The following is a 57,671-nucleotide window of genomic DNA, read 5'->3' as shown; positions in this document are numbered from 1 at the left end:
ATACAATAAGATAATTGCTTTCGAATGGCGCGACTCCCGGAGCTTGGCCGGGACCGCGGCGCGAGGGCGGTGAGCGCGCAAGCCTCTGCAACGACGCACGCGAAGGAGAGACGATGACGATCAGCGAGGGGATCAGCCGCCGCACCTGGCTGGCGGGCGCGGCCGGTATGACGATGTCGGCGGCGATGCCCGGAGTCGCGCGGGCGGCACGGCGGCGGCGCAAGGGCGACAAGATCAACATCGCGGTGATCGGCGCGGGCGGCATGGGTGCCGCCAATGCCTCGCGGCTGACGGGCGAGAATATCGTCGCCGCCTGCGACGTCGATTTCGACCATGTCGCCAAGTCGCTGCTCGGTCGCGACGGCAACACCAACCCCGAGCGGGTCGCGCTGCGCGCCGCCTATGACAAGGCCGAGCATTTCAGCGACTATCGCCGGCTGTTCGACAAGCGCAAGGACATCGAGGCGGTGCTGGTCGCCACGCCCGACCACCATCACGCGGTCGCGGCCAAGATGGCGATGGAGCGCGGGCTCCACGTCTATGTCCAGAAGCCGCTGACCTACACGGTGGCGGAGAGCCGCATGCTCGCCGAGCTGGCACGCAAGAACCCCAAGCTGGTCACGCAGATGGGCAACCAGGGCCACTCGGGCGACGACGGCCGCCGCGTGGTGGAGCTGCTGCGCGGCGGCGCGATCGGCACTGTCCGCGAGGTCCACGCCTGGACCAACCGCCCGATCTGGCCGCAGGGCATCGCGCGCCCCGATCCGGTGGCCAAGCCCGCCAGCCTCGACTGGGACCTGTGGCTCGGGCCGGCCTCGGTCGACTGGGGCTACAACCCCGATTACGCGCATTTCAACTGGCGCGGCTGGACCCCGTTCGGGACCGGCGCGCTGGGCGACATGGGCGCGCACCTGCTCGACTTCCCGGTATGGGCGCTCGAGCCCGGGCTGCCGACCCGCGTCGAGACGCGCCACTCGCGCTGGGCGTCGCGCGACCAGCCGGCGCAGCCGGGCAGCTGGCCGCTGGCGGGGCTGACCTTCTTCGAGTTCGGCAACGCCAAGGGCGGCCCGGTCAAGCTCACCTGGTACGACGGCGGCCTGATGCCGCCGAGCCCGCGCGATCTGCCCGCGGAAGCGGTGATGTCGCCCGAGGGCGGCGTGCTCTACGTCGGCGACCAGGGCATGCTGATGCACGAGACCTATGGCGAGAAGCCGGTGGTGTTCGGCGCGGGCGCGGCCGAGCGCGCCGCGGCGGTGCCGCGCACGCTGCCGCGGATCGAGGGCGGGCTGCAGGGCCACGAGCGCAACTGGCTCGCGGCGATCCGCGGCGAGGCCGCGGCGTCATGCCCGTTCGCTTACGCCACCACGCTCAACGAGACGATGCTGCTCGGCATGGTCGCGCTGCGCGCGGGACGGCCGATCAGCTACGACGGCACCGCCGCGCGGATCACCGACGCGAGCGAGGCCAACGCGCTGCTCTCGCGCGACTATCGGAGCGGGTGGACGATCTGAGGCTGGGGTAGTTTCGGCGCCCCTCCGATCCTCCCCTGCAAGGGGAGGTGGCAGGCCGAAGGCCTGACGGAGGGGTGACCCGGCCGTCCATCATGTCGCTCGGCTCACCGGCGGCGACACCCCTTCGTCGCGCCACGCGCGCCACCTCCTCTCGCGGGGAAGGATCTCGTGTCGCGCGTCGCCCCCCTCACGACGCCTGCGCCGTGCCCGGCACGAGATACCACGCCCCGTCCACCAGGATCACGCGTGACGCCGCGCCGTCGTGCCCGTCCACCGCGCGCGTCGCGCCCGCCGCGGCGACGCGACGGCGCGGCACGCGCTCGGTCAGGAGGATGTCGTACGACTTGATAAGACGGTAGAGCGTCGTCCGCCCGATCCGCAGCCGCTGCGCCGCATGGGTCAGATTGTTGTCGGTGGCGAGCAGTGCCGCCAGGATCGCGTCGCGCTGTGCCGCGGCCATCGTGCCGCTGATCTGCCAGTCCGGAACACTCATTCGAGCACCTGTCACCGCACCGGAACGGCCCCGCGGGGCGCGTCTATGCCGGCCATCAGGCTAGGCCGTGCCATAGGGCAGATCAACGCGCTATTAATCACCATTTCAGCTCAAATTCAGGTCTTCGAACGGTTTAGCTCCGCCCCTGATCGTCCCCCGGCTCAGCAGCAGCGGCCGCTGCCGCCGCGATAGCGTGCCGCCTCGCGCTCGCGGAAGAATTGCGCGCGGGTCATCGGCTCGCGCGCGGGATGGTGCTCGGCGAGGTGGCGGCGATAGGCGTCATAGTCGGGCTGGCCGACCATCAGCCGCGCGGTCTGCGCCAGCCGCCGCCACAGCGCGGTCATGCCGCCGCCCCCGCGCCGGACGCGGGGATCTCGCTGACGCTCGGCCGGTCGAGCCGCCGCACCGCCAGGCAGGTGCGCACCGCGTAGAACAGGATCGCCGCCACCACCGCCAGGAACAGCGCGCACAGCGCCGCGTCGATCCGGTCGTTGAGCACGATCCGGTGCATCTCGCCGAGCGTCCTGGCGGGCTTCAGCACCTCGCCGCGCGCCGCGGCGTCGGCGAAGCGGCGCGCGTGCGCGAGGAAGCCGATCGCCGGGTCGGGGTGCGCCAGCTTCATCACGCCGGCGGTGCCCGTGCACAGCACCAGCCAGGTCGCGGGCAGCACCGTCACCGCCGCGTAGCGCGCGCGCTTCATGCGGAACAGCACCACGGTGGCGAGCAGCAGCGCCACCGCGGCCAGCATCTGGTTGGAGATGCCGAACAGCGGCCATAGCGTGTTCACCCCGCCGAGCGGGTCGGTCACGCCCTGGTAGAGGAAGAAGCCCCAGGCGCCGACGCACAGCAGCGTGGCGACGAGGCCGGGCACGAACCCGCGCGTGTCCTTGAAGCGCGGCACCGCCAGCGCGAGCAGGTCCTGCAGCATGAAGCGGCCGGCGCGCGTCCCCGCGTCCACCGCGGTGAGGATGAACAGCGCCTCGAACAGGATCGCGAAATGGTACCAGAAGGCCTTCATCGCGGGGCCGCCGATCGCGTGCGAGAAGATCTCGGCCATCGCCACCGCCAGCGTCGGCGCGCCGCCGGCGCGGCTGATGATCGTGGTCTCGCCGACCTGGCGCGCGGTCTCGGTCAGCGTCGCCGACGTGACGGGGAAGCCCATCGCGGTCACCGCCGCGGCGGCGGTGGCGGGGTCGCCCGCGGTGATCGCGGCGGGGGCGTTCATCGCGAAGTAGATGCCGGGATCGAGGATGCACGCCGCCACCAGCGCCATGATCGCGACCGCGCTCTCCATCAGCATCGCGCCATAGCCGATGAAGGCGGCGTCGCCCTCGCTCGCGATCAGCTTGGGCGTGGTGCCACTCGCGATCAGCGCGTGGAAGCCCGACACCGCGCCGCAGGCGATGGTGATGAACAGGAAGGGGAACAAGGGCCCGGCCCAGACCGGTCCGCGCCCGGTCGCGGCGAAGTCGGTGAGCGCGGGCATGCGCAGCGGCGGGGCCAGCAGCACGATGCCGATCGCCAGCGCCGCGATCGCGCCGATCTTGAGGAAGGTGGACAGATAGTCGCGCGGCGCCAGCAGCAGCCACACCGGCAGCAGCGACGCCACCGCGCCGTAGCCGATCAGCCCGACGCACAGCGCCACCGGCGTAAGCGTGAACCATGGCGCGAGGCTCGCGCTCGCCGCGACCGACTGGCCGAGCAGGATCGCCGCGACCAGCCCGACGACGCCGATCAGCGACACCTCGCCGATCGCGCCGGGCCGCAGCCAGCGCGTGTAGCCGCCCATCACCATCGCCAGCGGCACGGTGGCGACGACGGTGAACAGCCCCCAGGGGCTCTCCGCCAGCGCGCGCACCACGATCAGCGCGAGCACCGCGAGGATGATCACCATGATCATGAAGGCGCCGACCAGCGCGATCGTGCCCGGCACCGCGCCCATCTCCATCCGGATCAGCTCGCCGAGCGAGCGCCCGTCGCGCCGCATCGAGATGAACAGCACCATGAAGTCCTGCACCGCGCCGGCCAGCACCACCCCGGCGAGGATCCACAATGTCCCCGGCAGATAGCCCATCTGCGCGGCCAGCACCGGGCCGACCAGCGGGCCCGCGCCCGCGATCGCGGCGAAATGGTGACCGAACAGCACGCGCCGGTCGGTCGCGACATAGTCGAGCCCGTCGGCGCGGCGCACCGCGGGCGTGGCGCGCGCCGGGTCGACCGCGACGACGACGCGCGCGATGTAGCGCGCGTAATAGCGATAGGCGACGAGATAGACCGACACCGCGGCGGCGACGATCCACAAAGCGTTGACCGGCTCGCCGCGCACCGACGCGACCACGCCCAGGCAGGCGGCGCCCGCGAGCGCGAGCAGGATCCACGGTAGGTGCCTGGTCATCGTCGCTCGCTCCTCGCCTCTTCGTCTCCGCTATGCCCGCTGACCGGCGGCGCGATCAACGGGCATCGCCGCGCGGGCCGATCGGAGTAGGTCGATCGGAGCGTTCGATCAGAAGCGCAGCCCCAGCTCCAGCCCCAGCGTGCGGCGCTCGTTGAAGAATCCCGCGGTGCCGAGCAGGTTGGTATATTGGCGGAAGAACAGGTGCTGCTCGTCGAGCAGGTTGCGGCTCCACAGCGCCAGCTCGACCGTGGCACCCGGCGACACCGCGACGTCGGTCAGCGCGACCCGGCCGTTGACCACGACGCCCGCGGCGCCGCGCGGCTGGCGCACGCCGGGCTCGGGGTCGTAGGGATTGGCGTAGACGCCCGAGTCGGCGGCGGCGTCGACGTGCGCGCGCACCGTGCCGCCGGGCACCGCCGCCCGATAGTCGAGCGCGCCGCTGATCGCGTCGCGCGGGGTATAGACCGGGTAGATCCGCACCGGCGTCGCCACCGCCACGCCGTTGCTCTGCGGGAAGGGGTTGGTCGTCGCGGGCACGCGCAGCGCGGTGCGCGCATAGGCGGCGGTGAGCGTCAGCCCTTCGACCGGCAGCAGCGTCAGGTCGACCTCGGCGCCGCGCAGCCGCCCGCGCCCGGGCGCGTTGAAGGTCTCGGTGGTGGTGCGCGTCGTCTCGAGCAGCCGCCCGCTCGAGTCGCGCTGCAGGTAGTTGGCGGAGAAGTCGACCTGGATCGCGCTGTAGCCGCCGGTGTAGACCGCGAGGTCGAGGCGCGCGCGGCGGTCGAGCCACTCGCTCTTCGCGCCGAGCTCCCATACCGACACGCTCTCCGGGCCGAACGGCGCGTAGGTGAGCGAGCGCGAGTTGGCGCCGCCCGAGCGATAGCCGGTGCTCCACCTGGCATAGGCGTGGAGGTCGGGCCCGGCGTCGGCGGCGAGCGTCACCATCGGGTCGACCCGCGACCAATGCGCGTCGAGCTCGCGCGGCGCGACCACGCCGTCGACGCTCGGCGTCCTGTTGTTGACGACGTAGAGGCTGCCGCGCTTGCCGTCGCGCGTCCAGCGCAGCCCGCCGGTGAGGTGCAGCCAGTCCTCCGCCACCGCGGGCGACCAGGTCGCCTGGCCGAACGCGCCGAGGCTCTCGGTCGTCACGCGGCTGGCGCGGTCGACCGGCTGCGCGGCGAGCGTCAGCGGGATCACCGTCGCCGCGGTGCCTGCCTGGTTCCACCGCATCGTGTTGAACGCCTGCGCCTGGTCCGCGACGCGCTCGCGATAGTAGAGCGCGCCGGCGAGATAGTGGAGCCGCGGCGTCTCGCCGATCAGCTGCACCTCCTCGCTCCACTGGCGCTGGTCAAAGTCTGCCAGGCTGTAGCGCGCGAAGAGGCCATGGGGCTTGAACGGGGAGTTGTTGGCCGAGCCGTTGTCATATTGCGACTGGGTCAGCGCGCGCAGCGCGGCGATCGACTTGAGCTCCAGCCCCGGCGCGGCCTGCCAGTCGAGCGTGAGGCGATGGCCGTGGGTGCGGCCGACGCTGTCCTGCTGCGGCACGCCCACGCTCGCGACGCGCGCGCGCCGCGGCTCGACCGGCTGCGCCGGCGCGCGCGCCAGCGTCCCCGCCGCGACGGTCTGATAGTAGAGCGGCGAGGAGCCGTCATAGGCGATGTCGAAGGCGTAATCGGCGCTGAGCCCCTCGGCTGGGTGCCACAGCGCGGCGACGTGCCCGCCGCGGCGATCATAGAGGTCGAACGGGCGCTGACCGGTCAGCGGGTTGCGCACCAGCCCGCCGCGCGCGGTGACGAGCCCGTCGAGCTTCACCGCCACGCCCGCGAGCGCGGGCAGGTCGAGATGGACCTCGCCGCTGTAGCCGCCGACGGTGCCGACCCCCGCGGCGGCGCGCAGCCCGAGCGCGCCGCTCGGCGCGCGCGTGACGATGTTGACCGCGCCGCCCTCGGTGTTGCGCCCGAACAGCGTGCCCTGCGGGCCCTTGAGCACCTCCAGGCTGGCGACGTCGTACAGCGCGGCGCCGAGCCCCTGCGCGCGGCCGAGATAGACGCCGTCGACATAGACGCCGACGCCCTGGTCGCGCGCCGGCTGGTTGCTGTCGCCCAGCACGCCGACGCCGCGGACGTTCACGATCAGCGCCGAGTTGCGCGAGTAGAAGGGCGTGACCCGCAGCGACGGGATCGCGCCGTCGCGCAGGTCGCCGAGCGACTGGACGTGGCGGTCGCGCAGCGCGGCCGAGTCGAGCACCGAGACCGCGATCGGCGTCGCCTGCAGGTCGGTGCGCCGCCGCTGCGCGGTGACGATCACCTCTCCCAGGGTGAGTCCCGACGCGGGCGCGGACGCGGCGTCGTCCGCGGGCGGCGGCGTCTGCGCCGCGGCGGGGGCGCACAGCAGCGCGCCGGCGATCGACAGGAGGAAGGCGTCGTCACGGTAGAAGATGGTCATGGTCCACACCCCAGTTGCGGGGCGGGAGCTAGGTAGGCTCAGCGACTCACGGGTGACCGGGCGCGGCGCTTCGCCGCCCCGGGTAACCCGCTTCGGCTGCTCGGGCGGGGGGCCGACGTGATGTGCCTGACGGGCCGGGGCCCAGCCGGCACCGCGGTGGCGACCGGATCGCCGTCCCCGCCCGACCGGCGGCCTACGCGAGACCCTTGTGAAACATCAGCCTCATCCCGGAGCTGGTCCGGGATCCGCCGGGCGGCACATCCGGAACGTGTCGCTCGCGCGGGAGGGTGGATCCCGGACCAGGTCCGGGACGGCGCGGAACGGGAGGTCTACCGGGAAGCCCGTGAAGGTCCCGCTTCCGCCGCCCCGAGTCTGATCCACCTCCACCGATCCGTGCTCCGGCGAACGCCCGAGCCTAAGGCCGCAGGGGTGACGCTCGTGGCTTGGGCTCCTGCGTCCTCAGGAGCACTCCACTGGTCCACATCAGAGGGATCAGCCCCTGATGTGTCGCTCTCACCCGCACCGCGCGCGCGACGGTCACGCGCTCCTCACGCCGCGCGCAGCGGCGCGGGTTCTGTGGCGCGGGCGGGCGTACCGGCGCGCTCCCGCGGGTCGGCGCCGTAGCGGTTGGCGCCGCGCGTGCCCGGCAGCAGCAGCAGCGGGGCGGCGAGGGGCAGCAGCAGCCACCAGCCCGACCGCCCGGCATCGTGCAGCCGGCGCGCATGCACCGCGACGCAGGGCGCGGCGCCGAACAGCAGCACGAACCCCAGCGCGGCGAGCAGCACGCCCCCGCGCATCGCCGCGGGGCGCAGGTCGAGCGCGCCGAGCCAGGGCGCGGCGAGCGCGGGGGCCTGCCAGGCCAGCGCCAGCGCGGCGAGGAAGGTGAGGTCGAAGCCGGCGAGCTCGCGCCGGGTCGCACGGCCGGCGAGCTCGCCGTAGAGCCGCCACGGCCGGGTGAGATGCTCCATCGCTCGCCTCCCTCGGCGCGCCGGCGCCGTCAGGGAATCGTAGCGAGGGGGCGGTGTCGGGCGGTGAGGGCGGGCGGGTCAGTAGCCCGTTATGGCGGCAGAGCGCGCCGACGCCGGGGCGATCGCGGTCACGCGACGCCGCGCGGAAGGTTCGTTCAGGCGGAGGCGGAGGGAGGTCGAGCCGCGCCGCGGCAGCGGCATCTCCTACGATGCCCCGGGACGATGAGCGCGCCCCGCCCCGCGGGGACACCTCCGCGTCTCCGCGCCGCCGCGTGCACCCTCTTCATCGAAGCGTCGTGACCGCACCGGCGCACGCCGCTACGCTCCCACGCGCCGGCGTTCAGTCGCGTCGCACGCCGACGTCGCGGAAGGCGCGCGGCTCGACCGGCGGGATCGCCGAGTCGTTGAGCGCGCACTGCCACAGGCCGACGTCGATCCAGCGCCCCTTCTTGTAGCCGACCTCGCGATAGACCCCGGCGCGGCGGAAGCCGACCGCCTCGTGCAGCGTGATCGAGGCGTCGTTGGGCAGCGCGATCACGCCGATCGCCTGGGTGAAGCCCTGCGCGCGCAGCGTGTCGACCAGCGCCTCGTAGAGCAGCCGGCCGACGCCCTGGCGCTGGGTCGCGTCGGCGACGTAGATCGAGGTCTCGACGACGTAGCGATAGGCCGGGCGATCGCGGAAGCGCGTGGCATAAGCGTAGGCGAGCAGCCCGCGCTCGCCGCCGTCCTCGCCGCGCGAGACCGCCACCATCCAGGGATAATAGCCGTCGAACTCGGCGATCCGCTCGCGCATCGCCGCCGCGTCGGGCGCCTCGCTCTCGAACGAGACGGTGCCCTGCAGCACGTAGGGCGCGTAGACCGCGGCGATGGCGGCGGCGTCCTCGGCGGTGGCGGCGCGGATCGCGATCGGGCCGGGGGGCATCAGAGCCCCACCTTGGCGAGCACGAGCTGGAGCAACGTCCGGTCCGCCGCGCTGGCGCGCACCGGGCCGAGCCCGGCACACTCGAGGCATTGCGCGCGCACGGTCGCGCCGGTCAGCATCCGCTTGGCGTCGCCGAGCGCGACCGCGAACGCCTGCTGGCGCTGCCACGCCAGCTGGCCGACCGCGTCGGCGGGCGCGCCGGCGTCGTCGTCGTCCTCCTGGTTGGCGAGCTGCTGCGCGATCTGCGCGGCGAAGCCCGGCTTCTTGTCGAGATAGACCACCGGCGGCTTGTCCTGATCGAGCTTGGCGCGGCGCGCCGCCTCGCGCACCGCGGCGTCGAGCCCGCCGAAGCGGTCGACCAGCTTGAGCTGGTGCGCGATCCCGCCGACCCAGACGCGGCCCTGGCCGATCTCGTTGACCCGCTCGACCGGCAGCCCGCGCGACTGCGACACGCGCGTCAGGAACTTGCGATAGCCGTGCTCGATGCCCGACTGCACCACCGCGTCGAGCTGCGGCGTGGTGCCAGCGAGCAGATCGGGCTGGCCCGACAGCGGCGTGGTCTTCACCCCGTCCGCCGACAGCCCGATCTTGGCGAGCGTGTTCTCGAACGTGGGGATGATGCCGAAGATGCCGATCGAGCCAGTGATCGTGCCCGGCTCGGCGAAGATCACGTCGCCCGGGGTGGAGACCCAGTAACCGCCCGAGGCGGCGAGCCCGCCCATCGACACCACCACGGGCAGGCCGCGGCGCTTGGCCTCCATCACCGCCAGCCGGATCTTCTCCGACGCCAGCACCGACCCGCCCGGCGAGTCGACGCGCAGCACCAGCGCCTTAAGCTTGTTGTCGATCATGCCCTGGTAGAGCAGCTTCGCGATCGTGTCGCCGCCCGCGGTGCCGGGCTGCGCCTCGCCGTCGACGATCTCGCCCGCGACGGTGAGCACGCCGATCTGCCCGGTCTTGGGCAGCGGCGCGGCGTCGACATAGGGCTGGTATCTGATCGTGCGGAACCAGCCCGCGGGCTTGCCGTCGTCCCCGCCGGCGAGCTGCGCGACGCGGCGGCCGAAGGCGACTCGGTCGCCGAGCTTGTCGACCAGCCCGGTGGCGACATTGGCCTGGGCGACGTCGCCCTGCGCCTGCTGGACCAGCTGCGCCGGCTGCGCCAGCCACGGCGCCACCTGCGCCTTGGGCCGCGCGGCCGCGATCGACTCGCGCCACTGCTGGAAGAGAGTGCCGTACAGCTCCTGGCTGGCGGCGCGCGCCTCGGGGCTCTGGTCGGTGCGGGTATAAGGCTCCACCGCCGACTTGAACTTGCCGACGCGATAGACGTGCGCGTTGACCCCGATCTTGTCGAGCAGCCCCTTGTAGTAGAGCTGGCTGCCGCCCGGCCCGGCGAAGATCGTGCCGCCCATCGGGTTCATCCAGATCTCGCTCGCCGCCGAGGCGAGGCGATAGCCCGCGTCGGTGTAGGCGGTGGCATAGGCCAGCACCGGCTTGCCCGCCTTGCGCGCGCGCAGCAGCGCGTCCTGCACCTCGCCGAGCGACGCCGGATAGCCGCCGCCGAACTTGTCGAGATCGAGCACGATCGCCTTGACGCGGTCGTCGCGCCCGGCCGAGTCGATCGCGCGCAGCAGGTCGCGCAGGCGATATTGCTTGCCGATCTGCTGGCCGCTGAGCAGCGCGGTGGGCTGGATCTCCTCGGGCTGCTCGACGATCGGGCCGTCGAGCGCGAGCACCAGTGCGCCGTCCCTGATCGCGCCGGGGCGCGAGCGCGCGTTGAGCGCGGCGAACAGCAGCGCGAAGAACAGCAGCATCGCCGCGAGCACCAGCGCGTCCTTGATGCCCACCAGCAGCTTCCAGGCGCCGCGCACCAGTTTCATCGTGATTTTCCACCTTCTCGCGGGAGAGTCGCGCGGCCCCCAGCCTAGCCCGACGTGTATGAAGTGAGCAATACGGTTTGGCGGGCGGCCGCCCGGCGCGGCCCCGCCCGCGGCGCGGCGTGCCCCGGCGTACCCGGCGGAGAAGGGGTCGCTCCCGCTGACCGGACGCCGCGCGACCGCTGGGCGCTGGCCGACGCCCGCGCGCGGCGGTGGAGAATCGGCCGGGTCACTGAAAAATCTACGCCGCCGACCCGGCCGCCATCCGACCGCTCCCTATAACGAACCCGGCTGCCGCGGTCTTCTCCGACGGCGCCGTGTGCTCGCTCGCGCGGCCTCACCGTCACCGACGGCAAGCGACGCGGGCGTGTCGGCGTGAAACAGGGAAGAAGTCGATGATCCTGAGCTCTACAGCACGGTCCGCGCTGCGACGCGGGCTATCCACCGCGGCGGTGCTCGTCGCGACCGCCGCCCCGGCGCACGCGCGGCAGAACGCGCCGACGCCGGCGGACGCGACCGCGGCCGACCCGGCTGCCGCGGCCGGCCGGCCCGAGCCGCAGCGGCCCGAGATCGTCGTCACCGGCACGCTGTTCCGTGACTCCAACGTCACGCAGATCTCACCGTCCACCGTGCTGACCGCGGAGACCCTCCGGCGCGCCGACATCACCTCGGTGCAGGAGGCAGTCCGCTCGATCTCGGCCGACGGCGCGGGCTCGATCTCGACCGCCTTCAAGAGCGGCTTCTCGGCCGGCGGCGCCGCGGTGTCGCTGCGCGGCCTGGGGGTCTCGTCGACGGTGGTGCTGATCGACGGGCTGCGCTCGGCCAACTTCCCGCTCAACGACGACGGTCACAACGCCTATGTCGACCTCAACTCGATCCCGTTCAGCACGGTCGAGCGGATCGAGGTGCTCAAGGACGGCGCCTCCTCCACCTATGGCGCGGACGCGATCGGCGGCGTGGTCAACCTGATCAGCCGCAAGAACGTCCAGGGCGTCGACGGCTCGGTCCAGGGCGGCACCGCCGCGCACGGCGACGGCGCGCACTATCGCGCGACGCTGACCGCGGGCGTGGGCGACTATCACGCGCAAGGCTTGAACTTCTACGTCAACGGCGAGTATACGTACGACGGCTTCATCACCAACCACTCGCGCGGCTATCCGTATAACACGCTCGACCTGCGGCGCAGCGAGCTGCTCGATCGCAATCGCAACGACGATTCGCTGATCACGCCCAACCCGGAGGCGGTGGTCACCCGCGTCACCCAGAGCGACCTCAACAACCCGCTGGCGGGGAAGGTCGGCGCGCCGCTGACGAAGCGATACCAGCTGCTCGATCCCACGCGCTGCCCGCACGGCACCTTCACGGTGACCGATGGCGCGGCACAGGGCACCGGCTGCGAACACGACCTCATCGACGAATATGGGATCATCCAGCCGCGCCAGCAGCGCTACTCGACGACCGCGCGCCTGACCGTCCGCCTGAGCGACCACCTCGAGGCCTTCGCCTCGGGCAGCTACTCGCGGTCGGAGGTCGGCATCACCGGCGGGCCGGCGGGGATCCGCCAGACCCAGCCGTTCGGCGGCCCCGCCGCGCTGGCGTCGAGCAGCCCCGGCATCGTGCTGCCGGTCTACGTCTGCGCGGCAGGGGTGGACTGCGTCCACGCCGCCGATCGCAGGCTCAACCCCAACAACCCCTATGCCGCCACGTACGCGGACCGCCCGGGCCAGGGTGCGGCGCGAATCTATTACCTGTTCGGCGACATCCCGGCCGGCACCGACCGCTCCGTCGACGTGTACCGCGCCACCGCGGGCATCTCGGGCAAGTTCGGCGACGGCTTCAGCTTCCGCCTCAACGGCGTCTACGCGCGTGACGATCTCAGCGTGACGCAGCACGGCGCGATCCAGATCCAGGGGCTGCTGCGCGCGATCAATACGGGCGCCTATGACTTCGTCCATCCCGAGCGCAACGACGCGGCGGTGCGCGCGCAGGTCTCGCCCGATCGCACGACGCCGTCCTACTCGACCGAGGCGACGGTCGGCGGCTCGCTGATCAAGTCGGTGATGGCACTGGGCGGCGGCGACCTCAACATGGGCGCCGGTTTCCAGCTGCGCCGCGAGACGCTGCTGAACCGCAATCGGAACGCGGACCTGAGCTATTACGGGCTGAACACCTCCTCGGCGCGCGGGCAGCAGACCGTGGCGGCGGGCTTCTTCGAGATCGACGCGCCCTTCCTCGAGCAGATCGACCTCAACGTCTCCGGCCGCTACGACCATTATTCGCAGGGCTACGGCCATCTCTCGCCCAAGGTCGGGATCAAGCTCACCCCGGTCGAGGCGATCGCGCTGCGGGGCACCTACTCGCAGGGCTTCCGCGCGCCCACCTTCGCCGAGAACAATGCCTCGAGCAGCTACGCCGGCTTCGCCTCCTTCACCCCGCCGGCGAGCTTCGTCGCGGCGCATCCCGGCAACCGTGCCTATCACGGCAGCTACAGCCTGGGCAGCGGCGCCACCGGCAACCCCGCCATCCTGCCCGAGGTGTCGCGCAGCCTCACCTTCGGCACGATCCTGAAGCCGGCGCGCTGGTTCGATCTCACCGCCGACTATTACAACATCCGCAAGTCGGACCTGATCGTCACCGGACCGCGACGCGCCGAGGCGATCGCGGCCTATTACGCCCAGGCCAATGCCACCGCCGGCTGCGCCGCGCTGGCGGCGGTGGCACCGGGTCAGGGCTATAAGTGCGACGTGATCGACGCACCCGATCCCGTCAACCCGGACGCGCTGCCGCGCCTGCTCGTGTTCGACGTGCCCTATGTCAACGCCAACTATCAGGTGAGCTCGGGCATCGACGTGCAGGCCAACGCGCGGATCCCGGTCGCGAGCGGCACGCGGTTGACCGAGCGGCTCGACGTCACCCGCGTGCTTCGTCTCGACCTGGTGACGCCGACGGGCGTCGTCCAGCGATATGCGGGGACGATCGGGCCGTTCGAGCTGTCGTCGGGCAGCGGCACGCCGCGGATCCGCGGGAATTGGCAGAACGCGCTCGACGTGGGTGCCTTCTCGTTGACGACGACGACCTATTACGTGGGCCGGATCAAACAGGTCGCCGCGGACGAGATCGAGCCGGTCGGCGGCAGGATCGATCTCTCCTGCAACAGCACGCGGGCGGCGATCCCGGCGGGGAGCGACGTGCGGAAACAGTGTTTCGTACGCCCGTTCGTCTACGTCGACCTGAACGCCGCGGTGGCGGTGAACGACCGCATGCGCTTCTTCCTCAACGTGGAGAACCTCACCGACGCGCGCGCGCCGCTCGCGTCGGCGGCCTATCCCACCGCGCCGAACTATCTGATCAGCTGGCACTATGCCGGCCTGGTCGGGCGCAACTTCAGCGCCGGGGCGAGCGTGAAGTTCTGAGCGAGGGGCGGCGGGCGGCCGCTGGGCCTTGCCGCCCCGTCCTGCTGGCCCACTTTGAACTCGTCCCCGGGGTTCGCCGGGCCGCTCACTCTCGTGCCGCGGCGCCGGGCGCGGCGGTGGATGCTCAGGATGACGGCGGCGTCGGGCGAGAGGGTCGTCTGTCCTGTCCAGGATGGCGATACAGGCGTCGTTCGCTCGTCTCCGTCGCCGAGGCCCACCTGGGGCGGCCTCCCCGCGAACACCCCGCGTGCACCGCGGCGCCATCTCCGCTACGGCACGCCGCGATGCACGGCGCCGCCACCCTCCACCCGCTGACCGAGCGCGCGCCCGCCACGTGGCAGCGCGAGCTGCGCGCGCTCGCCGCGCTCGCCGGGCCGCTGGTGGGGGCCAACCTGCTCCAGATGGCGGTGTTCGCGGTCGACGTCGTGTTCGTCGCGCGGCTCGGCCCGGTCGAGTTCGCCGCCGCCACGCTGGGCGTGTTCCTGTTCAACCTGCTCGCCTTCGCGCTGGTCGGGCTGGTCGGCGCGGCCGAGCCGCTGATCGCCGCCGCGCTCGGCCGCCGCATCGGCGCGGTGCGCCAGGTGCGGCGCTCGTTCCGCATGGCGCTGTGGCTCGCCGCGGCGGGTTCGCTGGTGGTGGTGGCGCTGCTCAACCTCGCCGAGCCGATCCTGCGGCTCGCCGGGCAGGACGCCGCGGTGGCGGCGCGCGCGGGCAGCTTCTGCCGCCTGCTGTCGCTCGCCGCGCCCTTCGCGGTCGCCGCCGCGCTGATGCGGCTCACCGCCGCCGCGCTGGGGCGGCCGGGCTGGGCGCTGGTGGTGACGCTGCTCGCGCTCGGGGTCGCGGTCTCCGCCAACTGGTGCCTCGTCTTCGGCAACGCTGGCTTCCCCGCGCTCGGGCTGGAGGGCGCCGCGATCGCGAGCGTGCTCACCTCGCTCGCCACGTCGGCGAGCTACGCGGTGATCCTGTCGACCGACCGCCGGCTGCGCCGCTTCCACCTGTTCGGCAATTGGTGGCGGACGGAGTGGCCGCGCCTGGTCGAGATCGCGACGCTGGGCGCGCCGATCGCGCTCGGCTGGATGGCGGAGGGCGGGCTGTTCGGCGGCGCCGCGCTGCTGATGGGGCTGATCTCGGTCACCGCGATCGACGCGCACGCGGTGGCGCTCAACATCGCGGCGATCGCCTTCCAGATCCCGTTCGGGCTGGCGCAGGCGGCGACGATCCGCGTCGGCCTCGCCTATGGCGCCGCCGACCCGCGCTGGGTCGGGCGCGCGGGCGGCGTCGCGGTCGTGTCGGGCATCGCGGTGATGGTGGTCAGCGCCTCGGTGCTCTGGGCGGTGCCCGGGCTGCTGGTGCGGGTCTATGTCGACCCGGCGCGCGAGGTCGCGGTGGCGGCGCTCGCGGTGGAGCTGCTCGGCGTCGCCGCGGTGTTCCAGCTGGTCGACGGCGCGCAGGCGGTCGCCGCGGGGGTGCTGCGCGGGGTGCAGGACACACGCGTGCCGATGATGATCCAGGTGTTCGGCTATTGGGGGATCGGCTTCGGCATCGCGGCTCTGCTCGGCTTCACCGCGGGCTGGGGCGCGATCGGCATCTGGTGGGGGCTCGCCGCGGGGCTGGGGGTCGTCTCCGCGCTGCTGATCTGGCGCTGGTCGGCGCGCGCGCGGCTCGGCCTGTTGCCTGACCCCTCGCCACGCACGGCCTGACGCGCGGTTCCCGAAAAATCGCGCGGCCCCGGTTGACCGGCGCGGGCACGCCCCACATATGCGGGGTGCTGGCACTCGCCCCTGGGGAGTGCCAAAAATCTGTCACATGCCCTCAGAGAGGTAAGAGCAATGAACTTTCGTCCGTTGCACGACCGCGTTCTCGTCCGCCGCGTCGAGGCGGAAGAGAAGACGGCCGGCGGGATCATCATCCCCGACACCGCCAAGGAGAAGCCGCAGGAGGGCGAGGTCGTCGCCGCCGGCGCCGGTGCCAAGGCCGAGGACGGCAAGGTCACCCCGCTCGACGTCAAGGCCGGCGACCGCATCCTGTTCGGCAAATGGTCGGGCACCGAGGTCAAGGTCAACGGCGAGGACCTGTTGATCATGAAAGAATCGGACATCCTGGGGATCGTCGGCTAAGCCGACGAGCGCCAGGCCCGGCGAAGGCCGGGGCTCAGAACAAGTGTCTCGTAACTATACCCCGGCCTGCGCCGGGGTGACGAACTCTACAGAAAGGGTAGCCACATGGCAGCCAAGGACGTGAAATTCGGCCGCGACGCGCGCGAGCGCATCCTGCGCGGCGTCGACATCCTCGCCGACGCGGTCAAGGTCACGCTGGGGCCGAAGGGCCGCAACGTCGTGATCGACAAGAGCTTCGGCGCGCCGCGCATCACCAAGGACGGCGTCACCGTCGCCAAGGAGATCGAGCTCAAGGACAAGTTCGAGAACATGGGCGCGCAGATGGTGCGCGAGGTGGCCTCGAAGACCAACGACATCGCCGGCGACGGCACCACCACCGCGACCGTGCTCGCCCAGGCGATCGTGCGCGAGGGCATGAAGTCGGTGGCCGCGGGCATGAACCCGATGGACCTGAAGCGCGGCATCGACCTGGCGGTCGTCAAGGTCGTCGACGACATCAAGGCGCGCTCCAAGCCCGTCTCGGGCTCGCAGGAAGTCGCGCAGGTCGGCATCATCTCGGCCAACGGCGACCGTGAGGTCGGCGAGAAGATCGCCGAGGCGATGGAGAAGGTCGGCAAGGAAGGCGTCATCACCGTCGAGGAGGCCAAGGGTCTCGAGTTCGAGCTGGACGTCGTCGAGGGCATGCAGTTCGACCGCGGCTATCTGTCGCCGTACTTCATCACCAACCCGGAGAAGATGTCGGTCGAGCTCACCGATCCGTACATCCTGATCCACGAGAAGAAGCTGTCGAACCTGCAGGCGATGCTCCCGATCCTGGAAGCGGTCGTCCAGTCGGGTCGCCCGCTGCTGATCATCGCCGAGGATATCGAGGGCGAGGCGCTCGCCACGCTCGTGGTGAACAAGCTGCGCGGCGGCCTCAAGGTCGCGGCGGTCAAGGCGCCGGGCTTCGGCGATCGCCGCAAGGCGATGCTCGAGGACATCGCGATCCTGACCAAGGGCGAGGTGATCTCCGAGGATCTCGGCATCAAGCTCGAGAGCGTCACGCTCGGCATGCTCGGCACCGCCAAGCGCGTGTCGATCGACAAGGACAACACCACCATCGTCGACGGCGCGGGTGATGCCGAGTCGATCAAGGGCCGCACCGAGGCGATCCGCCAGCAGATCGAGGTGACCACCTCCGACTATGACCGCGAGAAGCTCCAGGAGCGCCTCGCCAAGCTGGCCGGCGGCGTCGCGGTGATCAAGGTCGGCGGCTCGACCGAGGTCGAGGTGAAGGAGCGCAAGGATCGCGTCGACGACGCGCTGCACGCGACCCGCGCCGCGGTGGAAGAGGGCATCGTCCCGGGCGGCGGCACCGCGCTGCTGTACGCGACCAAGGCGATCGAGGGGCTCACGGGCGCCAACGAGGACCAGACTCGCGGCATCGACATCGTCCGCAAGTCGCTGACCGCGCTGGTTCGCCAGATCGCCAGCAACGCCGGCCACGACGGCGCCGTGGTCTCGGGCAAGCTGCTCGACGGCAACGACACCACGATGGGCTTCAACGCCGCGACCGACACCTACGAGAATCTCGTGGCGGCCGGCGTGATCGACCCGACCAAGGTGGTGCGCACCGCGCTGCAGAACGCCGCCTCGGTGGCGGGGCTGCTGATCACCACCGAGGCGACCGTCTCGGAGCTGCCCGAGGACAAGGCCCCGGCCATGCCCGCCGGCGGCGGCATGGGCGGCATGGGCGGCATGGACTTCTAAGCCGCTGACGGTCCCGCGCCGGCGCAGGCCGGTGCGGGATCGGTCACGGTCGGTCCGCCGATCCGTCTCGCACGAGACGAGCGACACCCGGGCAGCACGCGCTGTCCGGGTGTCGTCGTATGTGGAGAGTTGGGACGTGCGGGCTTGGGCCCGCGTCACTTACTGCCGCCCCGGCGCGCGCCGGGGCGGTGCTGGTGAGATGGGCCAGCGACGCGCGCGCAGGAGGCGCCCCTCACGCCACCCCGAACGGCACCACCCGGTTCGCCTGCGTGTGCCCCACCTCGGCGCGGCCGAGATACGGCACCCCCAGCTCGCCGCACCAGCGCGTCATCATCGCGTCGAGCGACTCGCCCCATTCGGGGTCGTTCTCCTTCACCGCGGTCACCGCGCCGAGCCGCACGCCCGCCAGGCTGCGCAGCTGGGTGGCGTTGCCGAGCGTGAACAGCATGCGGTCGATCGCGTACATCGCCTCGGACACCTCCTCGACGATCAGCACGTGGTCGGCGAGGTCGGGGAGGTAGGGCGTGCCCACCAGCGCGGCGAGGATCGAGAGGTTGAACGCCGCCGCGGGCCGCCCGTCGAGCCCCGGCTCCAGCCCCGCGCGGTCGCGCCGCGCGAACCAGCCGAGCGCGCGCGCCACGGTGGCGTCGCCGTTCGTGCGGCGGATGTCGCTCGCCATCGGCCCGTGGACGGGCTGGCCGATCCGCCGCGCGTAGAGCGCGCCGAGCAGGAAGCCGACGTCGGAATAGCCGAGGTAGGTCTTGCGCCCCGCCGCCTCGCCGAGCCGCGGCATGATCGTCGCGAGCAGCCGGTTCGAGCCATAGCCGCCGCGCAGGAACCAGATGCCGTCGAACGCGGGGTCGTTGGCGTAGTCGAGGAAGGCCGCCGCGCGCACCGCGTCCGAGCCGGCGAAATGCCCGTCCTGCGCGTAGCATTGCGGGTGGAAGACGAGGTCGATCTCGGGGAAGGCGAGCGCGGCGAAGGCCGACACCGGCGCGATCACGTCCGGGTTGGCGACGCTGCTCGCCGCCAGCACTCCGATCCGCATCGCGCACACTCCCGCTTGCCACCCGCCCGGTGAAGGCGGATAGCCCGGCGCCATGCATGACGGCAACGTGGCGGACCAGCGTTTCTTCCTGGTGGGTATCGGCGGATCGGGGATGATGCCGCTGGCGATGATCCTGCGCGGCCGCGGCGCGACCGTCGCCGGCAGCGACCGCGGGCTCGACCAGGGCCGCGTGCCCGCCAAGTTCGACTCGCTGCGCGCGCTCGGCATCGATCTCTTCCCACAGGACGGCAGCGGCGTCACCGCGCCCGACCAGGTCGTAGTCGCCTCCGCCGCGGTGGAGGCGACGGTGGCGGACATGGTCGCGGCGTCGCGGCTCGGCTGCCGGCTTCTGTCGCGCGCCGAGCTCAACGCGCGGCTGTTCAACGCCAGCGCGCTGCCGATCGGCGTCGCGGGGACGAGCGGCAAATCGACCGTCACCGGCATGATCGCCGCGATCCTGGGCGCCGCCGGGCGCGACCCGACGGTGATGAACGGCGCGGTGATGAAGCATGTCGCGCGCGCCGACTGGCCCTTCGCCAGCGCGTTGGTGGGGCAGGGCGACGCCTATGTCAGCGAGGTCGACGAGAGCGACGGCTCGATCGCGCTCTACGCCCCGCAGGTGGCGGTGCTCAACAACGTCAGCCTCGACCACAAGTCGCTCGACGAGCTCAACGCGCTGTTCGGCGACTTCCTCGGCAAGGCGCGCGGCGCGGTGGTCAACGCCGACAACGCCGACGCCGCGACGCTGGCGCTGCGGCTGCCGCCCGCGCGGGTGACGCGCTTCTCGCTGCGCGACGCGGGGGCGGACCTGTACGCCGACGGGATCGAGGAGGCGCCCTTCGCGGTCCGCTTCGCGCTCCACCATCGCGGCGCGACCCGCGCGGTGGCGCTGCAGGTGCCGGGGCGGCACAATGTCGCCAACGCGCTCGCCGCGATCGGCGCAGCGCTGGCGGCGGGGGTGACGCTCGACGCGGCGGTGGCGGGGGTCGAGACCTTCGCTGGCCTGCGCCGCCGCTTCGACCTGGTCGGCAGCGCCGCGGGCGTGACGGTGATCGACGATTTCGGGCACAACCCCGACAAGATCGCGGCGACGCTCGACACGCTCCACGCGTTTCCCGGGCGGCTGATCGTGCTGTTCCAGCCGCACGGCTACGGCCCGCTGAAGGTGATGCGCGCCGAGCTGGCGGCGATGTTCGCGGGCCGGCTGGCGGCGGACGACCTGCTGGTGCTGCCCGACCCGGTCTACCAGGGCGGCACGGTGACGCGCGAGGTGACCAGCGCCGACGTGGTGCGCGACGTGGGCGTGGCGGGGCGGCAGGCGCTGCACGTGCCGGACCGCGCGGCGGCGGCGGCGCACTGCGTCGCGGTGGCGAGGCCCGGCGACCGGATCGTGGTGATGGGCGCGCGCGACGACACGCTGTCGCTGCTCGCCGCCGAGATGGTGGCGATGCTGGCGGGGAGAGAGCCCTAACTCCTCCCCGCATGGCGGGGAGGGGGACCGGTCGCCGCAGGCGAGTGGTGGAGGGGGTTCCCCGCGCGCCGCGGCGCCTGTGGAAGCCCCCCTCCACCACCGCGCTGACGCGCGGCGGTCCCCCTCCCCGTGCCGGGGAGGATGTAGCCCCTCACACCAGCGCCGCCGCCTCCACCGCGCGCGCGGCCGCCATGTCGCCCGCGCTCGCCTCCGCCTGCGCCAGCTCGGCCGCGAGCTCGCGCTCCAGTGCGGCGCGACGCGCCACCCGCGCCGCATTGTCGAACGCCTGCGCCGGGTTCTTCGAGTAGGTCGCGAACAGCTCCCCCGCCGCCACCCGCTCCAGCCAGTCGCCCGCCAGCGGCAGTCCGAGCTGCCGCGCCGCCGCCTTCAGCACCTCGGCCGGCGCGGCGAAGAAGCGCTCGGCGTCGAGCGAGCGCGCGGTCGGCCACGCGCCCAGTGCCGCGGCGAAGCGCGCCATCTGCGCCGACCACAGCCGCGCCGCGCGCACCGCGTCTGGCTGGCCGCCCAGGTCGCCGAGATGCGACGCGAGGTCGGTCGTCACGCGGCGTAGCCAGGCGCGGTGCGAGTCGCTGCGCAGGATCGCGAGCGCATAGTCGCGCAGCGGCAGGTAGAGCAGGATCGCGCGCGCGTCCGGCTGCGCCGCCGCCAGCGCGGGCAGCAGGAAATTGACCGGCACGTTCGCCTTGACCAGCGTCGGCGCGTCGTCGCGGTAGCGCCGCCCCAGCATCGCGCCGACCAGCGCCAGCCGCGCGGCGTCGGGCGCGAGCGCGGTCTGGCGCAGCGCCTGCGGCTCGCGCAGCACCAGCCCGCCGTCGAGCGAGTCGAGCGCGCGCGCCAGCAGCGTCGACCCGCAATGCGCGACGTGGAAGATCCAGGCGGTCGCGCGCGCCGCCGGGGGATCGCGCAGCATCGCGACGGGCAGCCGCATCTCGCGCGGTGCGGCGGGGGTGATCCGCGCGTCGAGGAAGATCGAGCGGTGATAGGCGGCGCGGTCCATCGGCACGAACACCGCCGCGTCCTGCTCGAAGCGCTGGAGATAATGGTCGGGCGAGGCGTACAGGTCGGCGAGCGTCAGGGCCATGGCGCGCTATAGCGCGCGCGGTCGCACGTCGCTAATCCCGTCACTTATGCCGCATGTCACGCTGCCGGGGCCGGGCCGCCCCCATGTCCTGATCGAGGCCGAGGGCGCGGAGGGTCTCGCCGCGCTCGACCGCGACCGGGTGGTCGACCTCTATCGCACCCACGGCGCTCTGCTGTTCCGCGGCTTCGGTGCCGACGTCGAGTCGTTCCGCGCCTTCGCCAAGCTCTTCTGCCGCACCGCGGTGGTCAACGAGAGCCCCGGGCGCAAGCCGATCGACCCCGCCGCCAACATCCACACGGTCGACGGCGGCACCGGCGCCTTCGCGCTCCACCCCGAGCTGTCGCGCGAGCCGTGGAAGCCCGACGCGGCCTTCTTCGCGTGCCTCTCGGCGCCGACGCGCGGCGGGCAGACGACGATCTGCGACGGCGTCGCGCTGGCGCGCGCGCTGCCCGAGCCGGTGCGCGCGGGGCTGCTCCACCGCCGGCTCTTGTACATCAAGCCGGTCTGGCCCTCGCTGCTGCGCTACTGGCTCGGCACCGAGGTGCCGAGCGACGCGCAGCTCGCCGCGCCGCCGCCCGCCTGCCCGTATCAGTTCCGGCGCTTCCCCGACGGCACGATCGTGCGCTTCTTCTCGCGCCCGGCGCTGCACACACCGATGTTCGCGGACGCGCCCGCCTTCGGCAATTTCCTGCTGTTCGCGCGCTTCAACAACAATCGGCCCGACCATCCCGTGCTCGACGACGGGCGACCGGTGCCCGAGGCGTGGCTGCAGGCGATCAAGGCCGCCGGCGACCGGCTGATGGTGCCGATGGAGTGGCGCAACGGCGACGTGCTGATGCTCGACAACACGCGCTTCCTGCACGGCCGCACCGCGATCACCGACCCCGGAGAGCGGCTGATCGCGACCTATTTCGGCTACGTCGACTTCGCGCTGCCCGACCCGGAGGAGCCGGCGGACGCGATCTGGCGCCGCGAGGACTTCGCCCCCCCGCTGCCGCCCGATCACCCGCGGCTGCGCGAGCAGGGGATGCGCTAGGCGGCGGCGGGTCGGTGGGGACGCCGAGATCTTTCCGATGCCTCTCCCTCCAAGGCAACGCCGCGGACGTCCTCACCCTCGCCACCATCTACGATCTCAGGCGCGCCGCCATCCTCACCGCCGATCGATGCCCTCGCATGCCGCGTCTCCTGTCATCCATCGCCGATCGCCCCAGGATCCGCCGCACCACCGCCGTTTCGCGGGGGGAATCCTCGCGGGAAAGATCCGCGATCGTCAGTCTCCGCCCTCGTATCCAGTTGGGTATAGCGGCATAAGAAGCCGCCGTTCCAGGCGCCTCCCACCGCTTGTCACTGAACTGACCCAGTAACGTCATCGCGCCGCAAGATGACGCTCGCACAGCGCGGCGTGGACGGGCGGATCAGCGCCCGCTGGGGAACGATCACATGAACCGTAGGATGCTGCTCGCCGGCGCGGCCGCGCTCGCTCTCCCGGTGGCGCCCGCCGCGGCGCAGGACGCGCGGATCGTGCGCGACGGCACCGGCGCCGCGCCCGCGACCGCCGCCGCCGCGCCCGCGGACCCGGCGCCCGGTGCCGGCGCCGACCAGGCCACCACCGACGACACCGCGGCGACCGACGTCGTCGTCACCGGCGCGGTGACTCGCTCGGTCACCCAGATCGGCAGCGTCGAGGTCCAGAAGATCCTGCCCGGCATCAGCCCGCTCAAGGCACTGCAGACGCTGCCCGGCGTGACTTATCTGACCGCCGACCCGTGGGGCAACAACGAGCAGAACATCTCGCTCTTCATCCACGGCTTCAACGCGCAGCAGCTCGGCTACACGCTCGACGGCGTCCCGCTCGGCGACCAGCAATACGGCAATTACAACGGGCTGAGCCCGCAGCGCGCGATCATCTCGGAGAATGTGGGCCGCGTCACGCTGGCCTCGGGCGCGGGCGACCTCGGCACCGCCTCGACCAGCAACCTCGGCGGCACGATCGACACCTTCTCGAGCGACCCGCGCGCCGACTTCGGCCTCACCGCGGCGCAGACCGTCGGCAGCTATCAGGCGACGCGCTCCTATCTCCGCCTCGACAGCGGCGACATCGGGCAGAACACGCGGCTCTACGTCTCGGGCGTGCGCCAGCGCGCGCGGGCGTGGGACTTCAACGGCTATCAGAACGGCTGGCAGGGCAACGCCAAGCTGGTCCACGACGACAGCCGCGGCAAGCTGACCGCCTATTTCGCCTATTCGGACAAGACCGAGCCCAACGAGGACGCCACCGTCGTCGCCGCGAACCAGGCATACCAGCCCTATATCCGGCCGTTCCTCTACGCCGATCTCAGCAACACGCTCAAATATTTCAACAACCAATATGCGTATAACGGCGCGCCCAGCTATGCCGCGGCGGGCAGCAACTACAGCAACTATTACGGCGGCGCGCTGCGCACCGACTATCTCGGTTACGCCAAATACGACTGGCGCGCGACCGACCGGGTGACCTGGTCGAACCAGGTATACTTCCATCACAATGACGGCGTCGGCATCATCGCCGGCCCGATCACCGCCGCCGGCCTGCCGCTGCTGTTCTCTTATTATTACCCGGGCGCCACCGGCAGCAGCCCGACCTCGCCGACCAACCTGGCGCGCCTCTCGACGATCTTCGGCAACTCGGGGCTGGCGACTCGAACCACCGAGTATCGCATCGATCGCTACGGCGGGCTGTCGACGCTCAAGGTCGAGCTCGGCAACCACCAGATCGAGCTGGGCGGCTGGTACGAGCGGCAGAGCTCGTCGAGCTTCCGTCGCTGGTACGCCTTCGACATCAACGATCCCAGCTCGGTCTATCGCCGCCCCAACAGCTACGCCGACCCGCTGATCACGCAGTACGGCAGCGAGGTGCGAGTCGAGGAGATCCAGGCGCATATCCAGGACGCGTGGCAGGTCGTGCCGACGCTGCTGGTCCAGGCCGGTATCAAGAGCACCTTCCAGAAGGCGCGGCAGGCGGTGCCGGTTCAGCCGATCCCGGGCTCGTTCACCGGCTCGCGCGAGCTGCCGGTCGGCCGGCTCAACACCGACGAATGGTTCCTGCCGCAGGCCGGCGTGCTGTGGGACGTGACCGCCAGCGAGCAGGTGTTCGTCAACGCGCAGAAGAACATCCGCCAGTTCCAGACGAGCGCGGCGGCCGGCCTGTCGCCGTTCGCGCTGGGCAGCCAGACGCTGTTCGAGGCGTTCAAGGACCAGACCAAGCCCGAGACGAGCTGGACCTACGAGGGCGGCGTGCGCACCCGCCGCGCGCTCGACCTCGGGCCGATCACCGGCTTCGAGGGCCAGATCAGTTACTATCACGTCGACTTCTCGAACCGCCTGCTCGGCGTCAGCCCGACGCAGACGATCAGCGCGGTGGCGAGCGGCGCGACGATCCTCGCCAACGTCGGCAGCGTGACGACCGACGGCGTCGACGTCGCCGGCACGCTGCGGTTCGGCGGCACCTTCTCGCTGTACAACGCGCTGTCGTACAACAACTCGCGCTACGACGACGATTATACCGTCGGCGCGGCGCAGACGGTGGTGCCGACCGCGGGCAAGAAGGTGCCGGGCTCGCCCGAGTGGCTCAACAAGACCGTCGCGACGATCGGCACCGAGGGCGTCGAGCTGCAGCTGATCGGCGACTATATCGGCCGACGCTACGCCACCTACACCAACGACCTCAGCGTGAAGGGCTATTTCACGCTGTCGGGGCGGATCGGCTTCGACATGCCGGTGTCGGGCGAGGGGCTGGCGAAGAAGCTGGGGGTGAGCCTCAACGTCACCAACATCACCGACCAGCGCGGCGCCAGCACGATCAGCATCGGCGCGGCGAGCGGGACGTACAATTTCTTCCCGGTCGCGCCGCGCCAGGTGTTCGCCACGATCACCGCGGGGTTCTGAGGGGTAGGAGCAGCCGTACCTCTCGCCCCGTCATCCCGGACCTGTTCCGGGATCCACCGTGCCGCGTACTCGAGAGGCGTTGCTCTCGCGGACGAGTGGATCCCGGACCAAGTCCGGGATGACGATGATTGAAGGGTGCCGCGCGCGATCTGACCTTCGATGCCGGCTGCGGAGATATCCGGATCGTCACCCCCATCGACGGCTGGCCCGGCATCGCCTAACGCCGCGCGCATGATCGCGCATCTGAAGGGGGTCGTGGCGTCGACCGGGATCGACCATGCGGTGATCGAGGTCGCCGGGGTCGGCTATCTCGTCGGCGCCTCGGCGCGCACGCTCGCCGCGCTGCCCCCCGTCGGCGAGGCCTGCCTCGTCCACACCGAGCTGCTGGTCGGCGAGGACTTCCTGCGGCTGGTCGGCTTCGCCGGCGCGGCCGAGCGCGACTGGTTCCGGCTGCTCACCGGGGTGCAGGGGGTGGGCGCGCGCGTGGCGCTGGCGATCCTCTCCGCGCTGGAGCCGAGCGATCTCAGCCGCGCGGTGATGGCGCAGGACAAGGCGACCGTGGCGCGCGCCAACGGCGTCGGCCCGAAACTGGCCGAGCGGATCGTGCGCGAGCTCAAGGACAAGGTCGGCGGGGTCGCGCTCGGCCCGGCCGCGGCGGCGCAGGCGGTGCCGGCGGGGGCGGGCGCCGACGCGGTGTCGGCGCTGCTCAACCTCGGCTTCCGCCCCGCCGAGGCGAGCGCCGCGGTCGCCGCGGCGGAGGAGGAGCTGGGCGCGAGCGCGGGGCTCGACGCGCTGGTGCGGCTCGCGCTGCGCAAGGCGGCGAAATAGGGGGAGCGGGCGGCAAGAAGCACGTCAGTCCTCCCCTGCGAGGGGAGGATCGACCTACCTCTTAGAACGGCGGTGGCGTTCTCAACCGCTCACCGGCCCGCGGGCGCGCCCGCGCCGCCGCCGGCACCGCGCCCGCGACCGCCGCGACGGCGGCGGTTGCCGCCGCCGTTGCCCCCGGCCGCCCCCGCGCTCGCGTTGGCGTAGTTGCGACCCTGCGGCGAGCCCGCGGTCGGGCGCGGCGCGTGCGTCGCCTTGGGGCGCGCCGGCGGGCGGCTCCCGCGCGGGCGATCCTCGCGCGGCGCGGGGTCGGCGCCGATCGCCTTGACGCGCTCGCTCTTGAGCTGCTCGGCGCGGCGCAGGAAGTCCTCGGGCAGTGCGGCCTGAGTCACCTTCTGGCGGGTCAGCTTCTCGATGTCCTTGAGGTACGGCCGCTCGTCGTCCGCGCAGAAGGCGATCGCCTCGCCGCTGCGCCCGGCGCGCGCGGTGCGGCCGATGCGATGGACGTACTGCTCGGGCACGTTGGGCAGCTCGAAGTTGAACACGTGGCTCACCCCCGAGACGTCGATGCCGCGCGCGGCGATGTCGGTGGCGACCAGGATCGGCACCTCGCCCGCCTTGAACGCCGCCAGCGCGCGCTCGCGCTGCGGCTGCGACTTGTTGCCGTGGATCGCGTTGGCGGCGATGCCGTTGCCCGCCAGCAGCTTCACGACGCGGTCGGCGCCGTGCTTGGTGCGCGTGAACACCAGCGCGCGGTCGATCTTGGTCTCGCGCAGCAGGATCGTCAGCAGCGCCTGCTTCTCGGTCTGGTTGCAGAAGATCACCGACTGGTCGACGCGCTCCGCGGTGGTCGACTGCGGCACCACCGAGACGGTCGCCGGGTCGGTGAGGAACTGGTCGGCGAGCTGGCGGATCGACGGCGGCATCGTCGCCGAGAAGAACAGCGACTGGCGCTTGCGCGGCAGCATGCGCACGATCTTCTTGAGCGCGTGGATGAAGCCGAGGTCGAGCATCTGGTCGGCCTCGTCGAGCACGAGGATCTCGAGCATCGACAGGTTGAGGAAGCCCTGCTCGATCACGTCGATCAGGCGACCCGGCGTGGCGACCAGGATGTCGACGCCGCGCGCGACGTCGTTGCGGTTCTTGGCGATGCTGGTGCCGCCGAACACGGTCGCCACCGACATCTTGGAGAATTGGCCGTAGCCGCGCGCCGACTCGGCGATCTGGCTGGCCAGCTCGCGCGTCGGCGCCAGCACCAGCATGCGGCAGTGGGTGGGCAGCACGCGCTTGTTCGCCTCGGACAGGCGCTGGATCGACGGCAGCACGAACGCCGCGGTCTTGCCGGTGCCGGTCTGCGCGATGCCGAGCAGGTCCTTGCCCTCGAGCAGCAGCGGGATGCTGTCGCGCTGGATCGGGGTGGGCTCGCTATAGCCCTTGGCCTCGAGCGCGCGGACGAGCGGCTCGGCCAGGCCGAGATGGGAGAATGACATGTGAGAATCCTGCGAAACGGGCCCTCCGCGCGCCGCGAGGGCGCACGGGTGGCGGGGGGAAGATGACGCCCCGCGTGACTTGGGAAGCCCTGAAACAACGACCGAGGCGGAGCCTGAGCCCGCGAGGGCCCGATCACGCTGCATACGTCTCGATGCGGCGCAGATGGCGCAGGTGCAGCAAAAAGTCAAGGTCGCGGCGTTGAACCGCTGGCCCATGTTGGTGTTAGGAGACCGTGACCTTTCCACCGCAGCCCCTCTGACATGACCCAGCCGTCCGCTTCGTCGCGCTCGCACGCGTCCGCCGCTGCCTCCAGCATCGGGCGCTGGGACTGGGACATCCGCGCCGATCGAGTCACGTCCGACGCCGGCTTCGCCGCGATGTACGGCGTCGCGCCCGAGCTGGCGCGCGACGGCGCGCCGATCGCGGACTTCTTCGCCGGCATCCATCCCGACGACCTGCCGCGCGTGCGCGAGGCGATCGAGCACAGCATCGCCACCGGCGCGCCGTTCGAGGCCGAGTATCGCCTCCTCGGCGCGGAGGGGCGTACCCGCTGGGTCGCCGCGCAGGGCCGCGTCGACCGCGACGCCGACGGCGCGGCGCACCATTTCCCGGGGGTCAGCTTCGACATCGACCAGCGCAAGCGCGCGGAGCTGCGCCTCGCCGCGCTGGTCGAGCTGGGCGACCGGCTGCGCGAGCCCGGCGACGCCGGCGACCTGGCGCTCGCCGCCGCGGAGGTGCTGGGCCGCGCGCTCGACGTCAGCCGCGCGGGCTATGGCACCGTCGACGCGACGGCCGAGACGATCACCACCGAGCGCGCCTTCTGCGCCCCCGGCATCGGCCCGCTGCCCGGGGTGCTGCACTTCCGCGACTATGGCTCGTACATCGAGGACCTCAAGCGCGGCGTGACCGTGGCGATCGAGGACGTGCGCGAGGACCCGCGCACGCGCGACACCGCCGACGGGCTGCGCCAGCTCGCGGCGATGTCCTTCATCAACATGCCGGTGACCGAGCAGGGCGGCTTCGTGGCCCTGCTCTATCTCAACCACGCGCACCCGCGCGCGTGGAGCGACGAGGAGCAGGCGTTCGTCCGCGAGGTGGCCGAGCGCACGCGCGACGCGGTCGAGCGCCGCCGCGCCGAGCGCGAGCTGGCCGATCTCACCGCGCGGCTCGAGCAGGAGATGGAGGCGCGCACCGCCGAGCTGATGCGCGCCGAGGAGCAGCTGCGTCAGGCGCAGAAGATGGAGGCGGTGGGGCAGCTCACCGGCGGCTTGGCGCACGATTTCAACAACCTGCTCACCGGCATCTCGGGCGCGCTGGAGATGCTGCAGGTGCGCGTCGCGCAGGGCCGGATCGGCGAGCTCGACCGCTACGTCACCGCGGCGCAGGGTGCGACGCGGCGGGCCGCGGCGCTGACCCACCGCCTGCTCGCTTTCTCGCGCCGCCAGACGCTCGACCCGCGCCCGACCGACGTCAACCGGCTGGTCAGTGACATGGAGGACCTGGTCCGCCGCACCGTCGGCCCGGCGATCGCGCTCGAGGTGGTCGGCGCCGCCGGGCTGTGGGACGCGCTGGTCGATCCCAACCAGCTCGAGAACGCGCTGCTCAACCTGTGCATCAACGCGCGCGACGCGATGCCCGAGGGCGGGCGGATCACGATCGAGACCGCCAACCGCTGGCTCGACGAGCGCGCCGCGCGCGAGCGCGACCTGCCGCCCGGCCAATATCTGTCGCTGTGCGTCAGCGACACCGGTACCGGCATGCCGCCCGAGGTGCAGGCGCGCGCCTTCGACCCGTTCTACACCACCAAGCCGCTGGGCGAGGGCACCGGCCTGGGCCTGTCGATGATCTACGGCTTCGCGCGCCAGTCGGGCGGGCAGGCGCGGATCTACAGCGAGGTCGGGCAGGGGACGACCGTCTGCATCTACCTGCCGCGCCACTATGGCGACGGCGGCGAGGAGGACACGACCGCGCCGCCGCTCGACCAGGCGCCGGCGGCGCAGGGGACGCCGGTGGTGCTGGTGGTGGACGACGAGCCGACGATCCGCATGCTGGTGGTCGAGGTGCTCGCCGGGCTGGGCTATGCCACGCTGGAGGCGGGCGACGGCGCCGCGGCGCTGCGGCTGCTCGGCGCCGGGGCGCGGCCCGACCTGCTGGTGACCGACGTCGGCCTGCCGGGGCAGATGAACGGGCGCCAGGTCGCCGACGCCGCGCTGGCGCTGATCCCCGCGCTGAAGGTGCTGTTCATCACCGGCTACGCCGAGAATGCGGTGATCGGCGGCGGGCAGCTCGCGCCCAACATGGGGCTGCTGACCAAGCCCTTCGCGATGGAGGCGCTGGCGGGCAAGGTGCGCGCGCTGCTGGCGGGGTGAGGGTGCGCCCCGGGGTGGCGCGCCGCGCGCATCCGCGATACGCCTGACGCGGAGAGGAGCAGCGCATGAAACTCGCCAGCCTGAGAGAGGGGCGCGACGGTCGCCTCGTCGTGGTCTCGGACGACCTCGCCTGGTACGCCGACGCGGCGCATCTCTGCCCGACGCTCCAGGCCGCGCTCGACGATTGGGACCGCGTCGCGCCCATGCTCGAGCTGCTCGCCACCGACCTGCGCAACGAGGCGATCCCGCGCGCGCGCTTCCACGAGCATGACGCCGCCGCGCCGTTACCGCGCGCCTATCAATGGGCCGACGGCTCGGCCTATGTGAACCATGTCGCGCTGGTGCGGCAGGCGCGCGGCGCCGAACTGCCGGAGAGCTACTGGCAGGATCCCCTGCTCTACCAGGGCGGGTCGGACTCCTTCCTCGGCCCGCGCGACGCGATCGCGCTCGCCGACGAGGGCTGGGACGCCGACTTCGAGGCCGAGGTGGTGGTCGTCACCGGCGACGTGCCGCAGGGGACGACGCGCGACGACGCGCTCGGGCTGATCCGGCTGGTCGGGCTGACCAACGACGTGTCGCTGCGCGGGCTGATCGCGGGCGAGGTGGCCAAGGGGTTCGGCTTCTTCCAGTCGAAACCCGCTTCCTCCTTCTCGCCCGTGTTCGTCACTCCCCAGTCGCTCGGCGACTGGTGGCAGGACGGCCGGCTGGACCGCCGGCTGATGGTGGAGCGGAACGGCGAGCCGTTCGGCCGCGCCGAGGCGGGCGTGGACATGACCTTCGACTTCGGTGCGCTGATCGCGCACGCGGCGCGGACCCGGCGGCTCGGCGCGGGTACGATCATCGGCTCGGGCACCGTCTCCAACCGCGACGCCGACGGCGGCCCGGGGCGGCCGATCGCAGAGGGCGGGCTGGGCTATTCCTGCATCGCCGAGCAGCGCGCGGTGGAGACGCTGCGCGGCGGCGCCGCGACCACCCCCTTCCTGCGGCGCGGCGACACGGTGCGGATCTGGGCCGAGGACGATCGCCACCATACCCTCTTCGGCGCGATCGAGCAGGTGGTGGAGTGAGCGAGCGCGCCGGCGGCGGGTCGGCGTCGCGCGACCGCTCGAGCGGCGACCTCTCCCGAAAGGACGCCGTGTTCCCGCCCACCCGAGGACCCAGGAGGGAGCAGCACGGCGGATCGCGGTCCCCGCGTCGCCTGGGGGCCCTCGTGCGCGGGAGCACGGGGGTTATCGCCGCCGTGGCGCTCACGCTGCTGCCATCGACGGCGACGGCGCAGACCGCGCCCGCGCCCTCCGTCGCCGCGCGCGCCTATCCCGCCTCGCCCGCGGAGCTGTTCGGCGCGCTGTTCGACCAGGTCCAGCGCCGCCGGCTCTTTCCCGACGGCAAGACCTTCGCGGACGCGACGCCGCGGCGCGCGCCGGCGGCGATCATGGCCGATTACGCGCGCGCCGGCACGCTCGACGACGCGGGCCTGCGCGCCTTCGTGCTGGCGAACTTCGACGTGCCCGGGCCCGGCCGCACCGCGCCGCCCAGCGCGGCGCGGCCGCCGCTCGCCGAGCATATCCGCGCGCTGTGGCCGCAGCTCACCCGCCCGCCGCTCACTCCGCCGCCGGGCTCGTCCGCGCTCGCGCTGCCACGCCGCTACGTCGTGCCGGGCGGGCGCTTCCGCGAGATGTATTATTGGGACAGCTATTTCACGATGCTGGGCCTGGAGGCCGATGGCCAGCATGCGCTGACCCGCGACATGGTCGAGAATTTCGTCTCGCTGATCCAGCGCTACGGCCACGTCCCCAACGGCACCCGCACCTATTACGTCAGCCGCTCGCAGCCGCCGTTCCTCTACCTGATGATGGACCTGGTGCGCGACGCCGATCGCGCCACGCAGGCGCGCTGGCTCGACGCGCTGCTCGCGGAGCATCGTTTCTGGGTCGGGCAGCGCACGGCGACGATGCCCGACGGCGCGCGGCTGCAGCATTACGGCGACGGCAAGTCGACCCCGCGCGACGAGAGCTATCGCGAGGACGTCGCGACCGGCCAGGGCGACGCGCGCGTCTACCAGGACCTGCGCGCCGGCGCGGAGAGCGGCTGGGACTATAGCTCGCGCTGGTTCGCCGACGGGCGCACGCTGGCGACGATCGACACGACGACGATCGTCCCGGCCGATCTCAACAGCCTGCTCTACGGCATGGAGCGGGCCATCGCCGCGCGCTGCCGCGCGCTGGCGCGTCCCTGCGCGGCCACCTTCGAGCGCGCCGCGGCGACCCGGCGGCAGGCGATCGAGCGCTGGCTGTGGAGCGAGCGCGACGGCCGCTACGGCGACTATGACCTCGCCGCCGCGCGGCTGCGCGACGGTGTCACCGCGGCGACCGCCTATCCGCTGTTCACCGGGGTGGCGTCGCGGTCGCGCGGCGCGCGCGTGGCCGCGACGATCGAGCGCGACCTGCTCGCCGCCAACGGCCTGCGCACCACCGCGGTGGCGACCGGGCAGCAGTGGGACAGGCCCAACGGCTGGGCGCCGCTGCAGTGGGTCACGGTCGAGGGGCTGCGCCGCTACCGCGCCGAGGCGCTGGCACGGCGGATCGGCACGCGCTTCCTCGCCACGGTCGAGCGCGAGTATCGCGCCTCGGGCAAGCTGCTCGAGAAATACGACGTCGAGGAGAGCCGCGCCGGCGGCGGCGGCGAGTATCCGACGCAGGACGGTTTCGGCTGGACCAACGGCGTCACGCGCGCGCTGCAGCAGCGCTACGGCCAGCGCGCGCGATAGCGGCGCGGCGCGCTCAGCCGGCCGTCCCGCACGGCCACTCGACCAGCACGCGCCCGTTCGGGAAGGTGGTGATGCAGCCGCACTGGTCGCCGTCGCAGATCAGCTCGACCGTCTGGAGCCGGCGCTCGCCGTGCTGCACCGTCCTCGCCTCGAACTTGAGCGCGCCGTCGGGCAGATCGCCGAGACCGACGGCGCCGCGGAAGATCGCCGCCAGCTCGTCGAGCCGCTCCTTGATCTCGTCCGACAGACGCGTGACTCGCGCGGAACCTGACTCATCGAGCTGGTGTTGACGCTGCTCTGTCATGATCGACTCCAGTGTTGATGCTGGCCGGATCGGTAAATTGCGCCGCTAGTACAGACGAGTCAACCAGTGAGTCCGGGATCAAATCTTACACTATACTGTCGATCACGCGGCTTCTGTGGCAGTTTTCTACAAGGCCACGGCGGCGAACTCGGGCCGCCCCGTCGCCGTCCCGAGCGCGGCGAGCATCTCGGCGCGCAGCGCGGCGCGCAGCCGGCGCCGACGGCGCGTGCGCGAGCGGTGCTTGCCCGATACGTCGCCCTCCTCCGGCTCCGCGCGGCGCGGGTCGACCAGGAAGAAGTCCGCGTCGGTGCGCTCGCCGTCTAGCTTGGCCCACAGCTCGTCATAGTCGAGCGAGCTCGATCGCCCGTCGACGACATAGCCCGCCGCCACCTGGGTCCGGTTCGACGGGCCGGCGAGCAGCGCGGCGCCGAGCGCCTCGGCCAGCGTCGCGGCGGCGAGCAGCAGCAGCGTCGGCGCGGCGATCTCGCCGTTGACGCGCGCGACGTAGCGCAGCTCCTCGCGCACCTGATAGCCGCCCTGCAGACCGCCGACGAGCAGCACCGGCGCGTCTGCCGCGCCGATCAGCGCGCCGCTCACCAGCGCGAAGGTGAGCGTGAACAGCCGCTGCCCGTCGAGCAGGAAGGCGAGCTCCACCTCGCCCTCCATCGGCGCCAGCCGCGCGGGGGTGAGGAGCAGTGCGTGGTGGCGCCCCTCCTCGTCGTGCCGCTCCCACAGGGTGAAAGGCGCGCGCCACAGCGCGTCGCCGTGCGCGGCGGCGTGGCGCGCGACGAAATCATGGTGATGGATCAGCGCCGCGAGCCGCTGGCGGCGGCTGAGCGGCGCGGCGAGATAGTCGCCGATATATTTGAACGGCCCGTGGCGCGCGCTCGCCCCCTTGCTGGCGGCGACACCGGCGCGGCGCGCGCGCGCCATCGCGCGCCGCAGCCGCAGCTGCTCGACCGGGTGGCGCAGCACGCCCAGCAGCTGCCGCACGCGCCGGCGCGACGGCTTAAGCGCCAGCATGCGTGCCTCGGCGATCGGCGCCCCTGCCCATCCGTCCTATCGTCCTGCGTCCCGGCTGCGATCGCGTCCGCGGCGGCCTGAGGCCCGGGTCGCGCCGCCGGGCGATGTTGCAAAGCAGCGGAAAGTTCAAGCTAAATTGCTGAAGATGTGGCCAGTCGCGGGAAAGCGGCACGGCCCGCGGTCTCAGTGCGGGACAGTGCCGCGGCGGCGCTCGCCGCGCCCGATCACCGCGAAGCCGATGAAGGCGGCGAGCAGGCCTGGGTCCTCGACCCCCGTCAGCGCGCCCTTGACCGCGGTGAGGAAGTCGGCGGCGGCGCGCACGTCATCGACGCGGCGATAATCCATCGCCCAGTCGCCGAACTGGCGCGCGGCGATCGCGCCGTCGCTGACATAGGCGAGCGCGTGGTGGCGCGGGTCGCGCGTGATCCGCGCCATCAGCGCGCGCAGGGCGGGCTCGTCGCCCTCGATCGCCTGGATGAAGCGCGCGCCGTCGTGCAGCAGCAGCCCGGTGACGCCGGCGGCGCGGTTGCGCTCGGCCGCGGCGCGGCACAGCGCCGCCGCCGCCGCGTCGGAGAGGGGCGCGGTCGCGCGGCTCAGATAGACGATCTGGTGCAGGGCAGCGGGCATCGGCGGGTCGTCCGGGGCGTGGGGCGGCACACGTCGGCCTTGGCCACGATGACGGTAAATGCGTGCGAAGGATTGTAGATAGTTGCGATGGCGGCGTGATCCGGCGTGTTCGATCCGGCGTGCTCCTGCGCGGGGGAGCCCAGGGTCACGCGCGTCCCAGGGGCCCTGGACTCCTGCGTCCGCCGGCGCACCCCGCTGCTTCACATCAGATGGGTCAGCACCTAGTGGAAGTCGTGGCTGGCGATCGGGATGACGTCGTCGCGGCGGTCGCGGAAATGATAGTCGGAGCGCGGGCGCGGCTGCCAGCCCTTGTCGCCGCGGTCGGGCGCGCCGGGATAGGTGGCGCCGTCGCCGCGCGCCACCAGCCGCGGCAGGTCGACGTCGCCGACCGAGCGCAGCATCGCGGTGAGGTCGGTCACGCGCTCGACGATGACGTGGATCACCGCGCCCTCCTGCTGCACGCGCCCCTTCAGGCTGACCATCGCCGAGGACATCACGGTGCGGCGCTGCGCCTCGAAGCGGTCGGGCCAGAGGATGCCGTTGGCGACGCCGCTCTCGTCCTCGATCGTGATGAACAGCACGCCCTTGGCCGAGCCGGGGCGCTGGCGCACCAGGATGATGCCGGCGACCTCGACCAGCTTGCCGTCATGCCCGGCGAGGTCGCCGCAGCGCGTCACCCGGGCCTCGTCGAGCCGCGGGCGCAGGAATTGCAGCGGGTGCGCGCGCAGCGACATCTGCGTGGCGCGATAATCCTCCACCACCTCGCGCCCCTGGGTGAGCCGCGCGAGCGTGACGGGTTCCTCGCGCCGCTCGATCCCGGCGAGCAGCGGCAGCGGCGCCTCGCCCAGCCCGCGGATCGCCCAGAGTGCCTGGCGCCGGTCGAGCCCGAGCGCGCGGAAGGCGTCGGCGCGCGCCAGTTTCTCCAGCGTCGCCAGCGGCACGCCCGAGCGCCGCCACAGATCCTCGACCGAGGTGAAGCGCGCGCGCGCGCGGGCGGTGAGGATCCGCCCGGCGTCCTCGCCCGAGAGGCCGTGGATCACGCGCAGGCCGAGCCGCAGCGGGGCGAGCGGGGTGGCGCCGCGTCGTCGCGGGTTGCCGCTGGTCAATCGCTGGCGCTCCACCTCGGTCGAACGGCCGTGCTCCTGCGCACGCAGAAGCCCAGTGCCGCGCGCGTCACGCTCACGGCCCTGGGCTTCGGCGTTCCCCGGCGCACGATCGCGCGCTGATGGGTCTGAGCCTGTGTCAGCGTCACCCTGACGCAGGCCGTGCTCCGGTGGGGAGGGCGGTGAGGGAGTCGTCGATATCCCGCCGCCCGAACCCGTCGTGCGCCCATCGCCCCCCCCTTGCGCCGCGGGCGGATCCTCCACCAGCGCGGTGTCCCACTCGCTCTCCAGCACGCACACCGGCCGCACCTCGACGCCGTGCGCGCGCGCGTCGCGGACGATCTGCGCGGGGGCGTAGAAGCCCATCGGCTGCGCGTTGAGCAGCGCCGCGCAGAACACGTCGGGGTGGTGGCATTTCATCCACGACGAGGCATAGGCGATCTTGGCGAAGCTGGCGGCGTGGCTCTCGGGGAAGCCGTAGCTGCCGAAGCCCTCGATCTGCGCCACCAGCCGCTCGGCGAAGGCCTCGCTGATGCCGTTGCCGCGCATCCCCGCGATCAGCCGCTCGCGGAAGCGCCCGACACCGCCGGTCAGCTTGAACGTCGCCATCGCGCGGCGCAGCTCGTCGGCCTCGCCCGGGGTGAAGCCGCCCCCGATGATCGCGACCTGCATCGCCTGCTCCTGGAACAGCGGCACGCCCAGCGTCTTCTGCAGCACCGCGCGCAGCGCCTCGTTGGGATATTCCACCGCCTCGCGCCCCTCGCGGCGCTTGAGATAGGGGTGGACCATGTTGCCCTGGATCGGTCCCGGCCGCACGATCGCGACCTGGATCGCGATGTCGTAGAAGGTGGTGGGCCTCATCCGTGGCAGCATGCTCATCTGCGCGCGGCTCTCGATCTGGAACACGCCGAGCGTGTCGGCCTGCTGGATCATCTCGTAGGTCGCCGGGTCGTCGCCCTGCAGCGCCGCGCTGGCGAGGTCCATGGCGACGTTCTTGTGCGCGGCGAGCAGGTCGAAGGCGCGGCGCATGCAGCCCAGCATGCCGAGCCCGAGGATGTCGACCTTCATGAAGCCGAGCTCCTCGATATCGGCCTTCTCCCACTCGATCACGCGGCGGTCGACCATCGCGGCGGGCTCGATCGGGACGAGCTGGTGGAGCGGGTCGCGCGTCAGCACGAAGCCCCCGGGGTGCTGCGACAGGTGGCGCGGCGTGCCGATCAGCTGCTTGGCGAGATCGAGCGCGAGCGCCAGCCGCGGCTCGGCGGCGTCGAGGTGGAGCGCGGCGACGTGCTCGGTCGGCACGCCCTCGTTCGACCAGCCCCACACCTGGCTGGCGAGCGCCCCGGTCATGTCCTCGGGCAGGCCGAGCACCTTGCCGACCTCGCGGATCGCGCCGCGGGTGCGGAAGCGGCTGACCACCGCGGTGAGCGCGGCATGGTCGTGGCCGTAGCTCTCGTAGATCCACTGGATCACTTCCTCGCGCCGCTCGTGCTCGAAATCGATGTCGATGTCGGGCGGCTCGCTGCGCTCCTCCGAGATGAAGCGCTCGAACAGCAACTGATGCTCGATCGGGTCGATCGAGGTGATGCCGAGCACGTAGCAGATGATCGAGTTCGCCGCGCTGCCGCGCCCCTGGCACAGGATCTGCTGGTTGCGCGCGAAGCTGACGATCGAGTTGACCGTGAGGAAATAGGGCGCGTAGCCCATCCGCTCGACCAGGCCGAGCTCGTGCTCGAGCTGCGCGGCGTAGCGCGGCGGCGGCGCGCCGTCGAACAGCCGTGCCAGCGCGTCGCGCGAGAGGCGGGCGAGCGCCTCCTGCGCGCTGCGCCCGCTCATCACCCGCTCGTCGGGATATTGATAGCGCAGCTCGCGCAGCGAGAAGGTGCAGCGCTCGGCGATCGCCTCCGCCGCGGCGAGCGCCTCGGGCCGGTCGCGGAACAGCCGCGCCATCGCGCTCGGCGGCCTGAGGTGGCGGTCGGCGCTGCGCTCGCGGCGCAGGCCCAGCGCGTCGATCGTGCACTTCTCGCGGATCGCGGTGACGACGTCCTGGAGCATGCGCTGCTCGGGCGCATGGTACAGTACGTCGCCGGTGGCGAGCGGGGTCAGGCCGTGCGCGCGCGCCGCCTCGCTCAGCCGGTGCAGCCGCAGCTGCTCGCCGGGGCGACGATAGTGGGTGAGGCAGACATGGCCGGCGTCGCCGAACAGGTCGGCCATCCAGCGCATCTGCTCGAGGTCGGGCGCGTGGCCGGGGACGAGCGCGGCGACCAGCCCGGCGGCGTGCGCCGCGACGTCCTCCCAGTGGAGGAAGCAGCGGCCCTTCTCGCCGCGCTGCGCGTCGGCGCGCGCCTTGCCGCGGCTGAGCAAAGTGGTGAGCCGCGACCAGGCGGCGCGGTCCTCCGGCCAGACCAGCAGCGAGGCGCCGTCGACCAGGTCGAGCCGGCAGCCCGGGATCGAGCGCACCTCGAGCCCGCTGTCGCGGCGCACCTGGTCGCAGGCGTAGAGCGCGCGCACCACGCCCGCGACCGAGTTGCGATCGACGATCCCGAGCGCTGGCATCCCCATCGCCGCGGCGGCGGCGACGAGCTGCTCGCACGACGAGGCGCCGCGCAGGAACGAGAAATGCGTGGTGACCTGGAGCTCGCTGTACGTCACGACGCGAACCGACTATATGGAATGGTCAGTCGGAGACGGGCATGGGCAAGGTCGTCGGCATCACCGAGTTCAAGGCGCGCTGCCTCGCGCTGCTGGGCGAGATGGAGCGCAGCGGCGAGCCGCTGACGATCACGCGCCGCGGCCGCCCCGCGCTGACGCTCACCGCGCGCGAGCTGCGCGCCGAGGATGCTGGCCCGTTCGGCGGGATGCGGGGTACGGTGGCGGTTCACGGCGACATCGTCGCGCCGTTGGAACCCGACGATACCGCGCGCGACGCCGCCTGGGACACGCTCGGCTTCCCGGTGAGCGACGCGCCCGCGCGGTGATCCTGCTCGACACGCATGTCGTGGTCTGGGCGGTCGACGACTCGCCGCGGCTGGGCGCGCGTGCCCGCGCGCTGATCGCCGGCGACGACGACCGCCGCGTCTCGACGATGGTGGCGTGGGAGATCGCGATGCTGGTGGCACGCGGCCGGCTGGTGCTCGGCCTGCCGCTCGACCGTTGGATCGAGCGTAGCCTCGCGAGCGTCGCGGCGCGCGACGTGCCCGTGTCGCGCGCGATCGCGCTGGAGGCGGGGCGGCTCGGCGACGGGCTCCACGGTGACCCGTGCGACCGGCTGATGGTGGCCACCGCGCGCGCGCTGGACTGTGCGCTGGTCACCGCGGACGAGCAGATCCTGCGCTACGCCGCGGCGGGGCATGTCCGCGCGGTCGACGCGCGGGGGTGAGGGAGCGGGGGTGACGTTGCGGACCGATCGCCGGGCGTCGCAGTGACGCCTCGCGTCGTCGTTCGTCGCAGCAGCGATGGAAGCCGTACGGCGACCCCACCCGCTCGAGTCGCCCCGGCGAAGGCCGGGGCCCAGGTGGGGGACGCCGGTGGGACCCACGACAGCCTTCCCACCTGGGCCCCGGCCATCGCCGGGGCGACGCGAGGGGAGAGGCGCGGCCAGCTGGTCGGCAACGTGGTGCGGCCGAGGAGGCGTGATGGCGTCGCTGCGCACCATCGTTTCCTCGCGCACGCGCGGGATCAGGGCCGTGCGGCGCATCGTCCGATCAGTGTGAGCCCACCTGCCGGTCCCTTCCGCCGCGTTCCCGCGCACGCGGGAACCCAGGGCCAAGCGGCCTACCGTCCGCCAAGTGCCGGCACAGGTGTCGGCGCCCACCGTCCCGGGCTCCTGCGCGCGCAGGAGCACCGCGGCGATGATCCGGCCGACGATGGCGTCGCGCCGGGGCCCACCCCGCGCCAGGCCGAGGCAGCGCCGCTGCCCCCGCCCGCTCGCCCGGCCGCTCGCCCGCCCGCTCACCCGAACGTCCCGTGCATGTACCAGGTCAGGTCGCCGGTCTCCCCGCGCTCGCCGTCGCCGCGGCGGAACAGCCAGTAGCGCCGCCCGGCCTCGTCCTCGACCTGGTAATAGTCGCGCACCGCGTCGCGCTCGCCGCGGCGGCGCCACCACTCGCCCGCGATCCGCTCGGGCCCGTCGCCGCGCACCACGACGTGCGACTCGCCGCGCCAGGTGAAGCGTCTGGGCGGCTGGTCGGGCAGCTCCGACATGACATGGTCGAGCGGCTCGGGGCGGCGCAGCAGCCGCGTCGGGCGCGGCCAGCGCGCGTGCCACGGATGGTCGGCGCCGCGCGTGTCGAGCCGGCGCACGTCGTCGCGGCGCAGCGCCGGGTCGGCGCGATCGGGCGGGTCGAGCGGCGCCGCGCCCGCCACCGAGCGCTCGGGCACGTCGCTCGCCACCGCGCGCGCGCGCCACAGCCGCGCCGCACCGATACGGTTGACGATGGCGTCGACCAGCGGCGCCAGGTCGGGACGCTCCCCGTCCGCCAGGTCGCCGTCGAGATACTCCGGCGCGAGCGGGTCGGCGCGCTGGACGTGGAGCGTCAGCGCCTCGATCCCGAAACCGGGGTCGATCCGCTCGACGCGGCGCAGCAGCAGCCGGCACAGATGGTCGCGCGCGCGCGTCGGCCGCGCGAAGCCGACCCGCAGCGTCTGCACCGCGGCGTCGACCCGCGTCGCGGCGAGCAGCAGCTGGCGCGCGCCGCGCCCCGCGCGCGCCAGCTCGGCGGCGAGCCGGTCGACCAATTGCCCGATCCAGTGCGCGATCGGCTCGGCGGTGAGCAGCGGCTCGGCGAAGCGCTGCTCCACCGTGATCGCCACCGGCGGCACCACCGGCGCGAGCGGCTCGGGCGCGCGCCCGCTCGCCTGGTCGAGCCGCTGCGCCAGCGCGGTACCGAAGCGACGTGCCAGCGGCGCGCGCGGCAGCGCGGCGAGCTGGCCGACGGTGTCGACGCCGAGCCGGCGCAGCAGCTCGAGCGCGCGCGCGTCGACGCGCAGCGACGCCACCGGCAGCGGCGCGAGCGCGTCGAGCGTCGCGCCCGGCGGCAGGATCGTCACGCCGCCCCGCTCCGGCTCGGCGTGGTGCGCGCAGGCCCAGGCGGCGCCCGCGGTATCGGCGATCGCGACTCGCGCGGTGATGCCGAGCCGCGCGAGCAGCCGCACCAGCCGCCGCGCCAGCCGCGCCTCGCCGCCGTGGAGATGCGCCACGCCGGTGAGGTCGAGCAGCAGCGACTGCGAGTCCTCGATCGCCACCACCGGGGTCCAGCGCCGCGCCAGCGCGACCGCGAGCCGGTGGAGCGCGCCGCGGTCACCCTCGGGATCGGCGTCGCGCACGACGATCTCGGGGGTGGCGGCGCGTACCTGGGTCAGCGCCATCCCGGGCTCGACCCCGAGCGCGCGCGCCGCGGGCGAGGCGGCGGCGATCTCGACCCGTCCGCCGACCTTCTGCACGGTGACGAGCGGCGGCGCGGTGTCGCGCGCGGGGCCGGTGGGGGCGGCCGCGGCGGGGTCGCGGCAGACGCGCGCGACCGTGCCGGCGGTGGTGCGACCGGTGTCGAAGAAGGCGGCGACCTCCTTGACCGCGGCGCCGGGGTCGTTCGAGCCGGGGCGGCGCTCCCTGGCGGCGGCCTTGTCCGGGTGCGGCCCGTCGCCGGGGTAGCGGATCGCGGGCATCGCGTTCCACGCGCCGCTCAGCGCGGGCGAGACGTGCGAGACGCGGAGGTCGGAGCGTGGCTCGGGCGTCGCGGGGCCGCGCGAGGTGGAGGCAGCGGGGGCATCACCAGCGCTAGCACCGCTCGCCACGGTATGGACAGACGTGGAACCCACCCCCTCTCGCCCCGTCCCGTCATCCCGGACCTGTTCCGGGATCCAGCCTTCCGCACACGCCTCGGCCGCTGCGAGGGCGGCACCGTGGATCCCGGACCAAGTCCGGGATGACGGTGGGGGAGGCGAGGAGCTCACCTCGTCACTACGGGTTCGCGCCGGGGTCCCCTGCGCCGTCGGCACTCCGATGGATTGACGCGCCGCACCTGGGATCTCGGAGCGAGCACCCGATGCAGCGGATGAGGAGAGCGACGGTCGCGCTCCGGCCCCACCCGCGCCGCGCTCGCGCTGGCGTGACGTCGGCCGCACGCCCTCGCCGCCGGTGCGCACCGGCGCCATCACCGGCTCGGGCCAGCCGCTGGATTTTCCCCCGTCGTCGCCGGGCAGCCGCTTGAACGGATGCTCCGCCGCCTCGCTGCGGCGCCCCATCTCGCGCATCGGCGGGCGCTGGTGCGGCGCGATGGCGGCGACCCGGCGCGCGACGTCGGCGCGGGTCTCGCCCGCCCAGCACGCGCCCGCGCCGCCGGTCGCCTCATCGACGCCGCGCAGCGGACCGGGGACATAGCCGCCGTCGTCGCGCGCCCAGCGCGCGCCCGGCCGCCAGCCCGAGTTACGCGGCGCGTCGCACTGCTTGCCACCCTGCTCGGCGTCGCCCGCCGCCTTCAGCGCGGCGAGAGGGAGTGCCGTCCGCGGCGACGCGGGATCAAGCGCTTCGCGCGGCGACGCGGGATGGAGCGCTTCGCGCGGCGACGCGGGATCGAGCGCTGCGCGCTCAGGCGGCGGCGCGAGCGCCGGCTCCGCCCGCCGCAGCCGGTCGATCGACCAGTCGGGCAGGTAGAGCGATGCGACCCGTCTCATCGCATGCCTCCACGATTGTCTGGAAAGGTTCGCCGCCGCGCTGGCGCACCAGGGAAAGGTCCCAGCGCGCGCGCCCCACGCCGGCCACCGGCAGCGGCGCGGAAGGGGCGGAGCCGACGCGCCAGCGCGTCACCGCCGCTGACGGCACCGCGAGCGGGTCCGCCCCCTCGCGCGCGTGGCGCTTGAGCAGCAGGGCGATGGTGCGCCCGCCCTCGGCGGCGAGCTGGAGCCGGCGGGTCGAGGCCATCGCCGCGCGGCGCGTCTCGCCGATCACCGCGCCGAGCGCGCGGTGGCGCAGGCCCTCCTCCATCAGCGCGAGCACCTCGGCGTCGTCGCTCGCCTCGGCGTAGAGCACGCGCTCGGGCGCGAGCCCGGACTGGTAGAGGCCGGGCGCGAATAGGTCGCGCCGCCGCACCACCCACAGCACCGGCCCCCAGGCGCGCGCGGCGACCCCGGCGAGGAACAGCGTGGCCGAGGCGTCGTCGCCCAGCGCGGGGGTGGCGGCGGCGACCTCGTGCAGCGCGTCGAGCCGCAGCCCGCCGTTGGCGAGCCGCTCGTCGACCGCGCCCGCGCCGAACGGCAGCACCGGGCGACGGCGATGGCCGTCTCCCTCGATGGCGCTGAGCGTATCGCGCAGGGACTGGAGGACGCTCGACTCGGACACGGGATGACGACTCGCTGATGAAGCGTCGTTCTTACTTTGTTCTATGCGGGTGAGTCGAGTCGCTATGCGGCGGTATGCGCGGCGACGAGGATCGCGTCCATCTGTCCTCCCCGCGTGCCGAGAGCTCCGGACGCACGGTCGCCTTCCGTCGTCGTCCTGAACGCGTCTCAGTATCCGCTGACCCGCGAGCGCCGCCGGCTGCTGAGTAGGCGGCACGGTGGATCCTGAGACGCGTTCATGTGACGCCGCGGTGGGGCGCTCGCGTCGCATTCACCGAGACGAGGGGGCCGCCGCGTCCCCGCCCCCTCAACAGGGGGCTTCCGCTTCGCTTGAAATATAATTACAAGCCGCCGCGACGCCTTGCGGACCAACCGGGGGCCAGGAGAGTGACCTTGGGCGACGCCCGCAGCAACCTGAAGCCCCTGTCGTTGCACGTCCCCGAGCCGCGCTTCCGCCCCGGCGACGCGGCCGACTTCGGCGACCTGGAGGTGCCCCCCGCCGGCGCCGCGCCGCGCCCCGACACCGCCGCGCCGGCGCGCGACTTCACCGACCTCGCCTATACGATGGTGCGCGTGCTCGACGAGCAGCACCAGGCGGTGGGGCCGTGGAACCCGCGGCTCAGCCCCGACACGCTGCGCCGCATGCTGCGCCACATGGCGACGGTGCGCGCCTTCGACGAGCGCATGTTCCGCGCCCAGCGCCAGGGCAAGACCAGCTTCTACATGAAGTCGCTCGGCGAGGAGGCGGTGGCGGTGGCGGCGGCGCATGCGCTCGACGCCGAGGACATGTGCTTCCCCTCCTATCGCCAGCAGGGGCTGCTGATCGCGCGCGGCTGCCCGCTGGTCGACATGATGAACCAGATCTACTCGAACACCGGCGACAAGCTGCAGGGCAAGCAGCTGCCGATCATGTACTCGGAGAAGCGCTTCGGCTTCTTCTCGATCTCGGGCAACCTCACCACGCAATATCCCCAGGCGGTGGGCTGGGCGATGGCCTCGGCCTCCAAGGGCGACACGCGCATCGCCGCGACCTGGTGCGGCGAGGGCAGCACCGCGGAGGGCGACTTCCACTCCGCGCTGACCTTCGCGACCGTCTATCGCGCGCCGGTGATCTTCAACGTCGTCAACAACCAATGGGCGATCTCGAGCTTCTCGGGCTTCGCCGGGGCGGAGGCGACGACCTTCGCGGCGCGCGCGATCGGCTATGGCATCGCGGGGCTGCGGGTGGACGGCAACGACCCGCTCGCGGTGTATGCCGCGACGCTGTGGGCGGCGGAGCGCGCGCGCACCAACGTCGGGCCGACGCTGATCGAGCATTTCACCTATCGCGCCGAAGGTCACTCCACCTCGGACGATCCCTCGCAATACCGCTCCGCGGGCGAGCCGACCGCCTGGCCGCTGGGCGACCCGATCCGGCGGCTCAAGGACCATCTCGTCGCGCTCGGCGAGTGGGACGAGGCGCGGCAGGAGGCGATGGACCGCGCGGTCGCCGAGGAGGTCCGCGCCGCGCAGAAGGCGGCCGAGGCCAACGGCATCCTCGGCCACGGCCTGGCGCAGCCGCTCGACTCGCTGTTCGACGGCGTGTTCGAGGAGATGCCCTGGCACCTGCGCGAGCAGCGCCAGATGATGATCGACGAGGAAGCGGCGAGCGGCCGGCCGTGGGCGCGGAAGTGACGATGGCCTTCGAGATCCTCCCCGGCACGGGGAAGGGGACCAGCCGCAGGCTGGTGGAGGGGGCTCTCCACCGGCGCTGTCGCCCGCGGGGAGCCCCCTCCACCACCACGCTGACGCGTGGCGTACGGGCTTTGTCGTGCCCCCGGCACGCCAAGATCGTGTCCGGGGGACACGATCTCGCCCGTACGCCCCCTCCCCTTGCCGGGGAGGAATGATGGACACGACTATGACCGACGTGATCGACCAACCCACCACCACCCGCATGAACATGATCCAGGCGATCAACGCCGCGATGGACGAGACCATGGCGCGCGACCCCGACGTGATCGTGATGGGGGAGGACGTCGGCTTCTTCGGCGGCGTCTTCCGCGCCACCGCCGGGCTGCAGAAGAAATACGGCAAGACCCGCGTGTTCGACACGCCGATCACCGAGTGCGGGATCATCGGCGTCGCGGTCGGCATGGGTGCCTACGGCCTGCGCCCCGTGCCCGAGATCCAGTTCGCCGACTATATCTACCCCGCGCTCGACCAGCTCGTCTCGGAGGCGGCGCGGCTGCGCTACCGCTCGGCCGGCGACTTCACCGCGCCGATCACGGTGCGCTCGCCCTATGGCGGCGGCATCTTCGGCGGCCAGACCCACTCGCAGTCGCCCGAGGGCATCTTCACCCACGTCTCGGGGATCAAGACGGTGATCCCCTCCACCCCCTATGACGCCAAGGGGCTGCTGATCGCGGCGATCGAGGACAACGACCCGGTGCTCTTCCTCGAGCCCAAGCGGATCTACAACGGCCCGTTCAACGGCCATTGGGACCGCCCCGCCGAGAACTGGTCGAAGCACCCCGGCGGCGAGGTGCCGAGCGGCTATTACACGATCCCGCTCGGCGAGGCGAAGGTGGTGCGCGCGGGCGAGGCGGTGACGATGCTCGCCTACGGCACGATGGTCCACGTCTGCGCGCAGGTGGTGGCGGACACCGGGATCGACGCCGAGATCATCGACCTGCGCACGCTCGTCCCGCTCGACATCGCGGCGATCGAGCGCTCGGTGAGGAAGACCGGCCGCTGCATGGTGGTGCACGAGGCGACGCGCACCGGCGGCTTCGGCGCCGAGCTCGCCGCGCTGGTGCAGGAGCGCTGCTTCTACCACCTCGAGGCGCCGGTCGAGCGGGTCACCGGCTTCGACACGCCCTATCCGCACAGCCTCGAATGGGCCTATTTCCCCGGCCCCGTGCGGATCGGCCAGGCGCTCAAGAAGATTCTCAAGGACTAACGGCACATGGCTCGCTTCACCTTCAAGCTGCCCGACATCGGCGAGGGCATTTCCGAGGCGGAGATCGTCGCCTGGCACGTCCAGGTCGGCGACCGCGTCGAGGAGGACCAGCAGCTCGCCGACATGATGACCGACAAGGCCACGGTCGAGATGGAGAGCCCGGTCGCGGGCGTGGTGGTCGAGCGCGCCGGCGAGGTCGGCGACCAGGTCTCGATCGGCGCGCCGCTGGTGGTGATCGAGACCGAGGGGGAAGGGTTGGTCCCGCCGCCGGTGGAGGAGGATACGCTCGAGGCGGAGAATCCGGGAGTGGAGGAAACTCAGATCCTCCCCGGCACGGGGAGGGGGCGTGCGGGCGAGATCGTGTCCCGCGGACACGATCTTGGCGTGCCGGGGGCACGCCAAAGCTCGCACGCCGGCGAAGCCGGTGGTGGAGGCGGCTCTCCGCAAGTGGTGACCTCGGGGGAGTCCACTCCAACAGCCGCCCCGCCTGCGGATAGCCCCCTCCACCATCAGCCTGCGGCTGACGGTCCCCCTCCCCGTGCCGGGGAGGATGTTGCTCGACCCATCCTCGCCTCCCCCGCCGTCCGCGCCCGCGCCCGGGACCTCGGCGTCGACCTCGCGCGGGTCCGCGTCGCCGAGGGCGACCGCGTCCGCCACGCCGACCTCGACGCCTTCCTCCGCTACGGCGCCGGTGAGGGCTATCACGCGCCGCACGCCAGCCGCGCGCGCGCCGACGAGCCGATCCGAGTCATCGGCATGCGCCGCCGCATCGCCGAGAACATGGCCGCCTCCAAGCGCCACATCCCGCATTTCACCTATGTCGAGGAGATCGAGGTCACCGCGCTGGAGGCGCTGCGCGCGCAGCTCAACGCGCGCCGCGGCGAGCGGTCCAAGCTGACCTTGCTCCCGCTCCTGATCGTGGCGCTGTGCCGCATCCTGCCCGACTTCCCGATGCTCAACGCGCGCTACGACGACGAGGCGGGCGTGGTGACCCGCCACGGCCGCGTCCACCTCGGCATGGCGGCGCAGACCGACGCCGGGCTCACCGTGCCGGTGCTCCGCGACGCGCAGGACCGCAACGTCTGGCAGCTCGCCACCGAGATCGCGCGACTCGCCACCGCCGCGCGCGCGGGCAAGCTGCGCCCCGACGAGCTCGGCAACGGCACGATCACGCTCACCTCGCTGGGGCCGCTCGGCGGCATCGCGACCACGCCGGTGATCAACCGACCCGAGGTGGCGATCATCGGGCCGAACAAGATCGTCGAGCGCCCCGTCTTCGTGGCCCCCGAGGAGGCCGGGCGCGGCGATGCCATCCGCCGGGCCAAGCTGATGAATCTCTCGATCAGCTGCGATCACCGCGTGGTCGACGGCCATGACGCCGCCAGCTTCGTCCAGGCGCTGAAGGGATTGATCGAGGCGCCCGCGCTGCTCTTCGTCGACTGAGCCGCGCGGGGCGGCTAGGGGCGGGGCCATGCACCTCGACCTGCTCCAGTCGCTCAGCCTGTGCGGCGACACCGCCGCGCCCAACGACGACCGCGCCGGCGCCGGCCCGCGCTGCGCCTGGGTGATCGACGGCGCCACCGATCTCGCCCCGCCCGGGCTGCTGGGCGATCGCGGCGGCGCGGCCTGGCTGGCGGCGACCGCCGACGCCGCCTTCGGGTCCGGCGAGGGCGCGGACCTGCGCGCCACCTGCGCGCGCGTGTTCGGGAGGGTGGCGGAGCGATACGCCGCGGAGCGGCGGCGCGAACCCGCGGGTGCCTGGGAGCTGCCGAGCGCCTCCTTCGCCGCGGTCCAGCTCGTCGGTGAGTCGCTTCAGCTCGCCTGGGCGGGCGACTGCGCGATCCTGCGCGAACGTGCCGGCGGCGGGGTCGACTGGCTCACGCCAGCGCCCGACCGCGCCGCGGAGAGCGCCGAGGCGGCGGCACTGGGCGAGGCGCTCGGCGGCGCGCGCACGCCCGCGGTGATCGCCGACCGTCGCGCCGCACGCGAGCGGCCGGGGCGACGCGTGCTCGGCGTCGACGCGGCGGTGTCGGCGGCCGCGACCGACCACGCGACGGTAGGGACGGCGGCGGGTGACACGCTGCTGCTGATGAGCGACGGCTTCGCCGCGCTGGTCGACAGCTACGCGGCCTATGAGGGAACGGGACTGATGGCGGCGGTGCGCGCGCGGGGGTTGGCGGCGCTGGCGGAGGAACTGCGCGCGATCGAGCGGGAGGATGCGGCGTGCCGACGCTACCCGCGCTTCAAGCGCAGCGACGATGCCACCGCCCTGTGGGTGCGGGTGGGCTGAGCACGGTTCGCCGCCGTCGGCGGGTGCTCGGGCGAACGTCGGGGCCTAGCGTCCGATCCACCTCGATCGACCCGTGCTCCGGCGAACGCCGGAGCCGAGCGCGGCAGGCGTGACGCCCGCGACTCTAGGCTCCTCCGTCCGCAGGAGCACCGTGCTGGCTCTCACCAGATGGATCAGCCTCTGAGATCGCGCATGCCGCGCCCTGGCCCGGGGCTCCTGCACCCGTGGGAGCGCCGTGACGCCAAGTCACCCAAAGGCGGCGCGCGCCCCCGAGTAGGAGCCCGCGTCGGGCGTCACTCGGCCCGCGCCGCGTTGATGCGCGCGGCGTCCCTTATACCCGACGCCCGCTGAACAGCTGCACCAGCCCGACGATGATCGCGATCACCAGCAGGATATGGATCAGCCCGCCGGCGACGTGCAGGCTGAAGCCGAGCAGCCACAGCACCAGAAGAATGACGGCGATTGTCCACAACATCGAGCTATCCTCCTGAGCTACAGGAAGAAAACAATCGCCACCGCGCGCCTGTTCCGCGCCCCGGCAACATTTCGTTACAGCGCCGCCGCGGCATGCGTCAGCGCCGTCCGGTGAACAGCTGCACCAGCCCGACGATCAGCGCGATCACCAGCAGCAGGTGGATCAGCCCGTGGGTGAGATGGAAGCTGAACCCCAGCAGCCACAGGATCACCAGGATGACGACGATCGTCCACAGCATCGCTCGCTCCGCGCTCCGCCCAGGCTCATTATAGCGCGGGCGGCGCGCGGCGCGGGTCAGCGCGCCGGCGTGACCCGCCAGATCGCGTCGCCGACGTCGTCCGCCACCAGCAAGGCGCCGGCGCGGTCGGTGATCACGCCGACGGGGCGGCCGTGCGCGTCGCCCTCGGGGGTGACGAACCCGGTGAGCACGTCGACCGGCTTGGCGCCCTTCACCGGCCAGCCCGCCGCGTCGAAGGGCACGAACACCAGCTTGTAGCCCGACAGCGGCTTGCGGTTCCACGAGCCGTGCTCGCCGACGAAGGCGCCGCGGGCGAACTGCCCGCCCAGCTTGGCGTCGCCCGCGAAGCTCAGCCCCAGCGCGGCGACGTGCGGCCCCAGCGCATAATCGGGGCGCTTCACATATTGCTGCAGCTCGAGGTTCCGCGGCTCCACGCGCGTGTCCACGTAGCCGCCCCAATAATACCAGGGCCAGCCGAAATTGTCGCCGAGCTCCACCGCGGTGAGATAGTCGGGGACGAGGTCGGAGCCGAGCATGTCGCGCTCGTTCACCACGGTCCACAGCCGGTTGGTGCCGGGCACCAGCGCCATGCCGTTGGGGTTGCGCAGCCCGGTGGCGAAGACCCGGAAGGTCTTCTCCCTGGGATAGACCTGGAGGATCGCGGCGCGGAACTTCTCGCGTGCCAGCCCGCCCTCGGCGACGTTCGAGGCCGAGCCCACCGAGACGTACAGCGTGCGCCCGTCCTCGGCGGGGATGACGTTGCGCGCCCAGTGGTTGGCGCCACCCGGCAGCTTCACGACCAGCTCGGGCTTGGCGGCGATGCTGGTGGCGCCCTCGGTGTAGGGCACGCGCACCAGCGAGTCGGTGTTGGCGACGTAGAGCTGACCGTCGAGCAGCGCCATGCCGGAGGGCGAGTTGAGCCCGGTCATGAAGGCGGTGCGCGTCTCGGCGCGGCCGTCGCCGTCGGCGTCGCGCAGCAGCGTGATGCGGTTGGCGGAGGCGCCGCCCGCGCCGACCTTGCCGAGCAGGTGGCGCATCACCCAACCCTGGATCCCGCCGCCCTCGCGCGGCGGCGAGTTGGTCTCCGCCACCAGCACGTCGCCGTTGGGCAGGCGGTAGAGCCAGCGCGGGTGGTCCAGCCCGGTGGCGAAGGCGGCGACGCGCAGCCCGGCCGCGGGGGTCGGCGTCTCGCCCGCCTTCCAGCCGATCGGGTCGGCGGTCTTGACCGTGGGCAGCATCTGCTCGCGCGGCGGCGTGATCGTCGGCCGCGCGCCGCTCACCGCGGCGAGGTCGAGCCGCGCGGCGTCGGGCCAGGCGAGATAGGCGAAGATGCCGATCGCGGCGAGGACGAGGAGGCCGAGCACGGCGAGGATGTGTCTGCGCATGCCGCCAGATGTAGGGCTAAGCCGCGGCCCACGCCACCGTCGCGTGCGTTGCCGCCGACCCCGGGGACGGTGTAGCGTCGCGCGATCGAGAAGGGGATGCGATGCACGGCGGATCGGGCAGCGGATCGGGCGGGGCAGCGGCGGCGGACGCGCTCGTGGCTCGCCCGGCGCGCGCGCCCGATCACGCCACCGAGGCGGCGATCCTCTCGACGCTGGCGCGCGACCTCGCCGACCGTCCCGCCGACCTGCTTCAGCGGCTGACCGACCTGATCGTCGCGCATCGAGTCGCCGGCTCGGCCGGGGTCAGCCTGCGCGAGCCGCACGGCTTCCGCTGGGACGCGCTGTCGGGCGGCTGGGCGCGCTATCGCGGCGGCACGATGCCGCTCGACGCCAGCCCGTGCGGCGTCGCGATCGCGCGCGACTCCGCGCTGCTGTTCGAGCGGCCCGACACGATCTTCGCCGGACCACCGCTCGAGCCCGGCGTGCGTGAGCTGCTGCTCGTGCCGTTCCACCGCGGCGGCCGCGCCGCCGGCACCGTGTGGCTGGTCGCGCACGAGGGCGATCGCGCGTTCGACCAGGAGGACGCGCGGCTGCTCGCCAGCCTCGCGCAGTTCGCGGCGAGCGCGCTGGCGGTGCGCCAGCGGGTCGCCGAGCTGGCGCGCGGGCGCGACCTGCTCCGCGCGACGATGGACGCCTCCACCGACATGATCCAGGTGTTCGAGGCGGTGCGCGACGCCGACGGTGAGATCGTCGACTTCCGCTGGCTGCTCAACAACCACACCTCGGCGAGCCGCTACGGCGAGGTGCGCGGGCAGAGCCTGCTCGAGCGCAATCCCGGCGTGCTGGACGAGGGCATCTTCGCCACCTTCAAGCACGTGACCGAGACGGGCGAGCCGCGCCAGGACGAGCGCCACTATGTCCACGAGCAGTTCGACAGCTGGTTCCTCCAGACCGTGGTCAAGCTCGACGACGGCGTCGCCACCACCACCAAGGATATCGGCGCGTGGAAGCGCGCGCAGGAGGAGGTGCTGCGGCTGCGCGACGCCGCCGCGCAGGACAAGGTGCGGCAGAGCGAGGAGCGCCTGCGCCAGTTCGGCGAGGCCTCGCACGACGTGCTGTGGATCCGCGACGCGGTGACGCTGCGCTGGGAATATCTCACGCCAGCGTTCGAGACCGTCTATGGGCTGAGCCGCGACCGCGCCATCGCCGGGGACGAGATGCGCCGCTGGCTCGACCTCGTCCATCCCGAGGACCGCGCGCTGGCCGAGGCGGCGATGGCGCGCGTGCGCGGCGGCGAGCATGTCGGCTTCGACTATCGCATCCGCCGCCCGGTCGACGGCGCGACGCGCTGGATCCGCGACACCGCTTTCCCGATCCGCGACGGCGGCGGTGCGGTGACGCTGATCGGCGGCATCGGCGAGGACATCACCGATACGCGTCAGGCGGCCGAGGCGGTGCGGCGCAGCGAGGAGCGACTGCGCAGCGCGGTCGAGGTCGGCCGGCTCGGGCTGTGGGACTGGAACGTCCGCACCGGCGAGCTGCACTGGTCCGACGAGCATTACCGCATGGAGGGCTATGCCGTCGGCGCGGTCGAGCCGAGCCTGGACCTGTGGTGCGAGCGGCTCCATCCCGACGACCGCGCGGCGACCGAGGCCGCGCTCTACGCCGCGATGGAGCAGCGCACCGAGTTCAACCGCGAGTTCCGCATCGTCCGCCCCGACGGCGCGGTGCGCTGGCATGACGCGCGCGGCCGCTTCTTCTACGATGCCGACGTCGCGACGCGGATGGTCGGCGCGATGGTCGACACCACCGACCGGCGCGAGTGGGAGGAGCGTCAGGCGGTGCTGATCGCCGAGCTGCAGCATCGCACGCGCAACCTGATGGGCGTGGTGCGCTCGATCGCGGACAACATGGCGCGGACCAGCGCCGACATCGCCGACTTTCGCGCGCGCTTCACCGACCGGCTCGACGCGCTGGCGCGCGTGCAGGCGCTGCTGTCGCGGCTCACCGACGTCGACCGCGTCACCTTCGACGACCTGCTGCGCACCGAGCTGGCGGCGATGGGCGGCACCGAGCGCGCCACGCTCGACGGGCCCGCGGGGGTGCGGCTGCGCTCGTCGACGGTGCAGACGCTGGCGATGGCGCTGCACGAGCTCGCCACCAACGCGGTGAAATACGGCGCGCTCGGCCAGCCCGACGGCCGGCTGTCGGTGACGTGGCGGCTCGAACCGGCCGGACCGGGCGCGCGGCCCTGGCTCCATATCGACTGGCGCGAGCACGGCGTGGCGATGCCCGAGGACACAGGCGGCGCGGGCGGTGGCGGACCCGGGGGCGGGGTAAGGGGCGGGGGGCAGGGGCGCGAGCTGATCGAGCAGGCGCTGCCCTATCAGCTCGGCGCGCGCACCGCGCTGACGCTCGGGCCGGACGGCGCGCATTGTACGATCGCCATTCCCGTCTCGGCGGGCGCCGGAGAGGGGTGAGGCGGCGCGCGTCGCGGCTGGTGTAAGTGCCCCGCGCGCGCTAACCGCGACGCCGTGGCCACCCCCAAGTTCCTGCTGCCGCCCGAGGGCAAGATCGCGCCGCGGCTGACCGCGCTGCTGGTGCCGGGCTTCCTCGCGCTGCTCGCGGCGGGCGGGGGCGCCGCCTGGGTGACGCGGCAGAACCAGGTCCATACCCGCGCGGTGGTCCACACCTATGAGGTGGAGAAAGCGGTGCTCGAGCTGCGCCGCGTGATCGAGGAGGCCGAGGCGACGCGGCGCGGCGCGCTGCTCGCCCCCGCCACCGCGGCCTATCGCGCGGGCTATCACCGCGCCGCGCGCGAGCTGCCGGGCAGACTGGCCGCGCTGTCCGCGCTCACCGCGGACAACCCGCGCCAGCGCGAGCTGATCGCGGGGCTGCGGCTCCAGCTCGCCGCGCTGGCGCAGCGCCGCACCGCGACGATCGCGCTGCTCGACCGCGGTGACCAGCGCGCCGCCCTCGCCGGCTTCCGCGCCGACACCGAGGCGAGCAGCATGCGCGCGGTCCGCTTCCTGATGGATCGCATGGCGCGCGAGGAGCGTCGCCTGCTCGCGATCCGCGACCGCGAGCTGCGCGACAACGAGCGCGCCTTCTACGCGGTGCTGGTGCTGGCCGCGGTGCTGCTCGGCGCGCTGGCGGTGGTCGCGCTGCTGACGGTGCTGGCGTACACGCGTGACCTGGCGCGCTCGCGCGACGCGACCCAGGCGCTGGCCGACAGCCTGGAGGAGATGGTGGCCGAGCGCACCGAGGATCTCACCCGCGCCAACGAGGAGATCCAGCGCTTCGCCTATATCGTCAGCCACGACCTGCGCTCGCCGCTGGTCAACGTGATGGGCTTCACCGCCGAGCTGGAGGCGGCGACCGGGCAGCTCGGCGCGCTGGTCGACTCGGTCGAGGCCGAGGCGCCGCGGCTGCTGACCGAGGAGGCGCGGCTGTCGGCGCGCGAGGACCTGCCCGAGGCGATCGGCTTCATCCGCGCCTCGACGCAGAAGATGGACCGGCTGATCAACGCCATCCTCCAGCTCTCGCGGCAGGGCCGGCGCCAGCTCGCGCCCGAGCGGATCGACATGGGCCAGCTGATCGGCCAGATCCGTGACACGCTGACGCATCGGCTCGCCGACGCCGACGCGACGCTGGAGGTGGCGGGGGAGCTGCCCGAGGTGATCAGCGACCGCTTCTCGCTCGACCAGGTCTTCTCCAACCTGATCGAGAATGCGGTGAAATACCTGCGCCCCGGCGTGCCCGGCCGGATCGCGGTGAGCGGGCGCCGCGAGGCGCAGCGGGTGGTCTACGCGGTCGTCGACAACGGGCGCGGCATCGACCCGCGCGACCACGCGCGCGTGTTCGACCTGTTCCGCCGATCGGGCGCGCAGGACAGGCCGGGCGAGGGGATCGGGCTCGCCACGGTGCGCGCGCTGGTCTTCCGACTGGGCGGTACGATCAGCGTCGAGTCCAACCTGGGACAGGGCGCGACCTTCACGCTATCACTACCGTTGACGTTGCAATCACAGGGTAAAAGCGAATGAACGCGCATCAGTCGGTCGGCATCGTCATGATCGAGGACGACGAGGGCCACGCGCGCCTCATCGAGAAGAACATCCGGCGCGCCGGCATCCTCAACGAGATCCGTCACTTCACCGACGGCACCAGCGCGCTGGCCTATATCTTCGACGATCCCGTCGGCCCGGCGCGCAACGGCCCCGCGCTGGTGCTGCTCGACCTCAACCTGCCCGACATGAGCGGGACGGACATCCTGGCGCGGATCAAGAACGACGACGGCCCGGTCAAGCGCACCCCCGTGGTGGTGCTGACCACCACCGACGACTCGCGCGAGATCCAGCGCTGCTACGATCTCGGCGCCAACGTCTACATCACCAAGCCGGTGAACTATGAGAGCTTCGCCCAGGCGATCCGCCAGCTCGGGCTGTTCCTGTCGGTGATCCAGGTGCCCGACATAGACGGGGCGAACTGAGCCCGCCGTGAGCGCCCCCGCGGTGACCCGCATCCTCTACGTCGACGACGACGCCGGCATCCGCCGTCTCGTCGGTCGCGCGCTCGAGCGGCGCGGCTATCATGTCACCACCGCCGACGGCGGCGAGGCCGGCGTGGCGGCGGCCGCGGCCGAGCCGTTCGACCTGGTCGCGGTCGACCATTACATGCCCGGGATCGACGGGCTCGAGACGCTCGAGCGGCTGCGCGCGCTGCCCATCCCGCCCGCGGTGGTCTATGTCAGCGGCTCGGAGGAGACCCGCGTCGCGGTTGCGGCGCTGCGCGCGGGCGCGGCCGACTATGTGGTGAAGACGCCGGGCGACGACTTCTTCGACCTGCTCGACGCCACCTTCCGCCAGGTGCTCGCGCGCGCCGAGGTGGAGTCGCTCAAGACACGCGCCGAGGCCGAGCTGCGCGCCAGCAACGCGCGGCTGGAGGCGCTGCTGGCGGAGGTGAACCACCGCGTCGCCAACTCGCTCCAGCTCGTCTCGGCGATGGTGCGGATGCAGTCGAGCGCGCTGGAGGACGCGGGCGCGCGCGCCGCGCTGGAGGACACGCAGCGCCGCATCAGCGCGATCGCGCAGGTCCACCGCCGGCTCTACACCGGCGACGACGTCGAGCACGTCGAGATGCGCGAGTATCTCGCCCAGCTGATCGAGGAGCTGGGCGCGACCTGGTCGACCAGCGAGGCGCCGCGCCGGCTGTCGCTCGCCGCCGAGTCGCTGCGGCTGCCGACCGACCGCGCGGTGTCGCTCGGCGTGATCGTCACCGAGCTGGTGAGCAACGCCTGCAAATACGCTTATCCCGCGGGCGACGGCGAGGTGCGCGTGGCACTGGCGCGCGACGGCGAGCTGCGCTTCCGCCTCGTGGTGGAGGATGACGGGATCGGCATCGGCACCGACGGACCGAAAGGCACCGGCGTGGGCTCGCGGCTGATCCGCGCGATGGCGCAGAGCCTCGACGCAGCGCTCGACTATGACGCCGCGCACCGCGGCACGCGCGCGGTGCTGGGCGCGGCGATCCGGTAGAGGCCATCCTCCCCGCATGGCGGGGAGGGGACCGCCGCGAAGCGGTGGTGGAGGGGGGCTTCCGCGAGCGCAACGCGGGGCAGGCCCCTGCAACCGACGGTGCCCCGCGAGGAGAGCCCCCTCCACCACCGCGCTGCGCTCGGCGGTCCCCCTCCCCGTGCCGGGGAGGATTGACTCATCGCCCGCCGCAATTGTCAAATGACTGCAACATCAGCCTGTTCTAGGGGACGGCACGCGCCGCGCGCAGAGGTGGCGCCGTCAGGGAGATCACCACATGTCGCGTCTCATCAACCTCGTCGCGGGCGTCGCCGCGATGCTCGCGCTGCCCGCCGCCGCGGTCGCCGCGCCCGCCGCCAACCCGGCGTCCTCGCTCTCGGTCGCGCATTCGGCGCGCGCCGCCAGCGGCAGCGCCGACGCCAGCCGGATCGGCGCCGCGGTGCCGACCACCACGCTGATCAGCATCGGCATCCTCGCCGCGCTGACCGGCATCGTGCTGCTCGTCGCCGACAATGGCGGGGACGACAACAGCGACAGCAACTGATCGAAGGTCGGTCGGCGCGGCGCCCCCCCCGGGTACCGCGCCGACCCGTCCACGGCGCGGCTCAGCGCGCCAACTGCAGCACCAGCTCGGCCGCCACGGCGACCGTGGCCCAGCTCGCCGCGGTCAGCGTCGCGAGCACCGAGTAACGCCGACGCGTCGACATCATGCCGTTCATCATCATCCCCTCCCGATGTTGTCCGCGCAGATTACGTCCGCGAGGGCGCTGCTAAAAGCGAGTCGCACTGCCGCATTCTTGAAATTCTCCCGCTTTGGTTCAGCTCGGTCACTCGCGCTCAGCGAAGCAGCCCGAGCACCAGCGCGACCGAGGACGCCAGCGCCGCCCAGCTCGCCGTGACCAGCGCCGCCAGCAGCAGCAACCGGCACCGCCGCGACAGTTTCCCGTCGCTCATCCGTCCTCCCTCTCTCATGCCGGACCTCTCCGCCTTTCCTAGGCGCGCGCGGCGCGGTCGCGCGGGAAGGAGCCGGGAAAAATCAAGCGGGTGTGGCGGTAATCGGAGGGGCGGGCGCCCGCGCGGGGCGATTGCCGTCGCCGCGCGGTGTGATTAGGGCGGGGCATGACCGACACGCTCGCCCCCGCTACCGCCATCGACTCCGCGAGCGGCGTCGCGCGCCTCCACCGCCGCATGGCGCGCGGCGCCGCCTTCCTCGGCAGCGAGGTGGCGATCATGGCGGGCGCGATGTCCTGGGTGAGCGAGCGCCACCTCGTCGCGGCGATGTCCGAGGCGGGCGGCTTCGGCGTGATCGCCTGCGGCGCGATGACGCCCGAGCTGCTCGACGCCGAGATCGCCGGCACCAGGGCGCTGACCGACCGGCCGTTCGGCGTCAACCTGATCACGATGCACCCGGCGCTGACCGAGCTGATCGCGGTGTGCGCGCGCCACGGCGTCGGCCATGTCGTGCTCGCCGGCGGCCTGCCGCCCAAGGGCTCGCTCGAGGCGATCAAGGCGGGCGGGGCCAAGGTGATCTGCTTCGC

The 57,671-nt window shown here is 72.6% G+C and carries 43 protein-coding genes (1 of these 43 only partly in view); 24 read left to right on the top strand and 19 right to left on the bottom strand.

The annotated features are described in order from the left end of the window. Positions 1-113 precede the first annotated feature (113 nt). On the top strand, positions 114-1,511 hold the full coding sequence (locus KZ813_RS16265; RefSeq protein ID WP_219756034.1) for a Gfo/Idh/MocA family protein: 1,398 nt from the start codon (positions 114-116) through the stop codon (positions 1,509-1,511). A 187-nt stretch (positions 1,512-1,698) separates the two neighbouring features. Here the strand turns inward: KZ813_RS16265 and KZ813_RS16260 are convergent, their stop codons facing one another. From KZ813_RS16260 to sppA, 7 genes are all read right to left on the bottom strand, one after another. Next, positions 1,699-2,004 carry a helix-turn-helix domain-containing protein gene (locus tag KZ813_RS16260; protein WP_219756033.1) on the bottom strand — a complete coding sequence of 102 codons (306 nt, stop codon included), beginning with the start codon at positions 2,002-2,004 and terminating at the stop codon, positions 1,699-1,701. 161 nt (positions 2,005-2,165) lie between these two features. After that, the gene (locus KZ813_RS16255) at positions 2,166-2,348 is read right to left on the bottom strand and encodes a YbdD/YjiX family protein (RefSeq protein WP_219756032.1); all 183 of its coding nucleotides are present in this window, start codon (positions 2,346-2,348) and stop codon (positions 2,166-2,168) included. Next, positions 2,345-4,399, bottom strand: a complete 2,055-nt coding sequence (locus KZ813_RS16250; protein ID WP_219756031.1) for a carbon starvation CstA family protein — start codon at positions 4,397-4,399, stop codon at positions 2,345-2,347. The genes KZ813_RS16255 and KZ813_RS16250 overlap by 4 nt, the downstream gene beginning before the upstream one ends. 108 nt (positions 4,400-4,507) lie before the next feature. Further along, entirely contained in the window at positions 4,508-6,841 is a 2,334-nt protein-coding gene (locus KZ813_RS16245; RefSeq protein ID WP_219756030.1) for a TonB-dependent receptor, read from the bottom strand. Positions 6,842-7,389: 548 nt separating this feature from the next. After that, positions 7,390-7,809: a DUF805 domain-containing protein gene (locus KZ813_RS16240; RefSeq protein WP_219756029.1), complete on the bottom strand. Its 420-nt coding sequence runs from the start codon at positions 7,807-7,809 to the stop codon at positions 7,390-7,392. 340 nt (positions 7,810-8,149) lie between these two features. Then, the gene (locus tag KZ813_RS16235; RefSeq protein WP_219756028.1) at positions 8,150-8,731 is read right to left on the bottom strand and encodes a GNAT family N-acetyltransferase; all 582 of its coding nucleotides are present in this window, start codon (positions 8,729-8,731) and stop codon (positions 8,150-8,152) included. Further along, a complete protein-coding gene (gene sppA, locus KZ813_RS16230; protein WP_219756027.1) occupies positions 8,731-10,608 on the bottom strand; it encodes a signal peptide peptidase SppA in 1,878 nt (625 codons plus the stop codon). Before sppA ends, KZ813_RS16235 begins: the two co-directional genes overlap by 1 nt. 392 nt (positions 10,609-11,000) lie before the next feature. Between sppA and KZ813_RS16225 the strand changes: the two genes are divergently transcribed. The 4 genes from KZ813_RS16225 to groL all read left to right on the top strand — a co-directional run bounded on the left by KZ813_RS16225 (position 11,001) and on the right by groL (position 17,884). Further along, on the top strand, positions 11,001-14,018 hold the full coding sequence (locus KZ813_RS16225) for a TonB-dependent receptor domain-containing protein (protein ID WP_219756026.1): 3,018 nt from the start codon (positions 11,001-11,003) through the stop codon (positions 14,016-14,018). 284 nt (positions 14,019-14,302) lie between these two features. Then, the gene (locus KZ813_RS16220; protein WP_219756025.1) at positions 14,303-15,718 is read left to right on the top strand and encodes an MATE family efflux transporter; all 1,416 of its coding nucleotides are present in this window, start codon (positions 14,303-14,305) and stop codon (positions 15,716-15,718) included. A 129-nt stretch (positions 15,719-15,847) separates the two neighbouring features. Continuing rightward, complete coding sequence (groES, locus tag KZ813_RS16215; protein WP_085808817.1) at positions 15,848-16,135, top strand: co-chaperone GroES; 288 nt, start codon at positions 15,848-15,850, stop codon at positions 16,133-16,135. Positions 16,136-16,240: 105 nt separating this feature from the next. Beyond that, positions 16,241-17,884 carry a chaperonin GroEL gene (gene groL, locus KZ813_RS16210; protein WP_219756024.1) on the top strand — a complete coding sequence of 548 codons (1,644 nt, stop codon included), beginning with the start codon at positions 16,241-16,243 and terminating at the stop codon, positions 17,882-17,884. A gap of 232 nt (positions 17,885-18,116) precedes the next feature. Here groL and KZ813_RS16205 read toward each other — a convergent pair whose 3' ends face one another. Continuing rightward, a complete protein-coding gene (locus tag KZ813_RS16205; protein WP_219756023.1) occupies positions 18,117-18,932 on the bottom strand; it encodes an LD-carboxypeptidase in 816 nt (271 codons plus the stop codon). Between the two features lie 52 nt (positions 18,933-18,984). On the opposite strand from KZ813_RS16205, the gene KZ813_RS16200 reads away from it, so the two are divergent. Beyond that, on the top strand, positions 18,985-20,403 hold the full coding sequence (locus KZ813_RS16200) for a glutamate ligase domain-containing protein (protein WP_219756022.1): 1,419 nt from the start codon (positions 18,985-18,987) through the stop codon (positions 20,401-20,403). 151 nt (positions 20,404-20,554) lie between these two features. Here KZ813_RS16200 and KZ813_RS16195 read toward each other — a convergent pair whose 3' ends face one another. After that, positions 20,555-21,505: a hypothetical protein gene (locus tag KZ813_RS16195; protein WP_219756021.1), complete on the bottom strand. Its 951-nt coding sequence runs from the start codon at positions 21,503-21,505 to the stop codon at positions 20,555-20,557. Between the two features lie 46 nt (positions 21,506-21,551). On the opposite strand from KZ813_RS16195, the gene KZ813_RS16190 reads away from it, so the two are divergent. The 3 genes from KZ813_RS16190 (at position 21,552) to ruvA (ending at position 26,257) form a co-directional block, all read left to right on the top strand. Next, entirely contained in the window at positions 21,552-22,541 is a 990-nt protein-coding gene (locus KZ813_RS16190) for a TauD/TfdA family dioxygenase (RefSeq protein WP_219756020.1), read from the top strand. Positions 22,542-22,945: 404 nt separating this feature from the next. Further along, positions 22,946-25,429, top strand: a complete 2,484-nt coding sequence (locus tag KZ813_RS16185; protein ID WP_258046876.1) for a TonB-dependent receptor — start codon at positions 22,946-22,948, stop codon at positions 25,427-25,429. 231 nt (positions 25,430-25,660) lie between these two features. Then, entirely contained in the window at positions 25,661-26,257 is a 597-nt protein-coding gene (gene ruvA / locus KZ813_RS16180; protein ID WP_219756019.1) for a Holliday junction branch migration protein RuvA, read from the top strand. An 89-nt stretch (positions 26,258-26,346) separates the two neighbouring features. On the opposite strand, the gene KZ813_RS16175 is transcribed toward ruvA, so the two are convergent. Further along, entirely contained in the window at positions 26,347-27,744 is a 1,398-nt protein-coding gene (locus KZ813_RS16175; RefSeq protein ID WP_219756018.1) for a DEAD/DEAH box helicase, read from the bottom strand. A 261-nt stretch (positions 27,745-28,005) separates the two neighbouring features. On the opposite strand from KZ813_RS16175, the gene KZ813_RS16170 reads away from it, so the two are divergent. From KZ813_RS16170 to KZ813_RS16160, 3 genes are all read left to right on the top strand, one after another. After that, the gene (locus KZ813_RS16170) at positions 28,006-30,114 is read left to right on the top strand and encodes a hybrid sensor histidine kinase/response regulator (protein WP_219756017.1); all 2,109 of its coding nucleotides are present in this window, start codon (positions 28,006-28,008) and stop codon (positions 30,112-30,114) included. Between the two features lie 65 nt (positions 30,115-30,179). Then, complete coding sequence (locus tag KZ813_RS16165) at positions 30,180-31,181, top strand: fumarylacetoacetate hydrolase family protein (protein ID WP_219756016.1); 1,002 nt, start codon at positions 30,180-30,182, stop codon at positions 31,179-31,181. Positions 31,182-31,354: 173 nt separating this feature from the next. Then, a complete protein-coding gene (locus KZ813_RS16160) occupies positions 31,355-32,881 on the top strand; it encodes a trehalase family glycosidase (RefSeq protein ID WP_308461916.1) in 1,527 nt (508 codons plus the stop codon). Positions 32,882-32,894: 13 nt separating this feature from the next. On the opposite strand, the gene KZ813_RS16155 is transcribed toward KZ813_RS16160, so the two are convergent. From KZ813_RS16155 to KZ813_RS16140, 4 genes are all read right to left on the bottom strand, one after another. After that, complete coding sequence (locus KZ813_RS16155; protein WP_219756014.1) at positions 32,895-33,185, bottom strand: hypothetical protein; 291 nt, start codon at positions 33,183-33,185, stop codon at positions 32,895-32,897. Between the two features lie 126 nt (positions 33,186-33,311). Then, positions 33,312-34,208 carry a DUF535 family protein gene (locus tag KZ813_RS16150; protein ID WP_219756013.1) on the bottom strand — a complete coding sequence of 299 codons (897 nt, stop codon included), beginning with the start codon at positions 34,206-34,208 and terminating at the stop codon, positions 33,312-33,314. 183 nt (positions 34,209-34,391) lie between these two features. Then, positions 34,392-34,835: a BLUF domain-containing protein gene (locus KZ813_RS16145; protein ID WP_219756012.1), complete on the bottom strand. Its 444-nt coding sequence runs from the start codon at positions 34,833-34,835 to the stop codon at positions 34,392-34,394. Between the two features lie 221 nt (positions 34,836-35,056). Continuing rightward, positions 35,057-38,590 (bottom strand): error-prone DNA polymerase, encoded by a 3,534-nt coding sequence (locus tag KZ813_RS16140; protein WP_219756011.1) that lies wholly within the window; start codon positions 38,588-38,590, stop codon positions 35,057-35,059. A 41-nt stretch (positions 38,591-38,631) separates the two neighbouring features. On the opposite strand from KZ813_RS16140, the gene KZ813_RS16135 reads away from it, so the two are divergent. Both KZ813_RS16135 and KZ813_RS16130 read left to right on the top strand, forming a co-directional pair. Beyond that, complete coding sequence (locus KZ813_RS16135) at positions 38,632-38,916, top strand: type II toxin-antitoxin system Phd/YefM family antitoxin (RefSeq protein ID WP_219756010.1); 285 nt, start codon at positions 38,632-38,634, stop codon at positions 38,914-38,916. Next, positions 38,913-39,317 carry a type II toxin-antitoxin system VapC family toxin gene (locus KZ813_RS16130; protein WP_219756009.1) on the top strand — a complete coding sequence of 135 codons (405 nt, stop codon included), beginning with the start codon at positions 38,913-38,915 and terminating at the stop codon, positions 39,315-39,317. Before KZ813_RS16135 ends, KZ813_RS16130 begins: the two co-directional genes overlap by 4 nt. A 572-nt stretch (positions 39,318-39,889) precedes the next feature. On the opposite strand, the gene KZ813_RS20235 is transcribed toward KZ813_RS16130, so the two are convergent. After that, complete coding sequence (locus tag KZ813_RS20235) at positions 39,890-42,610, bottom strand: Y-family DNA polymerase (protein WP_258046875.1); 2,721 nt, start codon at positions 42,608-42,610, stop codon at positions 39,890-39,892. Next, positions 42,525-43,274, bottom strand: coding sequence for an ImuA family protein (locus tag KZ813_RS16120; protein ID WP_219756008.1), 750 nt, complete (start codon positions 43,272-43,274; stop codon positions 42,525-42,527). The genes KZ813_RS20235 and KZ813_RS16120 overlap by 86 nt, the downstream gene beginning before the upstream one ends. Before the next feature lie 392 nt (positions 43,275-43,666). Between KZ813_RS16120 and KZ813_RS16115 the strand changes: the two genes are divergently transcribed. The 4 genes from KZ813_RS16115 to KZ813_RS16100 all read left to right on the top strand — a co-directional run bounded on the left by KZ813_RS16115 (position 43,667) and on the right by KZ813_RS16100 (position 48,504). Continuing rightward, a complete protein-coding gene (locus KZ813_RS16115; RefSeq protein WP_258046874.1) occupies positions 43,667-44,947 on the top strand; it encodes a 3-methyl-2-oxobutanoate dehydrogenase (2-methylpropanoyl-transferring) subunit alpha in 1,281 nt (426 codons plus the stop codon). A gap of 262 nt (positions 44,948-45,209) precedes the next feature. Beyond that, the gene (locus tag KZ813_RS16110) at positions 45,210-46,214 is read left to right on the top strand and encodes an alpha-ketoacid dehydrogenase subunit beta (protein WP_219756104.1); all 1,005 of its coding nucleotides are present in this window, start codon (positions 45,210-45,212) and stop codon (positions 46,212-46,214) included. 6 nt (positions 46,215-46,220) lie between these two features. Further along, positions 46,221-47,657, top strand: a complete 1,437-nt coding sequence (locus tag KZ813_RS16105) for a dihydrolipoamide acetyltransferase family protein (RefSeq protein ID WP_219756006.1) — start codon at positions 46,221-46,223, stop codon at positions 47,655-47,657. Between the two features lie 28 nt (positions 47,658-47,685). Further along, positions 47,686-48,504, top strand: a complete 819-nt coding sequence (locus KZ813_RS16100; protein ID WP_219756005.1) for a protein phosphatase 2C domain-containing protein — start codon at positions 47,686-47,688, stop codon at positions 48,502-48,504. Positions 48,505-48,835: 331 nt separating this feature from the next. On the opposite strand, the gene KZ813_RS16095 is transcribed toward KZ813_RS16100, so the two are convergent. The 3 genes from KZ813_RS16095 to KZ813_RS16085 all read right to left on the bottom strand — a co-directional run bounded on the left by KZ813_RS16095 (position 48,836) and on the right by KZ813_RS16085 (position 50,602). Further along, on the bottom strand, positions 48,836-48,979 hold the full coding sequence (locus KZ813_RS16095) for a lmo0937 family membrane protein (RefSeq protein WP_219747946.1): 144 nt from the start codon (positions 48,977-48,979) through the stop codon (positions 48,836-48,838). Between the two features lie 97 nt (positions 48,980-49,076). After that, positions 49,077-49,217, bottom strand: coding sequence for a lmo0937 family membrane protein (locus KZ813_RS16090; RefSeq protein WP_219756004.1), 141 nt, complete (start codon positions 49,215-49,217; stop codon positions 49,077-49,079). Positions 49,218-49,273: 56 nt separating this feature from the next. Next, a complete protein-coding gene (locus KZ813_RS16085) occupies positions 49,274-50,602 on the bottom strand; it encodes a PQQ-dependent sugar dehydrogenase (protein ID WP_219756003.1) in 1,329 nt (442 codons plus the stop codon). 101 nt (positions 50,603-50,703) lie between these two features. On the opposite strand from KZ813_RS16085, the gene KZ813_RS16080 reads away from it, so the two are divergent. The 6 genes from KZ813_RS16080 to KZ813_RS16055 form a co-directional block, all read left to right on the top strand. Continuing rightward, a complete protein-coding gene (locus tag KZ813_RS16080; RefSeq protein WP_219756002.1) occupies positions 50,704-53,082 on the top strand; it encodes a PAS domain-containing protein in 2,379 nt (792 codons plus the stop codon). Positions 53,083-53,136: 54 nt separating this feature from the next. Next, positions 53,137-54,645 (top strand): sensor histidine kinase, encoded by a 1,509-nt coding sequence (locus KZ813_RS16075; RefSeq protein ID WP_219756001.1) that lies wholly within the window; start codon positions 53,137-53,139, stop codon positions 54,643-54,645. Next, positions 54,642-55,091 carry a response regulator gene (locus KZ813_RS16070; RefSeq protein WP_219756000.1) on the top strand — a complete coding sequence of 150 codons (450 nt, stop codon included), beginning with the start codon at positions 54,642-54,644 and terminating at the stop codon, positions 55,089-55,091. Before KZ813_RS16075 ends, KZ813_RS16070 begins: the two co-directional genes overlap by 4 nt. A 7-nt stretch (positions 55,092-55,098) precedes the next feature. Further along, positions 55,099-56,136 (top strand): sensor histidine kinase, encoded by a 1,038-nt coding sequence (locus KZ813_RS16065; protein WP_219755999.1) that lies wholly within the window; start codon positions 55,099-55,101, stop codon positions 56,134-56,136. Positions 56,137-56,410: 274 nt separating this feature from the next. Further along, a complete protein-coding gene (locus tag KZ813_RS16060; protein WP_219755998.1) occupies positions 56,411-56,677 on the top strand; it encodes a hypothetical protein in 267 nt (88 codons plus the stop codon). A 644-nt stretch (positions 56,678-57,321) separates the two neighbouring features. Next, positions 57,322-57,671 carry the 5' portion of an NAD(P)H-dependent flavin oxidoreductase gene (locus tag KZ813_RS16055; protein WP_219756103.1) on the top strand. 637 nt of this gene lie beyond the right edge of the window, so 350 of the gene's 987 nt are visible here — the first part of the coding sequence; its start codon is at positions 57,322-57,324; the stop codon falls past the right edge of the window.

Origin of the sequence: Sphingomonas folli (assembly GCF_019429525.1) — a bacterium.
Lineage (GTDB): Bacteria > Pseudomonadota > Alphaproteobacteria > Sphingomonadales > Sphingomonadaceae > Sphingomonas > Sphingomonas folii.
Note: the sequence above shows the minus strand (reverse complement) of the source record. Positions and strands in the feature narration are given on the sequence as shown.

Coding starts and splice junctions, on each gene's coding strand:
- KZ813_RS16265 (WP_219756034.1), top strand. CDS start 114: ATGACGATCAGCGAGGGGATCAGCCGCCGCACCTGGCTGGCGGGCGCG.
- KZ813_RS16260 (WP_219756033.1), bottom strand. CDS start 2,004: ATGAGTGTTCCGGACTGGCAGATCAGCGGCACGATGGCCGCGGCACAG.
- KZ813_RS16255 (WP_219756032.1), bottom strand. CDS start 2,348: ATGACCGCGCTGTGGCGGCGGCTGGCGCAGACCGCGCGGCTGATGGTC.
- KZ813_RS16250 (WP_219756031.1), bottom strand. CDS start 4,399: ATGACCAGGCACCTACCGTGGATCCTGCTCGCGCTCGCGGGCGCCGCC.
- KZ813_RS16245 (WP_219756030.1), bottom strand. CDS start 6,841: ATGACCATCTTCTACCGTGACGACGCCTTCCTCCTGTCGATCGCCGGC.
- KZ813_RS16240 (WP_219756029.1), bottom strand. CDS start 7,809: ATGGAGCATCTCACCCGGCCGTGGCGGCTCTACGGCGAGCTCGCCGGC.
- KZ813_RS16235 (WP_219756028.1), bottom strand. CDS start 8,731: ATGCCCCCCGGCCCGATCGCGATCCGCGCCGCCACCGCCGAGGACGCC.
- sppA (WP_219756027.1), bottom strand. CDS start 10,608: ATGAAACTGGTGCGCGGCGCCTGGAAGCTGCTGGTGGGCATCAAGGAC.
- KZ813_RS16225 (WP_219756026.1), top strand. CDS start 11,001: ATGATCCTGAGCTCTACAGCACGGTCCGCGCTGCGACGCGGGCTATCC.
- KZ813_RS16220 (WP_219756025.1), top strand. CDS start 14,303: ATGCACGGCGCCGCCACCCTCCACCCGCTGACCGAGCGCGCGCCCGCC.
- groES (WP_085808817.1), top strand. CDS start 15,848: ATGAACTTTCGTCCGTTGCACGACCGCGTTCTCGTCCGCCGCGTCGAG.
- groL (WP_219756024.1), top strand. CDS start 16,241: ATGGCAGCCAAGGACGTGAAATTCGGCCGCGACGCGCGCGAGCGCATC.
- KZ813_RS16205 (WP_219756023.1), bottom strand. CDS start 18,932: ATGCGGATCGGAGTGCTGGCGGCGAGCAGCGTCGCCAACCCGGACGTG.
- KZ813_RS16200 (WP_219756022.1), top strand. CDS start 18,985: ATGCATGACGGCAACGTGGCGGACCAGCGTTTCTTCCTGGTGGGTATC.
- KZ813_RS16195 (WP_219756021.1), bottom strand. CDS start 21,505: ATGGCCCTGACGCTCGCCGACCTGTACGCCTCGCCCGACCATTATCTC.
- KZ813_RS16190 (WP_219756020.1), top strand. CDS start 21,552: ATGCCGCATGTCACGCTGCCGGGGCCGGGCCGCCCCCATGTCCTGATC.
- KZ813_RS16185 (WP_258046876.1), top strand. CDS start 22,946: ATGAACCGTAGGATGCTGCTCGCCGGCGCGGCCGCGCTCGCTCTCCCG.
- ruvA (WP_219756019.1), top strand. CDS start 25,661: ATGATCGCGCATCTGAAGGGGGTCGTGGCGTCGACCGGGATCGACCAT.
- KZ813_RS16175 (WP_219756018.1), bottom strand. CDS start 27,744: ATGTCATTCTCCCATCTCGGCCTGGCCGAGCCGCTCGTCCGCGCGCTC.
- KZ813_RS16170 (WP_219756017.1), top strand. CDS start 28,006: ATGACCCAGCCGTCCGCTTCGTCGCGCTCGCACGCGTCCGCCGCTGCC.
- KZ813_RS16165 (WP_219756016.1), top strand. CDS start 30,180: ATGAAACTCGCCAGCCTGAGAGAGGGGCGCGACGGTCGCCTCGTCGTG.
- KZ813_RS16155 (WP_219756014.1), bottom strand. CDS start 33,185: ATGACAGAGCAGCGTCAACACCAGCTCGATGAGTCAGGTTCCGCGCGA.
- KZ813_RS16150 (WP_219756013.1), bottom strand. CDS start 34,208: ATGCTGGCGCTTAAGCCGTCGCGCCGGCGCGTGCGGCAGCTGCTGGGC.
- KZ813_RS16145 (WP_219756012.1), bottom strand. CDS start 34,835: ATGCCCGCTGCCCTGCACCAGATCGTCTATCTGAGCCGCGCGACCGCG.
- KZ813_RS16135 (WP_219756010.1), top strand. CDS start 38,632: ATGGGCAAGGTCGTCGGCATCACCGAGTTCAAGGCGCGCTGCCTCGCG.
- KZ813_RS20235 (WP_258046875.1), bottom strand. CDS start 42,610: ATGAGACGGGTCGCATCGCTCTACCTGCCCGACTGGTCGATCGACCGG.
- KZ813_RS16110 (WP_219756104.1), top strand. CDS start 45,210: ATGAACATGATCCAGGCGATCAACGCCGCGATGGACGAGACCATGGCG.
- KZ813_RS16105 (WP_219756006.1), top strand. CDS start 46,221: ATGGCTCGCTTCACCTTCAAGCTGCCCGACATCGGCGAGGGCATTTCC.
- KZ813_RS16100 (WP_219756005.1), top strand. CDS start 47,686: ATGCACCTCGACCTGCTCCAGTCGCTCAGCCTGTGCGGCGACACCGCC.
- KZ813_RS16095 (WP_219747946.1), bottom strand. CDS start 48,979: ATGTTGTGGACAATCGCCGTCATTCTTCTGGTGCTGTGGCTGCTCGGC.
- KZ813_RS16090 (WP_219756004.1), bottom strand. CDS start 49,217: ATGCTGTGGACGATCGTCGTCATCCTGGTGATCCTGTGGCTGCTGGGG.
- KZ813_RS16085 (WP_219756003.1), bottom strand. CDS start 50,602: ATGCGCAGACACATCCTCGCCGTGCTCGGCCTCCTCGTCCTCGCCGCG.
- KZ813_RS16080 (WP_219756002.1), top strand. CDS start 50,704: ATGCACGGCGGATCGGGCAGCGGATCGGGCGGGGCAGCGGCGGCGGAC.
- KZ813_RS16070 (WP_219756000.1), top strand. CDS start 54,642: ATGAACGCGCATCAGTCGGTCGGCATCGTCATGATCGAGGACGACGAG.
- KZ813_RS16060 (WP_219755998.1), top strand. CDS start 56,411: ATGTCGCGTCTCATCAACCTCGTCGCGGGCGTCGCCGCGATGCTCGCG.